The following is a 57,671-nucleotide window of genomic DNA, read 5'->3' as shown; positions in this document are numbered from 1 at the left end:
CGTGGCGGTCCTGCGGCAGCCCCGCGTCGATACGGCTCAGATCCAGCATGTCGGCGACGAGCCGTCCCGCGCGACGCGTATCAGAGAGCAGCAGACTGGCGCGGCGGTACTGGCCGCGCGCTGCGGGATCTTCCTGCTGCTGCCCGGCGCTGCTGGCGAGTTGTTCGGCGGCGACCTGCATCCCCGCGATCGGAGTGCGCAGTTCGTGGGCGGCGTCGACGAGAAACTGCCGCGTCGCGTTCTCGGCGCGCTGCGCGGCCGTAGCGGCCTGCTGGGCACGCAGCTCTGAGTCTTCCAGCGCATCCAGCATTCCGTCGAAAGCGCTCGCGGCCCGGCCGAGTTCGGTATCGGCGCGGCTTGGGCGCAGCCGGCGACCGCGATCTCCGGTGGTGATGTCCTTGGCCAACGCCGCGAGCCGATCCAGCGGCGCCAATGCCGCCCGGCTGACCAGTACCAGTAGCAGTGCCGCCACTACCAGGGTCACCAGCCCGGCACCGATCATCAGCTGGCGCAGCTGGCGAGTCACTTGAGTGGTCTGCGTGGTGTCGGCGACCAGGATCAGTCGCGAACCATCCGGCAAGGTGTGTACCGCCGCCGTGGCGGTCGCATCCGGCGGCGGTCCGGGCGGCGGTCCCCCAGGTGGAGGGGGAGGCGGCGGCGGGGTGCCATGAGGACCCTGGTGCCCCCCGGGCGGAATCAGGGGCGGAGGGCCGGGCAGCGCCGGGACGGCGGGGCCCGCGGTGGTGTCCGGGCTGATGTTGGGGTCCCCGTAGGTAGCACCATCGGCTGTCACCAGCAGCGCGCGCACGCTGCCGCCGTTGATCTCGGCGGCGATCAGTTCCGGAGAGGTGCCCACCGACGCCAGCGCGTCGGCGCGCGAGGTGGCCGCCAGCAGCAGATCGTGCAGATTCCGCCGAGCCTGCAAGCCCAGGCTGACGTCGATGGTCACACCCAGCACCACCAATAGCACCGCCAGCAAGGCCACCACCAGCAGAATCACCCGTCGCTGCAGCGACGGTGTGGGGGTTTCGGGATCGCCCGGGGATTCGAGCTCCTCGGCCATCATGACCTCGGCGGCTGCAACCGGTAGCCGATGCCTCGGACGGTCTGCACAATTCGTGGGCCATGCGCTTCGAGCTTGCGGCGCAAGCTGCTGACATGCACCTGCACCAGGTTGGCGTCGTAGGCGTCGTAGCCCCACACGGCATTGAGGATCTGCGTGGCGCTCACGATGCGGCCGCGTTGTTGTACCAGGAAGTCGAGCAGTCGGAGTTCGGTGGCGGTCAGGTCCAGCTGGTGGCCGTCGCGTGCAGCGACCCCAGCCTCGCTGTCCAGCATCAGATCGCCGACCTGAACCACCCGGGGCAGCCGACCCCGGCGGCGCAGAACCGCGCCCACCCGCGACACGAGTTCGGCGAGCTCGAACGGTTTGACCACATAGTCGTCGGCACCTCCGTCGAGACCGCGCAGCCGGTCGGGCAGACCGTCGCGGGCGGTGATCAAGACGATGCCGATATCGCCCCACTCGCGGATGACGTCGATGAGGGCAAATCCGTCCCGACCCGGCAGCATCACGTCGAGTACCACCAGGTCGGGCCGTAGGCCCTGCAGAACTTCTTCCAGTCCTTCTCCATCGGAGCGGGTGTCGGTGTGGTAGCCGACGTCGGCCAGGGCCTCGTTGACCATTTCGCGGATGGTCTCGGAATCCTCGACCACCAGCACTCTCGGCGCGCCGACACTGAATTGGTCCGTGCGGCTCGCAACCTGGCGATTGCCGGTGTGGTCGGTTCGCGAACGATCGGTCATGGCCCCATTGTTAACGCGTGGTCCTGAGATCAATCTGAAGCGCCGCACGTTTCTTGCGATAACCGACAATCTGGGTGCCGATCCGACTGCCGCAACCACCCGGTCCGGTCTCGGCGGTGCGGCGCGTTCGGCATTCTTCAGTTCCACTTCAGGTTCGGAAATTAGCGTCGCGATCACCGACAACGACGAAGTGGAGATCGCCATGAGTGCACAAGACAGCAACACGACCCCAAACATCGGCGCCCAGGCGCCAGGCCAGGGCGCCGCCCCGCCACCCGCACCGCCCGCCCCGGCCGCGCCGGTGCCGCCCGCCCCGCCCGGACATCAGCAGCGCCGCTTCTCGACGGGGATGCTGGTGGGCTCGGGCCTGCTGGGCCTACTCGTTGGTGCGGTGGGAACCGCGGGCGCGGCGCTGTTTCTTTGGGCGTTTGCCTTCGGACCTCCCCCGCCCCCGGGGCCAGGCGGCGGGGGCCCGTCCATGGGATGGCACCAAGCGCCTCCGCCCGGACCGGGCGCGCTGCGGGGGCCGATGCCCGGGGGACCGCCCCCGATGCCGGTGCCGCCGGCGGGCCACGCCTTCCGGGGCGGTCCGCCGCCGGGGGCACCGGGGCCCGGGCAACTCCCCGGGGCACCAAAACCACCCGCGCCCGGGCAGTTGCCGGGCGGCCCGCAATCGCCTGCGCCGACACCAGCACCCGCAACACCAGGTGCGCACGCCTGAGGGTGGCGGGACAACGACGTCCTAGCGGGTGATCATTGGCCGCAAACCGGTGTCCCCGCCCCGGTCGCGATGCACGACATCTGCGACCGGGGCGGGGTTCGTCGTAGTACCCCCGGCGCACCAACTGCTAAACAATTGTTTACAATTGTAAACGTGCATTTAGCGACCGATGATCGAACCGCGCGGGCAAGGATCCGCGACGAAGCACTGCGACTATTCGCCGAGCGCGGCCCCGCCGCGGTCACCATGCGAGACATCGCGACCGCCGCGGGGGTCTCGCCCGCTTTGCTCATCCGCCACTACGGCTCCAAAGACGGGCTGATCGAGGCCGCCGACAACCACGTCATCGCCATATTTGAAGTGCTGCTGACCGAAGCCACCCGAGAAACCGAGGCCGTCGGGCTCGGCCAGGCCGCCGTGGGAGGCCTGCTCGACGGCCTCGCCACGCACCTACCGCCCGACTCAGCGGTCCCGGCATACCTGAGCCGAATGTTGATTAGCGGCGGTACGGCCGGACCAGGGTTGTTCGCGCGGCTGTTCCGGCTCAGCCAAGACACGCTGAACGCGATGGTTGCCGCGGGAACCGCCAGTCCTGGTGCCGATCCCGCGGTGCGGGCGGCGTTCTTGCTGGTCAACGATCTAGCGGTGCTGACACTGCGGCCACGGCTCATCGAAGTCCTCGGTGTCGATCCGCTCACCGACGCCGGAATGCGGCGCTGGGCCGGCGAGGTGTTCGCCGTCTATCGCGACAGCCTGGTCAGCGATTGACGCAGCAAAAAGAAGAGGAAATGGAGGCAAGGATGTCACTAGTAGCCAAGACCGGTGCACGGCTGATGCGCTCCCGCACGCTCATGCGTGCGCCCATCTGGATTTATCGGGCGCGGGCAGGCGCCGTTTTCGGGTCGCGGATGCTGATGCTCGAACACATCGGCCGCAAATCCGGCACGCCGCGCAACGCCGTGCTGGAGGTCGTCGATCACCCGGCGCCGGACACCTACGTCATCGCTTCCGGGTTCGGGAAGAACTCCCAGTGGTACCGCAATATCGTGGCCAACCCCCGGGTTCGGGTTTACGTCGGCAGCCACCGCGCCGCACCCGCCACCGCACGCGTTCTCGAACAAGCCGAAGCCGACCAGGCGCTGGCCTCCTACCGCAGCCACCACCCGGCGGCGTGGGAGAACCTCAAGCAGGTGATCGAGGAAGCGCTCGGCAGCCCGATCACCGACACCGACACGGCACTGCCGATGGTGGAACTGCGCCTCGACTAAGCCTGGTCGGGCCCTTTGACCGTCATTACCGCGAAGGTGGCCAGAAACGAGGCCGCGGGGATGATGTTGACGATCTTGTCCCGCACCCGAACGTGGACCGCCACAGCCAGCACGAAATATAGGGTCAACATCGCTGTGGTCAGCCTGGCCAAGGCGGGAAATCGGGTGACCGAGAACAGACCGACCGCCGCGGCGGCCTTGACTACCGGAAAAACCGGGCGCACCGCTTCGGGAACGCCCAGTTCATCGAGGATCTTGGCGATCGGGGGCAACGGAATCGCGCACGCCACGGCATCTCCGGCCTGGAACACGCCCAGCACCGCATAGGCCTTCGGTGACGTCACGACGCTCATCGGTTGTATGGCCCCAGTTCGGGCGGCGAGCCCACTGGGCCCTCCACGGGCTTGCGCGCTATGGCCTCGGCCTTGGCGACCGCTTGCGCGATCGCCGGGTCGGTTTCGGTGGAGAACCAATCCGAGACTTCGTCGTCGTCGCCGTCTGTCGCATGCTTGGGCAGGTCCTCGACCGGGGAGGCCTCGAAGCGGAACACCCCGTCCTCCCCCGGCTTACCCAACATTCTGGTGAAACCTTGCAGCGCCGCGTTGAAGTCACTGGGCACCACCCAGACCTTGTTGGCGTCGCCGCGCGCCATCTCCGGCAGCGTCTGCAGATACTGGTAGGCCAGCATCTCCGGGGTGGGCCGCCCGGCCTTGATCGCGGCGAATGTCTTCTGGATGGCCTTGGCCTCACCCTGCGCCCGTAAGTAGGCCGCGGCACGTTCACCCTGAGCACGCAGCATCCGTGATTGCCGGTCGGCCTCAGCTGCCAGGATCGCGGCCTGCTTGGCGCCCTCGGCCGCCAGGATCTGGGACTGCTTCTGCCCTTCGGCTTTTTTGATGGCCGTCTCCCGGGTGCCTTCGGCGGTCAGGATCATCGCGCGCTTCTCCCGGTCGGCCTTCATCTGCTTTTCCATCGACGCCTGAATGGACGGCGGTGGGTCGATGCTGCGCAGTTCGACGCGCGCCACCCGCAGGCCCCAACGGCCGGTCGCCTCGTCGAGCACCCCGCGCAACTGGCCATTGATCTGGTCACGAGAGGTCAGCGTCTGCTCGAGCGTCATCCCGCCGACGACGTTACGCAGCGTCGTCGTGGCGAGCTGTTCGACGCCCACGATGTAGTTGCTGATCTCATACACCGCGGCCTGCGGAACCGTGACCTGGAAATACACCACGGTGTCGATGTTGAGCGTCAGGTTGTCCTCGGTGATCACCGGCTGCGGCGGAAAGGACACCACCCGCTCGCGCAGATCCACGCGGGCGCGGACGCGATCAATGAATGGCACCAGCAACGTCAGCTGACCACTGACCGTGCGGCTGTATCGACCCAGCCGTTCGATCACGGCGGCCTCAGCCTGAGGGATCAGCGCAACCGACTTGGCGACCACGATGATGGCGAATATCACCAGAACAGCTAAAAACACCAGGCCAACAACCGCATCGTCCATTGGTATACCTCTCTCGAGTCGCTATACGTCCCTGAAGACCACGGCGGTAGCACCCTCGATGTGCACTACCGTCACCGAATCACCCGGCTCAAACACATCGCCGTCGTTCAGCGGGCGCGCCGTCCACACCTCGCCCTCAATTTTCACCTGCCCGTTGTCGCGAGCAACCCGATCCAGCACCAGCGCGTTCTTGCCCTCGAGCGCCTTGATCCCCAGCTGCAGGGCTTTGGCGGGAGCCAGCTTACGCCGCAGCGCGGGCCGAACCAGGGCAAGCAGCAAAACCGAAACGATGAGGAAAACCGCCCCATCGGCCCACAGCGGCCAGTCCGTCAACCAGCTGATTCCCGAAGCAGCCAAAGCGCCACCACTGAGCATCAGCAAAAACATGTCGCCGGTCAACGCCTCGGCTCCGGCGAGCACCAACGCTGCAATCAGCCAGATCAGCGCGACAGGCATGGCCACAGGATACGCGTGATCCGCCCTAGCCGCGGCGAACAACTACACTGCGAGACCATGTGGTGTCCGAGTGTTTCGCTGTCGATGTGGGCCAATGCCTGGCTCGCGGGCAAGGCCGCGCCCGGCGATCTTTTGGACGCGTTATCACTCTGGGCGCCAACACAATCGGTTACCGCGTATGATGCCGTCGCGGCGGGCCATACCGGATTGCCGTGGCCGGACGTGCACAATGTGGGTACGGTGTCGCTGCTGCAGACACTGCGTGCCGCGGTGGGCAGGTCAACGGCGGCGCCGCCGCCGACGCCCGGCGGGTTGTTCGGGACCATCAACGTGGTGCTGCCGGTACCGGGTGATGTACGGGGACTTTCGGCTGGAACGCAATTCGCGCGTGACGCGCTGGCCTCCGGCGAAGCGCTGATCGTCAGCAATCCCGACGATCCCGGCACCGCTATCGGACTGGTCCCTGAGTTCTCCTACAGCGATGCGGATGAAGCCGGAGATGACGAGACGGGGACACCCGCATTGTCTGCACTGGCCTGGACGGTGTATTCGCTACCGGGAGCCCCGGCCTTCGATCACTACGAACTCGCCGACGCCGAATATGCACTGCGTTCGGCTGTGCGTTCAGCTGCCGACGCATTGAGTGCCATCGGATTGGGATCGGCAGCCAGCGACGTGGCCAATCCACGCGGTTTGGTTGAGCAGATGCTGGAATCATCACGGCAACAACGCATCCCCGACCACGCACCGTCGAGAGCGCTGCGGGTGCTGGAGAACGCCGCCCATGTCGACGCGATCATCGCAGTCAGTTCCGGGCTCAGCCGACTGCCCGACTCCGCCCCGGAACACATGGCACACCGGATGGTGGCCGGGCTGGAGCCGGTGGGAACGCAATCCTCGTCGGAGGTTCAGATCGCCACCGACGCGCTGCGGCCGCTCAACGCCGTGGTGCGTTCGGCACGGATGGCCGCGATCAGCGCGATCCTGCACTCAGCCTGGTCTGACTGACCGCAATCAGGCCCCCTGAGGTGCTGTTTCCCGCGCGGCGCAATGTGGTGGGCGGCACGGCTCACCGTTGACGCCGGCCAGACATCCGGACACGGGATCCGGGCCGCCGACTCGGGCCAGCTCACCACCGCTGCGAAGTTCCTCGATCAAGCCCCGGGCCAGCCGCGCGAATCGGCGATCGGCATTCGGCGTGGCGGCCCGGGCAAGTGCGATCCCGGCATCCTGCGCCTGAGCCCGCAACTCAGCGTCGAGATCCCACACCACTTCGATGTGATCGGCGACAAATCCAATGGGACAGACGATCACGGCTTTGACGCCGCCGGCGCGCAGCATCTCGAGATGGTCAGCGACATCGGGCTCGAGCCACGGAACCTGGGGCGGTCCTGATCTCGACTGCCAGGCCAGATCATAGTCGTCATATCCCGCCGCCGCGGCGACCAGGCTTGCGGCATAGGCAACTTGGCGGCTGTAGAGCCCGGGCCCACAGCGCCGATCCGCGGCCACCGGAATCGAGTGCGCGGTGAACACCAAGCGGGCGCCTTTCGGCACCGTTGCCGCAGCAGCCGCAATGGCGTCGGCGAACATCTCGACAAACAACGGATGATCGAAATAGCTTCTGAGCTTCACCAGTTCGGGTGCATCCGGCCCGGCGGCCCGACGCGCTCGGGCAATGTCCTCGACGTACTGAGTGCAGCCGGAATACCCGCTCCAGGCCGAGGTGGCGAAAACCGCCGCTCGTTTAACACCGTTGTCGCGCATCGCCATAACGGTGTCCTCGACGTAGGGCTCCCAGTTGCGGTTGCCGAAATACACTGGCAGGCCGACTTCGGCGCGCAGCTCGGTGACTAGCGCCCGGTTGATGCCGTTGATCGGCGACACCCCACCGAAATGCATATAATGCTCCGCCACCGCGTCGAGCCGCTCGGGCGGCACTCCGCGGCCGCGGGTCACGTTCTCCAGGAACGGCCGCACCTGCTCCGGACCTTCCGGCCCACCGAAGGACAGCAGCAGGACGGCATCAAATTCCATTGCCCGCTACAGCAATTGAGTGTGTGCGCCACCATCGGCGAAGATGATGTCGCCCGTGGTCGCCGGGAGCCATTCGGACAGCACCGCACACACCGTCTTGGCGACCGGCGTGGGATCCTTCATGTTCCATCCGACCGGAGCTCGTTGATCCCAGCCATCTTCGAGCAGCTGAATCTGTGCGCCGGCTTCCTCGCCGAGCGCACCGCCAACGATCGCGCTCATTGCCAGGGTCCGGATCGGTCCTGCTGCAACCAGATTCGAACGAACGCCGTACTTGCCAGCCTCACGCGCGACAAAGCGGTTGACCGACTCCAGCGCACTCTTGGCAACCGTCATCCAGTTATAGGCCGGCATCGCCCGGGTGGGATCGAAGTCCATACCGACGATGGAACCGCCGGGATTCATGATCGGCAGCAGCGCCTTGGCCAGCGAAGCATAGGAATACGCGGAAATGTGGATGCCCTTGGAGACGTCCTCGTAGGGCGCATCAAAGAACGGGTTGATGCCCATTCCGCTTTGCGGCATGAAGCCGATCGAGTGCACCACTCCGTCGAGCTTGTTGCCCTCCCCGATCACCTCGGTGACCCGACCCGCCAGGCTGGCCAGATGCTCTTCGTTTTGCACGTCGAGTTCGATCAGCGGAGCCTTCTGCGGCAACCGGTCCACGATGCGCTGGATCAGCCGCATCCGGTCGAAACCGGTCAACACCAGTTGGGCACCCTGTTCCTGGGCCACACGGGCGATGTGAAACGCGATCGAGGAGTCGGTGATGATCCCGGAGACCAGGATCCGTTTGCCTTCCAGCAGTCCTGCCATGTCCGTCCTTCGTGTTGTGGTTCGGTTAGTTCGTGATTCCTTCAGGTCGTGGCCGAAGCCTTCGCCTCATGGGTGGACTCAGTGGCCCATACCCATGCCGCCATCGACGGGGATGACCGCACCGGAGATGTAGCTCGCATCCTCGGAGGCAAGGAAGCTGACCACCCCGGCGACCTCGGCGGCGGTGCCGACCCGCTTGGCCGGGATGAACTGCAGCGCCCCCTCCTGAATCCGCTCATCCAGCGCGCGGGTCATATCGGTGTCGATGTAGCCCGGCGCCACCACATTGGCGGTCACATTGACCTTCGACAGCTCGCGGGCGATCGAGCGCGCCATCCCGATCACACCTGCCTTGGAGGCGGCGTAATTGGCCTGGTTGCCAATCCCCCAGCTACCGGAGACCGAACCGATGAAGATCAGCCGGCCGAACTTCTTGCGCTGCATGCTGCGAGATGCGCGCTGAGCCACCCGGAATGCCCCGGTGAGGTTGGCATCGATGACCTTTTCGAACCTCTCCTCGGTCATCCGAATGAGAAAGGCGTCCGCGGACAGGCCGGCGTTGGACACCAGCACCTCGACCGGGCCCTGGTGCTCCTCGACCTCTTTGAACGCGCGGTCGACGGCGTCGTTGTCGGTGACGTCACACTCGACGCCGAACAGCCCCTCGGGTGCCCCGGATCCGCGGTGCGTGACGGCCACCCTGTGACCATCGGCGGCCAGTCGCTGCGCGATCGCCAGACCTATCCCCCGGTTTCCGCCCGTCACCAGGACTGAGCGGGATACGAATGCGGGTTTGCCGCCGTCGGCGGCACTTTCGGTGTTTTGCTCGGTGGCCGTATCAGTCACCCCGCCAACCTAGCGCCTCACCACCGCAAGCCTGTAACCGGCTGGTCGCCAACGAGACGCCCCGGCGCATTTTCTGCCCCGGATTGTGCCCTGCGCTACGTTCGCGCGCCAGAGCTAGGTCGGCAACCGGCGGTTGATGAGCAGCGCGGCCAGTGCCGCTGCCACCAAGACGAGCGCGCCCAGACGCAGCCAACCCATGCTGGCGTCGCCTCTGATCGTCTCGTACCCGATCTGCTGCTGCAGCGAGGCGTAGACCGAGTTCAACTCGGCCAGGGTCGCGGCGTTGTAGGAGTTTCCGCCGGAGAGCTGGGCGACTTTCTTCATCGTCTCGTCGTCGACGGGCACCGGCTGGCGCTGATCGTTGATCTCGACAAAGCCGTACGGGGTGCCGAAGGAGATCGTCGAGATCGGAACACCCTGGTCCTTGGCCGTGCGTGCGGCGGTATAGGCGCCCTTGGGGTTGTCCGGATTGGTCGGCATCGTCTCCTTGCCGTCGGAGAACAGCACGATGCGAGCCGGCGGTGGTGTGTCGCCACCACCGATCACCGCTCCGACGGTGGCGATGGCCTGCAGGGCCGTGAAGATCGCTTCCCCGGTGGCGGTGCGGTCGGCGAACTGCAGCTTGTCGAGCGCGGCCTTGGTCGCCGCCCGATTGGTCGTCGGCGAGACCAGGACCGTCGCGGTGCCGGCGTAGGCGATCAGCCCAAGGTTGATCCCGGGGGTCAGCTCGTCGGCGAACTGTTTGGCGGCCTCTTGCGCCGCGACCATGCGGTTGGGCTCGACGTCGGTGGCCCGCATCGACTGCGATACGTCGATCACCAGCATGACCACCGCGCGGTTGCGTGGAATCCGGACGTCGTGCGTCGGCCCGGCCATGGCGACGGTGAACAGCACCAACGATAGGGCCAGCAGCATCGCCGGAATGTGACGGTAGCGCGAGGGCCGCTGGGGGGCCACGCTCTCCAACAGCTCCATGTTGGCGAACCGCAGCATCCGCTTCTGGCGCACCAGTTGCAGCACGACGTAGACCGCGATCAACCCGGCGACGACCAGGAGGAATAGGAAGAACCAAGAGTGTGCAAAGCCGGACAGCGTCATCGGCCCCAGCAACGGCAATGTCATAACAGACCTGTCTCAACGTGCATGAGCGTTGGTGTCACCGGCGCCCCGCGATTGCCCCACGCCGGCGGGAGGTGACGAAACGGACGATGTCGGCGATCCAATCGCGGTCGGTGCGAAGCGACATGACCGGTGCCCCGCAACCGCGGATGGTGCGGACCACGTCGGCCCGGTGTGCCGCGGCCGCCCGGGCGAAATCGTTCTGCAGCTGGGCATCGATGGTGAACTCACGGGTCACCCCGGTTTCGGCGTCTTGCAGCACCACGTCGCCGATGTCGGGCAGTTCGACATCGCGGGGATCGAGCACTTCGATGGCCAGTACCTCGTGCCGAGCAGAAATCGCCCGCAGCGGGCGCATCCAATTGATCGGCCCCAGGAAGTCGCTGATGATCACCGCCATCCCGCGACGGCGCTCCGGACGGCGCAGCGCATCGATGGCGACGGCCAAGTCGCCGCGCACCCCGACCGGCGCCTTGGGTGTGGTCGCGATGGTGCGCAACATAGTCTGCAGATGCTGGCGCCCGGACCGCGCCGGCACTCGAGTGAGCGTGGCGCCATTGGAAATCAGGGTGCCAAGCCGGTTGCCGCCACCGCTGTTGAGGAACGAGATGGCCGCGGCCGCCGCTACCGCAAGGTCACGCTTCTCGCACACGGCGGTACCGAAGTCCATGCTGGCCGACATGTCGACCACCAACCAGGTCTCCAACTCCCGGTCGGCAATCATCTGCCGTACGTGCGGTGTGGTGGTGCGGGCGGTAACCGACCAGTCCATCCGCCGTACGTCGTCGCCGGGCTGGTAGATGCGGGATTCGCCCGGCTCGCTCCCCGGCCCCGGGAGCAGGCCCAGGTAGTCGCCATGCAGCACGCCGTCCAGCTTGTGGCGGACGGCCAGCTCGAGCGTTTTCAGCGCCGCCGCCAGCTTGGGGTCATTGATGTCCCCGCGCTGCATCGACGGCGGGTTGACGACACGTGGCCCAACCGCCTCTTGAGCCACCGGAACCGAATCGCTCACCGACCGCCAGCCGCCGCGGCGGCCTGCATCACCGGTGGCACCGAATGACCTTGCTGAGGTACCGCATTCACCTGCGGCAGGGCAACCGTCTCCAGGACGCGGTTGATCACGATCTCAGGCGAAATCTCGTCGGCGAGTGCGTCGTAGGTCAGCACCAGGCGGTGCCGCAGCACGTCTGGAACCACCTCGATAATGTCTTGCGGGATCACGTAATCGCGGCCCCGGACCAGCGCCAGCGCCCGGGACGCGGCGATGATGCCCAGCGACGCGCGCGGTGAAGCCCCGAACGCGATCCAGGTCTTGACATCGTTCATGCCCAGCTGCTCGGGCTGTCGCGTTGCCATCACCACGCGGACGACGTAGTCGACCAAAGCGTGGTGTACGAAGTTGTTGGCGGCGATGTCCTGGAGCCGCAGTAGGTCACCGGTGCCCAGGATTTGCTTGGGCTGCGGCGGGGTGACGCCCATCCGGTAGATGATCTCCCGCTCTTCCTCGGGCGTCGGGTAACCGACGTTGATCTTGAACAGGAAGCGGTCGCGCTGCGCCTCGGGCAGCGGGTAGACACCCTCCTGCTCGATCGGGTTCTGGGTCGCCATCACCAGGAAGGGGTTGGGCATCGGGAAAGTCTTCCCGCCGATCGACACGTGCCGCTCGGCCATGACCTCCAGCAGAGCCGACTGGACCTTCGCCGGCGCCCGGTTGATCTCGTCGGCAAGCAGGAAGTTGGCCACCACGGGGCCCAGTTCGGTGTCGAACTCCTCCTTGCCCTGCCGGTAGATACGGGTACCGACGATGTCGGTCGGCACCAGGTCGGGCGTGAACTGGATACGCGCGAACGACCCGCCGACCACTCGGGCGAAGGTCTCCACCGCCAGCGTCTTGGCTACCCCGGGAACACCCTCGAGCAGCACATGCCCTTTGGCCAGCAGGCCGACCAGCATCCGCTCCACCAGCTGGTCCTGGCCGACGATGATCCGCTTGACCTCGAAAATTGCCCGCTCGAGGGTGTGTACCTCGGCGGCCAGCCCGTCCGGGCCACCCGAAGGCGCCTCATGGGCCGGTGGGGCCGAATGCCCACCCGGACCCGAGTAACCGCCACCTGCTGATGTCATCAACAACCCTCCACCGCTCGATCAGACACGACTGCTGACACGACTAAATTCGCGGGGCAGCGACGTGCCCGCGTTCAACTATTCCAGGCCTCCTGGATTCCGTCGACGCCGCGGTTGCCGACCGGCAACCGTAACCGGCGCACCACGCCCCGCTCCGCCTCAGGCGCCCGGGCCCGCTAACCGGGCGGCACACCTGACTCAGTACTCGATGATCCTAGTCACGAAGGGGGTCATGCCGGCCTTGCGCACCGGGCTCACCGTGACTTTGCCCGCGCTTCCGGATGCCTCCAGCATTTGGCCGTTGCCCAGATACATGGTCACGTGCTGGCTGCCCCCCGGGCCGTAGAAGATCAGGTCGCCGCGCCGCGCCTGATCAGGAGAAATATGCCGGCCGGCGTTGTACTGGTCACCGGAATAGCGCGGGATCAGCACGCCCACCCCGGCAAAGGCGTAACGCATCAAACCCGAGCAGTCGAAACCGACGGTGTTGGCACCGGAGTCGACGCCCTTGCTGGGGCCCTGCAGGCTGCCGCCGCCCCAGGAATACGGGACCCCCATCTGCGATCCGCCCCGACGGATCACGTACTCGAGCGCCTGCCGGCCGTAAACCCGCGGAATCCGGTTTGCTCCGGTATTGGCCGCACTGGGCGCGGGACTACCGCCCAGATTGATCCCGAGCCCGCCGAGAAACTGCCGGCCCAAGTCCAAAGTGGTCTGGGTGGCCTGGGCGGTGGCCTGCAGCGAAGCATTTGCCATGGCAAGCGCGTCCCCGGGTGCACCCGCGCTGGCGGTCGCCGGCAAGGTGGGATCCCATCCGCCCGGATCGGCGTCAGCCGGTGCTGACACCACGACCATCAGGGCTGCCACCGCCAGGGTTATCCAGGCCAAACCGAGTAGGCGAAATCGCTTGTATCGCATGGGACCTCGATAACTACTCATCGTGCTAGTACTCGATGTAGCGGACCACGAAGGGCGTCATGCCGCTGGTGCGCACCGGCGCAACCCGTACTTTCAACCCGATGTCGGGGGCTTCGAGCATCTGACCGTTGCCCAGATAAAGGGTGACGTGCTGGCTGCCGCCGGGTCCGTAGAAGATGACGTCGCCGCGGCGCATCTGCGAGGTTGGGATCTTGCGGCCCAGGTTGTACTGCGAACCCGAGTAGTGCGGCAGCTTGATTCCCACCCCGGCGAACGAGTAGAGCACCAGGCCCGAACAGTCAAACCCGGTGATACCCGCCCCGGAGTCGATTCCTTTACTGGGTCCCGCAGCATTACCGCCGCCCCAGGAGTAGGGCACTCCGATCTGCGCCATTCCGCGACGGATCACGTATTCGGAGGCCTGTCGCCCATAGACCCGCGGAATCCGGGTAGCGCCCGTTGCGGCGTTGGTGATTCCGGTGTCGGTGGGCTTGAGGATGCCCAACTGCTGCAGGAAGTTTCGCCCCATGTTGGCCGTGACCTGCGCAGATGTTGCCGAGATGCCCAGCACCTGGTCAACCACGGCGATCGGGTCGCCGGGGATGTTGGCACTGGGTATCTGAGGTAGCGTGGGGTCCCAGCCGTCCCACCGGCGCCCGTTGCCCGGTCTTGCCCCGGGATCCCACATCGCCCCCGGCGGCGGACCTTCTGCACCAGCCGAGGACCAGGCAACCAGCCTGGCGGCCTGCAGCTTGGCTTCCGCTTCATCGCGTTCGGCGGCCAGGCGATTGACTTCCTCGCGCTGTTGGTCGAACTTGCGTTGGGTATCGGTGAGCGCCGTCACGGCCGCGTCCTGGCTGGTCTTGGCGTCCTCGGCGGCCTTGTCGGCCTTCTGCTTGGCCAGCCGCGAGGCCGATTCCTTGCTGACCTGCCGGGTCCGTGCCCGCTCCAGATTCGCCATGACGGTCTGCGCACTCGCGGCCAGGGTCTTGGCGGCGGTCGCCGCCGCGATGATTTCGTCGGGACTGGTCGCGGTCAGGTAGCTGTCCGACGGGCCATTCATGTAGGTGGCGGCCGCGAACCTATCGAACCGGTGCTGGGCCGCGGCGATGGCCGCATTGGCATCTTTGACCGCTTGCTGACTGGCCTCGAGTTCGTGCTCGGCGGCGGCGGCCTCATCCCGGGCCGTCTCCACGGCGACCATCGCCTTGTTGACGCGCTCCTGCTCGAGCTCAACGGTGGCGCTCAGGTCGTCCAGCCGCTGGTTCGCCCGTGCGACGTCGGCGATCAGCGCGGCGATGGAGTCGGTTCGGGAATCAGCATTGGCCACCGCTGGAACCGTTACCAGCAGGGCAACACTGACCACCGAGGGAATGGCCGGTCGGACAAGTCTTGCTGCCGATCTCGAAGCTGAGCTACGGCGGGTCCGTCTCATTGGTCAGGTCTCCTATGGCTTAAACCGGACGGACGGCGCCTGTTGGTACGGAAAGCGCCAAAAACATCACAATCACCATTCGCACCGTACGTCACACTTGACGCAAAGGAAACGTATGTCACAAAGTGCGCCCGCTACGTGCATTTAATGTGACCGAACGGTTATCTAGCGCGTTTGCCACCGACAGACGGAGTAGATCCGCGCAAATGCCAGAAATGCCCTTCTAAATGGCTAAACCCCTGGGTCAGCCGGCTCGGCCACCGCATGAGCAACCTCGGGAGAGGTTGCTGATCGCCTGGCGCGCAGCTGCATGAACCGGGTTCCGACCGCTGCCGCGAGCACCCCAATCAGCAAAAAGATTGTCAATCCGGTCCAGGGAAACTCGGGTGTATCGAGCTCGTTCAAAAAGTTCTGTGCGGACTGGACGGCGTTGCCCGTCTTGGAATGGTCCTCCCCCGCCTCCAGGGTGACGCGAGGGAACTCCTTGCTGTAGCTGCCGACATAGCTCGGGCTCAGCGCCAGCACCGTCACATCCGGGTAGTCGGCGCCGACGACGGTCGCGATGTCCCGCAGCGGGGTGTCGTTGGGAGGGTTGTGGTCGATCAGCACGATCTTGAGATTTATTCCGTCGTGCTGCGCTTGGCTGACCACCTCGACCAGTCCGGGCAGTGCCTCGGGTGGAGCGCTGACGCCGATCGCGGCGACCTCGGCCTTGACCGCCGCCATGTCGACGTCCTGCGGGATGTAGGCCGGCAGGAACGGGATAGTTTCTGGTCCGCTCATGACGTCCTTTCTGCCGCGTTGGCCCACGGGTTCGGCTCGCGCGCCGGACGGCCGGATGATGCCGTCACACCCGGGTGAATTCCGGCTACCGCGGCCACCCTAGCCTGACAGTAGGCAGGTCGTGGGGCCACCTCCCGCGGTCGAGTCGAAAAATGGGTTTCCGCCACGCGCCCCGCGCGACAAGACTGACAGTGCGAGTGCCAACGCAATGCAGGACAAGCGTACTGTTAATGTTACTTTGCGCATTTGAAGCCCCGTCGACACGGCCCGTTGGCGGGAGAATTTAATCCTTGGGAGTTGATGTGACCAGCAAAGATTCTGTGAACTCGTTCGGAGCCCGCAACACCCTCGAGGTCGGCGACAAGAGTTACCAGATCTATCGTCTCGACGCCGTCCCAAACACCAAAAAGCTTCCCTACAGCCTCAAAGTGCTCGCCGAGAACCTGCTGCGCAACGAGGACGGCAGCAACATCACCGAGGATCACATCGAGGCCATTGCGAACTGGGACCCGCAAGCGGAACCCAGCATCGAAATCCAGTACACCCCCGCCCGCGTTGTGATGCAGGACTTCACCGGGGTGCCGTGCATCGTCGACCTGGCAACCATGCGTGAAGCCATCGGAGATCTCGGCGGCCAGCCCGACAAGGTCAACCCGCTGGCCCCCGCCGACCTGGTGATCGACCACTCGGTGATCGCCGACCTGTTCGGTCGGGCCGACGCCTTCGAGCGCAACGTCGAGATCGAATACCAGCGCAACGGCGAGCGCTACCAGTTCTTGCGCTGGGGGCAAGGCTCTTTCGACGACTTCAAAGTGGTACCTCCCGGCACCGGCATCGTGCACCAGGTCAACATCGAATACTTGGCCAGCGTGGTGATGGACCGTGACGGCGTGGCATATCCCGACACCTGCGTGGGCACCGACTCGCACACCACCATGGTCAACGGCCTCGGCGTGCTGGGCTGGGGCGTGGGCGGCATCGAAGCCGAGGCGGCGATGCTCGGCCAGCCGGTGTCGATGCTGATCCCGCGGGTGGTCGGGTTCAAGCTGACCGGCGAGATCCAGCCCGGCGTCACGGCCACCGACGTGGTGCTCACCGTCACCGAGATGCTGCGCAAGCACGGCGTCGTCGGCAAGTTCGTCGAGTTCTACGGCGAGGGCGTGGCCGCGGTGCCATTGGCCAACCGCGCCACGCTGGGCAACATGAGCCCCGAATTCGGTTCCACCGCAGCAATTTTCCCGATCGACGAGGAGACCATCAAATACCTCGAGTTGACCGGTCGCTCCGCTGAGCAGGTGGCGCTGGTTGCGGCCTACGCCAAGGAACAGGGCATGTGGCACGACCCCAAGCACGAGCCGGTGTTCTCCGAGTACCTCGAACTCAACCTGTCCGAGGTGGTGCCGTCCATCGCCGGGCCCAAGCGCCCGCAAGACCGAATCGTCTTGTCCGAGGCCAAAGGCACCTTCCGCGAACAGATCACTCACTACGTCAGCGACGACTCCTCCGCACACGACCAACACTCGAAACTAGACGAGGTAGTAGAGGAAACCTTCCCGGCCAGCGACCCCGGGCAACTGACCTTCGCCAACGACGATGTCGCCGCCGTCCACTCCGCGGCCGCGCACGCCGATGGCCGGGTGAGCAAGCCCGTGCGGGTGCGCTCCGACGAACTCGGCGAGTTCGTGCTCGACCACGGCGCGGTGGTGATCGCCGCAATCACCTCCTGCACCAACACCTCCAATCCCGAGGTGATGCTGGGCGCCGCGCTGCTGGCCCGCAACGCCGTCGACAAGGGGCTGACCTCCAAGCCATGGGTGAAGACCACCATGGCGCCCGGATCTCAGGTGGTCAACGACTACTACGACAAGGCCGGGTTGTGGCCGTACCTGGAGAAGTTGGGCTTCTACCTGGTCGGCTACGGCTGCACCACATGCATCGGCAACTCCGGGCCGCTGCCCGAAGAGATCTCGAAGGCCGTCAACGACAACGACCTCTCGGTGGCCGCGGTGCTGTCGGGCAACCGGAACTTCGAGGGCCGGATCAACCCCGACGTCAAGATGAACTACCTGGCCTCGCCGCCGTTGGTCGTCGCCTATGCGCTGGCCGGCACCATGGACTTCGACTTCGAGAACCAGCCGCTGGGCACCGACAAGGAAGACAAAGACGTCTTCTTGCGTGACATCTGGCCGTCACAGCAAGACGTCGCCGACACCATCGCCTCGGCGATCAACCAGGAGATGTTCACCAAGAACTACGCCGACGTGTTCAAAGGTGACGAGCGCTGGCGCAACCTGCCCACCCCCAGCGGCAACACCTTTGACTGGGACCAGAGCTCGACCTACGTGCGCAAGCCACCGTACTTCGAGGGGATGGCCGCTGCCCCCGCTCCGGTCACTGACATCACCGGCGCGCGGGTGCTCGCGTTGCTTGGCGACTCGGTGACCACCGACCACATCTCCCCCGCCGGCGCGATCAAGCCGGGCACCCCGGCCGCCCAGTACCTCGACGAGCACGGCGTGGCGCGCAAGGACTACAACTCCTTCGGGTCACGACGCGGAAACCACGAGGTGATGATTCGCGGCACGTTCGCCAACATCCGGTTGCGCAACCAGTTGCTCGACGATGTCTCCGGCGGCTACACCCGCGACTTCACCCAGGATGGCGCGCCGCAGGCTTTCATCTACGACGCGGCGCAAAACTATGCGGCACAGAACATTCCGCTGGTGGTGCTGGGCGGCAAGGAATATGGTTCCGGTTCGTCTCGCGACTGGGCGGCCAAGGGAACGCTGCTGCTGGGCGTGCGGGTGGTGATCGCCGAGTCGTTCGAGCGCATCCACCGCTCCAACTTGATCGGCATGGGCGTCATTCCGCTGCAGTTCCCCACGAGGCAGTCGGCATCGTCGCTCGGCCTGGATGGCACCGAGACCTTCGACGTCACCGGTATTGAAGAGCTCAACTCCGGCAAGACGCCCAAGACGGTGCATGTGAAGGCCACCAAGGACGGTGCCGACCCGATCGAGTTCGACGCGGTGGTGCGCATTGACACTCCGGGTGAGGCCGACTACTACCGCAACGGCGGCATCCTGCAGTACGTGCTGCGCAACATGCTGAAGTCGGGCTAGCCCCGAACCGTGCCCAAGGTCAGCGAGGACCATCTGGCGGCCCGCCGCCGCCAGATCCTCGACGGCGCTCGCCGTTGCTTTGCCGAGTACGGCTACGACAAGGCCACGGTCCGGCGTCTGGAACAGGCGATCGGCATGTCGCGCGGTGCGATCTTCCACCACTTCCGGGACAAGGACGCACTGTTTTTCGCGCTGGCACATGAGGATGCCGAGCGGATGGCCGATGTCGCATCCCGCGAAGGCCTCATCCAGGTGATGCGTGACATGCTGGCCGCGCCAGAGCAGTTCGACTGGCTGGCCACCCGGCTAGAGATCGCCCGCAAGCTGCGCAACGACCCGGAGTTCAGCCGCGGGTGGGCGGAGCGCTCCGCCGAGCTGGCGGCCGCGACCACCGATCGGCTACGTCGCCAGAAGCAGGCCAACAGGGTGCGCGACGACGTTCCCAACGAAGTGTTGCAGTGCTACCTGGACCTGGTTCTCGACGGGCTGGTTGCACGACTGGCATCCGGGGAGGATCCGCAACGGCTCACCGACGTTCTCGACTTGGTGGAGAACTCGTTGCGCCGCAGCTGATTTAGCGCGGCCGGGAACGGTGATTGGGCCCGCCGCGGCTGCGCATCGTGGTACCGGATTCCCGCAGCATGCTGTGAACGGATCCGTACGAGCGGCCGGTGTTGGCAGCCAGATTGCGAATGCTGGCACCGGCTTCGTAGGCGTGGCGCAACTCATCCAGCAGCTGATCGCGCGTCTTCTTTGACTTTCGCATGGGCACCTCCATCGCTCCCCGGCACCTAGCGTAGAAACCCGCTGCCGCCAAAGGGCGACTTTGGACGAAATCGCCTGGGGCTATTCAGGCCAGCTCGATGAGGTCCCGGTACTCGTCGGACCAGTAGTCCTCGGTCGCGTCGGGCAGCAGCACCACGCGCTGGGGATCGAGCGCCTCGGCCGCACCGGGGTCGTGTGTCACCAGCACCACCGCGCCCTGATAGCTGCGCAGCGCATCGAGGACATGCTCGCGCGAGGCGGGATCGAGATTGTTGGTCGGTTCGTCGAGCAGCAGGACGTTCGCGGTGGAGGCCACCAGGCCGGCCAGCGCCAACCGGGTCTTTTCCCCACCAGAGAGCGTGCCGGCCGGTTGGTCGAGCTGCGGACCGGTGAACATGAACGCACCCAATAGCCCGCGCAACTCCTGCTCGCCGGATTCGGGTGCGGCGTGGCGAATGTTCTCCCAAACAGTCGCGTCGTTGTCGAGCGTGTCATGCTCCTGCGCGAAATAGCCGATCCGCAAACCATGTCCAGGTTCCAGCCCGCCGGTATCGGGGTGCTCCACACCGGCCAACAAGCGCAGCAGCGTGGTCTTACCGGCACCGTTGAGACCGAGCACGACCACCCGCGACCCCCGGTCGATCGCCAAGTCGACGCCGGTGAACACTTCCAGCGACCCGTAGGTCTTGCTCAGCCCCTTGACCACCAGCGGCACCCGGCCGCAGGCGGCCGGAGTGGGGAACTTGATTCGGGCCACCTTGTCGGCCACACGTTCCTCATCGAGCGCGGCCATCATCCGGTCCGCCCGGCGCAACATGTTCTGGGCGGCAACAGCTTTGGTCGCCTTGGCGCCCATCTTGGCAGCCTGGGTCCGCAGCGCGGTGGCCTTACGTTCGGCGTTGGCGCGTTCCCGGCGGCGACGTTGCTCGTCGGTAGCGCGGGCATCGAGGTACTTGTGCCAGCCCATGTTGTAGACGTCGACCTCGCCCCGAACGGCGTCCAGGAACCACACCCGGTTGACGACATCGGCGAGCAGCTCCACATTGTGGCTGATGATGATCAGCCCACCGGTATGCGCTCGCAGGAAATCGCGGAGCCAGCCAACCGAATCCGCGTCGAGATGGTTGGTCGGCTCATCGAGCAGCAAAACGGTGGACGAACCCGCGCCGGTGTCCGATGCCGCGAACAAGATGCGGGCCAGCTCCACCCGGCGGCGCTGGCCCCCGGACAAGGTACGTAGCTGCTGGGTGAGCACCCGTTCGGGCAGGCCGAGACTGGCGCAGATGCGGCTGGCTTCGCTTTCGGCGCCGTAACCGCCCAGCGCCACGAACCGCTCCTCGAGCTGGCCGTAGCGGCGGATGGCGCGGTCGCGGGCAGCGTCATCGGCCACCTCGGCCATCAGTGCCTGCTGTTTCTCCAGGTCGGTGAGCAACACGTCCAGGCCGCGGGCCGACAGCACACGATCGCGAGCCAGCACTTCGAGGTCGCCCTCTTTCGGATCCTGTGGCAGGTATCCGATTTCACCGGATCGGGTGACCGAACCGGCGTACGGTTCGCTCTCGCCCGCCAGGATGCGCAAGGTTGTCGTCTTGCCCGCTCCGTTGCGGCCGACCAGACCGATCCGATCGCCAGGTTGCACCCGCAAGTCCGGGCCGTCAGGCGAGAGCAGGATACGCGCGCCAGCGCGGACCTCCAGGTCCGTGGCCGTGATCACGATCTCTCTCCCTGCGTTGTGGTGTTACTTGTCATCGGTGAAAACCGCCGGCCGCTTCTCGGCGCGTGCGGCCACCGCTTCTTCAAAGTTTGCGGTCAGCAGGCGGACGAAGAGCTGGCCCAGCCCCTCGGCCTGCATGTGCCCCTCCAGGCTAGCGGCGTCTAGTCCACTCCACAGTGTGCGTTTGGTCAACTCAATTCCCGGCCTGGAGAAGGCCGCCATTCGTGCCGCGATCGCGTAACAGGTGTCCAGTAGCTGGCCATCGGGCACCCGGCAGGACACCAGACCAATTCGCTCGGCTTCCTCCGCGGTGACATCGCGGCCGGTCAACATGATCTCGAAGGCGCGCGAGGACCCGATGGCCCTGGGCAACAAGTAACTCAGGCCCAGCTCGCTGGCGGTCAGCCCATTGTTGATGCCGGCGGCCCGGAAGTACGCGCTGGCCGCGGCCACCCGGACATCGGCGGCCAACGCCAGGCACAGTCCCCCACCGATGGCCGGCCCGTTGACCGCGGCGATCACCGGCTGATGCAAACGCCGGAGCATCAGGATGACTTCGTCGAGCAGCTCCATCGACCGCAGCGCGTATGTCGGCCGGGTCAATCCCCCAACGGTCGGAACGGCGCCCGCTGACTTGTGATCAGCGCCAGACGAGAAACCCCGGCCAGCCCCGGTCAGCACCACCACCCGCACCGAATTGTCGTAGCTGACCTCCTCGAGCACCTCCTTGAGCGGCACCATGACGTCGAAGGCCATGGAGTTCATCCGCTCGCGCCGGTTGAGGGTAACCAGCGCAATGTCTGGACGCGGGTGCTCTAACAGGACCAAAGACACCCGTGAACGGTATCGCGTAGAGCCATAGCACCGCGCGTAATGCCGCCATCAGCGCACCGGGGCTGGCCGGCTGTTAAACCACCGTTAGACGACTTCGTAGGACTTGAGCTGTTGCACCAGGTCCTCGAGAGCCGCCGCGGGCAGCGCGCCGGGTTGGTTGAACAGCAGCTTGCCCTTCTTGAAGGCCATCAACGTAGGAATGGACCGGATCTGAGCGGCCGCGGCCAGCTCCTGCTCGGCCTCGGTGTCAACCTTGGCATACACGACGTCGGGGTGAGCCTCCGAGGACGCCTGGAACGTGGGTGCGAACGCGCGACACGGGCCGCACCAGGAAGCCCAGAAGTCGACGAGCACCATGTCGTTGTCGTTGACGGTTTCGCTGAACTTTGCAGCTGTCAAGTCTTGGGTAGCCATATCAGCCACAACGCCGCGGTGAGGCGGGTTTGTTCCGGTCGAGCCTGCGGCGAACGCAAGCGGGGCTAGAGCAGGCCCTTCTGGGCTACCGCCGGCTCGATCCGGTACTCCCGTAGGTGCCGCACCAGATCGTCCATGACCGCGGGGTTGGCTATGCCGGCTTGTTTGAACACCAGCTTGCCCTTCTTGAACGCCATCAGCGTGGGCAGGTGTTTGACCGCCGCGGCGGAGACCAGCTCCTGCTCGGTCTCAAAGTTGACCTTGCCGTGCACGATGTCGGGGTGCTTGTCCGAGGACCCCTCGTAGGTCGGAGCGAAAACGTCGCACGGTGCGCACAGCGGCGCCCACACATAGACCAACACACTGTCGTTTCCGTGGACGGTCCGCTTGAAGTTCGCTGCCGTCAGATCTTCGGTGGCCACTGGCTTCCTAACCCATCGCGCGTCGGTCCGGCATCGAGCCTACGTCGCGGGCAACCGCGGATTTGTCCGCTTTGACCGCTTGGCTCACCAGCGCCTAACGCACCGGCGATGCCGCGGCTCGCCAGGACCGGTTGGTCAGCAGCCGCATGCCGTTCAGCGCCACCAGCACGGTGGACCCTTCGTGACCCGCTACCCCCAGCGGTAGCGGCAACTGCCCGAACAGATCCCACAACACCAGCACACTGATGAAGGTTCCCGCAATGAACAGATTGGCAATGACAACACGGCGGGCTTGACGAGCCAGTCCGATGAGGGTCGGAATGGTGTGCAGTTCGTCGCGCACCGTGACGCCGTCGACCGTCTGCAACGTCAGATCCGCGGCGGCACCCATGGCGACCGATGTGTGCGCCGCAGCCATGGCGGGCGCGTCGTTGACACCGTCGCCGACAACGAGCACCCGATGACCGCCGGCCTGCAGCGCCTGAACGGCTTCGACCTTCTGCTCGGGCAGCAGTGCGGCGCGGACATCGGTGATCCCGGCGTGCTGTGCGACTCGTTGGGCCGCGCATGGGTTGTCGCCGGTGAGTAGCACCGGCGGAGCCGAGGTCAAGGCGGTCAGGGCCGCAACCGACGGTGCCGCATCCGCACGAACCTGGTCGGTGAGTCCGAGCACCCCGATGGCGAAGCCGTTACGCAAGACGATGGCCGCGGTGGCACCAGCCTCCAGGATCGGGGCGAGTTCGGGCAGCGGGGCGCCCCGATAGCTGTGCGGGCTGCACACCTCGACAAAATCACGGCCGACGCTGGCCCGGACTCCGCGACCGGGCAGGGCGCGGAAGTCCTCGGCCCCCCGGATGGTGACACCGCGCCGACGCACCTCCTCCACGATCGCCCGGCCCAAAGGATGCTCGCTGGATTGTTCTGCGGCAGCTGCCAATTGAAGCAATTTCTTGATACCGACATCGGCACTAAGCGGCTCGACGATGGCCAATTGCGACAGCCCAAATGTCAATGTTCCGGTCTTGTCCAAAGCGACCACTCCGGTGTCGGCAAGGTGCTCCACGACAATCGCGGATTTGACCAGCACTCCGTGCCGGCCGGCATTGGCGATCGCCGAAAGCAACGGCGGCATGGTCGCCAGCACAACTGCGCACGGGGAGGCAACGATCATAAATGTCATCGCGCGCAACAAAACCACCTGCACCGGGACACCCAACATCAGCGGAATGGCGATTAGCGCAAGGGTGGTGATGACTACACCTATGGAGTAGCGCTGTTCGATCTTTTCAATGAACAGTTGAGTTTTGGCCTTGGTCGCCGAAGCTTCGGACACCAGCTCGACGATGCGGGCTACTACCGTTTGCGACGGATCGCGGGTGACCAGCAACTGCAAGACCCCCGAGCCGTTGACGGTGCCGGCGAACACCTCATCACCACGGCCCTTGGCAGCCGGCATAGACTCGCCGGTGATAGAGCATTGGTCGACTTCGGAGCATCCCGACAGCACCGCACCGTCGGCCGGTATGCGCTCGCCCGGACGCACCACGACCCGATCGCCGACCACCAACTCACTGGCCGCCACCACCTGCTCGTTGCCATCGACATCGAAGACCGTTGCCTGCTCCGGCGCCAGGTCTAACAACCCTTTGACCGAGTCAGCGGTGTGCTTGGTCGCGACATCATCGAGTGCGCCGGAGGTCGCGAAGATCACGATCAACAGCGCCCCATCGAAGATCTGCCCGATTACCACGGCTCCGATCGCGGCCACGATCATCAGCAGATCCACGTCCAGGGCTCGATTCCGCAGCGCCTGAGCGCCAGCCCAGGCCGAACCCCACCCACCGGCCAGATAACAGGCCAGATACAGCGTCCACCAGACCGGCTGCGCAGCGCCGTTGAGCTGGGCCACCAGCCCGGTCAAGAACAGCGCCAGCGCGAATCCCGCCCAACGCACCGACATGACCGACCACAGCGCGGCACGCCAAGTCAACGGTCGAACGCTGGTACTTGGAATGCGATCCAACCGATCTGACGAAGCCTCGGCAGCACTCACTTCAAACGCGGTCAAAGTCATTCCGGCGGCCTCACAGAGGGGGTGGGAGTTCGTCAGGATGAACCGAGTCTAGGGACGCCGAGAACCCGGGAATATCTCGATTGCATTGCGGTATGCGATTGAATTGGTCACTGCGACAAGGCAAGCCGCAATGTAAACGAAGCCGGCTTATGTCCGGCGTCCTTCGTGCGCCCGAAACCGGGGACTCAGGGCAACCTCGCGCGCCCATCTTCCTGGCCTCAGATGCCGCCTGAATTGCGCCCTTGTTCATGCAATTTCAGTCAGGAAAGGATGCGCAATGGGCAAACAAACCCGGCAGAACTGCGGGTAAAATTCTTCGGCCGCTGACGCTTCATACTGGAGGTGCGCGATGTCATTCGTGATTGCAGATACTCAGTGGGTGTCGGAGGCAGCCGGGAGCCTGGCTCGCATCGGATCACTGATCGAGACGGCGAACTCGGCGGCGGCGACTCAAACCACCGCCGTGACGGCCGCGCCGGCCGATGAGGTGTCAGCCGCGGTCGCGTCTTTGTTCGGTGCGCACGGCCAGAGCTTCCAGGCCGTGAGCCTGCAAGCTGCGGCGTTTCACGAGCGATTCGTGCAAACGCTGTTCGGCGGCGCGGCGGCGTACACCGCCGCGGAGGCTGCCAGCGTCAACCCTCTGCAGCCGCTGCTCGATGTGATCAACGCACCCACCCAGTTGCTGTTGAACCGTCCCCTGATCGGTAACGGCACCGATGGGACAGCCGCCAACCCGAACGGCGGGGCCGGCGGACTGCTCATCGGCGATGGCGGCAAGGGCTTCTCGTCAGCTACCGCCGGGGTGGCCGGTGGATCCGGTGGAGCCGCGGGCCTGTTCGGCAGTGGTGGCGCCGGAGGAACCGGCGGAGGGGGCGCGCTCGGCGGCAACGGCGGCACGGGAGGGCTGCTGCTCGGCAACAGCGGGGCCGGCGGTATGGGCGGCACCGGTAGTACCGCCGGATCCGGCGGCTCTGCCTTGCTAATCGGTATGGGCGGCGCCGGCGGTACCAGCGGTCTGGCGGGGACCGGTGGCCTCGGCGGCAATGGCGGGCTGCTGTTCGGCAACGCCGGTGATGGCGGCAACGCCGGCTTCTTCGTCGGCAACGGCGGTATCGGCGGCACCGGCGGCTCGCACGCCAACGGCGGGGTGGGCGGCCAGGCCGGGCTCATCGGCAACGGCGGGGCCGGTGTCGATGGCGGCGGAGTCAGCGGCAACGGCGGCAACGGTGGCAACGCGCTGCTGATCGGCAATGGCGGCGACGGTGGCACCGGCGGTGGCACCGGCACCGACGGTCTGGGCGGAACCCGTGGGCTGCTGTTCGGCCAGGACGGCACCAACGGCTAGTGGCAGGTCAGTCCGCCCGCGGCTGGTTACGGTTGCGTACGTTTTGCCCGCTCGGAGAGACTAAGCCCCGGAAAGCGCCGATCAGCCGAGTCGAAGGGAACTGCATTGGGGCACTACATCGCCAACGTCCGTGATCTCGAGTTCAACCTATTCGAGGTTCTCGATGTCGGCGCCGTCCTCGGCACCGGAAAGTACAGCGAACTCGATGCCGACACCGTTCGTACGATCCTGTCCGAAGCGGCGCGCTTGGCCGAGGGCCCGGTCGCCGAAACCTTTGCCGCCGCGGACCGCAACCCACCGGTATTTGACCCGGCCACCCACTCCATCAGCGTGCCCGATGAGCTAGTCAAGACCGTCCAGGCCATCAAAGACGCCGAGTGGTGGCGCCTGGGCTTGGCCGAGGAGATCGGCGGGATGCCCGCCCCTCCGCCACTGACCTGGGCCGTCAACGAAATGATCTTCTGTGCCAACCCGTCTGCGGGCTTCTTCATCCTGGGCCCGACGATGGCGCAATCGCTCTACGCCGAGGGCAACGAGGAGCAACGGCGATGGGCGGCAATGGGAATCGAGCGTGGGTGGCAGGCCACCATGGTGCTCACCGAACCCGACGCGGGCTCTGACGTCGGCGCCGGCCGCGCCAAGGCCATCGAACAACCCGATGGCACCTGGCACATCGAAGGCGTCAAGCGGTTCATTTCCGGTGGTGACGTAGGCGACACGAGCGAGAACATCTTCCATCTGGTGTTGGCCCGTCCCGAGGGCGCCGGTCCAGGCACCAAAGGGCTGAGTCTGTTCTACGTCCCGAACTACTTGTTCGATCCCGACACCGGGGAACTCGGGCCGCGCAACGGCGTCTACGTGACCGGCCTGGAGCACAAGATGGGCCTGAAGTCCTCCCCCACCTGCGAGGTGACGTTCGGCGCCACCGACGTACCCGCGGTGGGTTACCTGGTCGGCGGGGTGCACAACGGGATCGCGCAGATGTTCACCGTGATCGAGCACGCGCGAATGACGATCGGGGTGAAGTCCTCCGGGACGCTGTCCACCGGCTACCTCAACGCACTCGCCTATGCCAAGGAGCGGGTGCAGGGCGCGGATCTGACCCAGATGACCGATAAGACCGCGCCACGGGTCACGATCATGCATCACCCCGATGTGCGCCGTAGCCTGATGACCCAGAAGGCCTACGCCGAGGGGCTGCGGGCGCTGTATCTGTATGCCGCAGCGCACCAGGACGACGCTGTTGCGCAACGGGTTTCGGGCGCGGACCACGACATGGCGCACCGCGTCGACGATCTGCTGCTGCCGGTGGTCAAGGGTGTCGGGTCGGAACGGGCCTACGAAATCCTCACCGAGTCGCTGCAGACCCTGGGCGGTTCCGGCTTCCTGTCCGACTATCCGATCGAGCAGTACATCCGCGACGCCAAGATCGATTCCCTCTACGAAGGCACCACCGCCATCCAGTCACTGGACTTCTTCTTCCGCAAGATCGTCCGTGACCACGGTCAGGCGCTGCAGTTCGTGACGGCTCAGATCACGCAGACCATCGACAACGTCGATCCGTCGCTGAAACCGCAAGCCGAGCTGCTACAGACCGCGCTCGACGACGTCACCGCGATGACGGGCACACTGACCACCTACCTGATGTCGGCCGCCCAGCATCCGACCGACATCTACAAGGTGGGGCTCGGGTCGGTGCGCTACCTGCTCGCGGTCGGAGACTTGATCATCGGTTGGCGGCTGCTGGTGCAGGCCGGCGTCGCACACGCTGCGCTGGCCGACTCCCCCAGCAAGGACGACGAGGCCTTCTACACAGGCAAGATCGCCGTGGCGACCTTTTTCGCCAAGAACATGCTGCCGAAGCTGACCGGAGTGCGGGCCGTCATCGAATCCATCGACGACGAGATCATGCGCATTTCCGAAGAAGCCTTCTGAGGCCCCTGACGTCAGAAGTCAAAAATTGTCTGCCCACCCCCGGTTGGGCTGTTCGAGATGTATATCGGCCCCAGCAGGAAGGGATAATTGCCGGTATTGAATGGGTTTTTCGACGGCACGACCAATGGCGCGTTGGTGCTACCAGTAACCGTCTGGGAGTACAACTGCACACCGTCGGTGGTATAGACCGTAATGGTGGTTCCCACCGGCACCGAATAGCCAACCGGAACGCCGGGCATGAGGCTTGAAGGAATGGTGCCGTATAACCCGCCCGAATCGATGAACGAGCCGGTGGCGGGCTGCAGCGGGCCGTTGTTGATCTGTATCTGCAGTTCAGTGGCCGGCGAGCCGGTGACCGAGGCGACCGGGGTCAGCGGGTTGGCACCAAACTGCAGGTAACCCAGATTCGTGTTTATCAGCACACCTTGATTGAGGTCACCCGGCAGCGCGGCGGTCACCTGGTCAGGCAACGGGAAATCGTTGTTGGGCCCAATTCCCAAATAAAGGGGTAGCGACGAGAGTGGAATAGAAGTGGTGACGCCGTTGATTGTCTGAGTGGCCGACGTGGCGACCGCAACGTTGGTCGGATTGGTGACGATGCCATTCCCGAAATTCACCGTTGTCTGATATGTCTGATATTGCACGGTGTTGAACGCGTAGCTGCTATTGCCGTAGGTGACGGCGCCCGAACCGGTGGCGGTGCCCAGAGATTGCAGATTGACGTCTTGAGGCCGGACCAACAGGCCACTGGCTCCGGTATCGACCGTCACGGCGATACCGGGGCCCCCGCCGACCGAGATGGTCACCACTGGGTTGCCGTATTGGTCCACCCGCATCAGGATTTCGTTCGCGGGTAGCGGGGTGCCGGTGCCCGCGGCCCCGGCCTGGCCCCACAGCCAGCCCCCCAGGCCACCGGTGCCGCCATCGCCGCCGCGCAGGCCGGCCCCGCCCATTCCGCCGTTGCCGATCAGACCCGCGTTTCCGCCCACGCCCCCAGCCACGCCGGCATCCGTGCTGTTGCCACCGCTTCCGCCGTTGCCATACAACCACCCACCGGCTCCGCCGGGTGTCCCTATGCCTTGGGCGGTGGTATAGCCGTTGGCACCGTTGCCGATCAGCGGACGCCCAGTCAACTCCAGAAATGGCCCATTGACCAGGGCGGTCGATGCGTTGACTGCGTTCGAGAGCAGCTGATTTGCGTTGGCGGATTCGGCGCCGAGATATGCGGCCGCGTCGGTCGCGAGCTTGCTGGCCAACTGGTCATAGGCGGTTGCCAACTGACCTGCCAGCGCTTGGTACTGCTGACCGAAGCCCCCTAGCAGTGTTACCGCGGCCGCAGAGACCTCATCGGCGGCCGCGGCGGTAAGTTCGGTGGTCGAAATCGCCGCCGCCGCGTTTGCCGCGTTGACCGAAGAACCGATGCCCTGCAAGTCGGCCGCCGCCGAAGTCACCAGCTCGGGCGCCACCACCAGAAGAGACACGTAAGCCCCCTCACTCGCCAGCGACGGATGCCGCACCTAGGTCCTGTCTGCTAATTGCGGACGCGGTGGTAGGTGATGATGGCGGCCAGGGTGACACCGCCGAGGTAGGTCAGGGCGTATTTGTCGTAGCGGGTGGCGACCGCGCGCCAGTGTTTGAGCCGGTTGAAGCTTCGCTCGACGGTGTTGCGGTGCTTGTAGATTCGGCCTGAGAACCCCGGAGGCCGTCCTCTGTTGCGGCCTTTGGCTTTGCGGCGGGTGATCTGGTCGCTGCGCTCGGGGATGGTATGGGCGATCTTGAGCCGGCGCAGCTGTGCCCGCGTCGAGTCATGGGAGTACGCCTTGTCCGCCAGCAGGCGAAACGGGGCGTATGAGTTGCTGCACCGGGCGGCCAGCAATGGCCAAAGCATCGGATTATCACCGGCTTGACCGGCCGACAGTGCCAGGGTGACCGGACTGCACAGCTGGTCGGTCAAGGCGTGGATCTTGGTAGTCAGCCCGCCGCGGGAACGCCCAATAGCGTGGTCATCGGGCTCATCGAGATATTTCTTGTAATTCGACAGATCCCCCTGTGCGGCGCCCGGGCGCGCTCCGGCTGCGTGTTGGTGGGCGCGCACACTGGTCGAATCGACCGACAACAGTGCGCCCAGGTCGGCGTCCTCGGCGTCGAGGTCAGAGGCGATCGCCGCGAAGATCCGCGCGTAGATGCCATCGACCGACCAGCGTAGATGCCTCTCGGCCACCGATTGCCAGGGACCGAAGTGCTCGGGCAGGTCACACCACGGAGATCCCGTACGGTAACGCCAGATAATGCCCTCCAGAGTACGTCGATGATCGTTCCACGGCCGGCCACGCCGCCGCCCCGCAGGCAACACCGCCACGATCAGCGACCACAAATCATCAGAAATCGCATGCGTCCGCATCACCCAAACAGCATCAGCCAAAACACCATTCACATTAAGCAGACACGCCCTAGCCGGTAAGTCGACTTGGAACAGCGTGGTCGAAGTCACAGTCTAGATGTTTGCCGCGGCCGAGCATAGGCTAGAAACCATACAGGTCAATGATCAACTGTATGGCGACGGATCGTCGGCCGGCGCGGGCCGACGCAGCGTCGAGTCAGACGGTAAAACCAAGGGCGCGCAGCTGCTCCCGCCCGTCCTCGGTGATCTTGTCCGGCCCCCACGGCGGGTTCCACACCCAGTTGATCTGCATCTCGTTGACCAGCCCGCTGCCGACCAACGCGCTGCGCGACTGATCCTCGATGACATCGGTCAGCGGACAGGCCGGCGAGGTCAACGTCATGTCGATCAGCGCGACGGTACCGTCCTCTCCTTCGGCCAGGTTCAGTCCGTAGACCAGCCCCAGATCGACAACATTGATGCCCAGTTCGGGGTCGACGACGTCGCGCATCGCCTCCTCGATGTCGGCGAGCATCTCTTCATTGGGAGCGGTGGTTTCACTCATCGCTGACCTCCTCCACGTGTTCGCCGCCTTCGGCTAGCGCATTTGCGGTAATAGCCTGGGCCAGTGCGTCTTTGAATGCCATCCAGCCGAGCAAGGCACACTTCACCCGAGCCGGATACTTCGCGACGCCGGCAAACGCAACTCCGTCGCCCAGGACATCCTCGTCGCCCTGCACGGTTCCGCGCGAGGACACCATTTGACTGAAGGCGTCGACGGTCTCGAGCGCCTCTGGCACCGTTTGCCCGATCACCTGCTGGGTGAGCACCGAGGTAGCGGCTTGGCTGATGGAACAACCTTGCCCGTCATAGGAAACGTCTGCAATCGTCGCCCCGTCATTGGACAGTGTGACCCGCAGGGTGACTTCGTCGCCGCAGACCGGGTTGACGTGGCTGACCTGGGTGGCGAACGGCTCCCGCAATCCGCGGTGCTGCGGGTGCTTGTAGTGATCGAGGATCACGTCCTGATACATCTGCTCCAGTCGCAACTTCAGCCTCTCCCAAAGAAATTCAGCGACCGCTGGACACCGGCCAACAGCCGGCTCACCTCGTCGCGGGTGTTGTACACCGCGAACGACGCGCGCGCGGTTGCGGCTACGCCGAACTTGCGGTGCAGCGGCAATGCGCAGTGATGCCCGACCCGGACCGCGACGCCTTCGTCATCGAGCACCTGACCGACATCGTGGGCGTGCACCCCATCAACGACGAACGACACCGGCGACCCGCGGTTCTCCATCGACGTGGGTCCGATGATACGGACGCCGTCGATGGCCGACAGCCCCTCGATGGCCGCGGCAACCAGGTCACGCTCGTGGGCTTCGATGACATCCATACCGATTGCATCCAGATAGCGCGCCGCTGCCGCCAATCCGACCACCTGGGAGGTCATCGGGGTGCCCGCCTCGAAGCGCTGGGGCGCGGGCGCGTACGTGCTGGCCTCCATGGTCACCGTTTCGATCATCGAACCGCCGGTCAGGAACGGCGGCATCGCCGCCAACAGCTCACGACGGCCATAGAGCACACCGATTCCGTTGGGACCCAGCATTTTGTGTCCAGAGAAGGCGGCGAAATCCACATCAAGTTTGTGAAGGTCGACCGGCTGATGCGGCACCGACTGGCAGGCATCCAAAACCGTCAGCGCCCCCACCGCCTTGGCGCGAGACACCAATTCGGCCACCGGCGCCAACGCACCGGTCAAATTCGAATGATGAGTGAAGGTAACAACTTTGACGCGCTCATCGAGCTGCAGTGAATCGGGGTCGATACGCCCCTCGTCGGTCACCGAATACCAACGCAACGTTGCCCCGGTACGCCGGGCGAGTTCCTGCCACGGAATCAGGTTGGCGTGGTGTTCGAGTTCGGTGGTGACGATGACGTCACCCGGGCCGATGGCTCGGTCGAACCGGCTGTCCCCCAGCACGTATGACACCAGATTGAGTGACTCGGTGGCGTTCTTGGTGAACACCAGTTCGTCGGGCTCGGCTCCAACGAAAGCCGCAATGTCGGCTCGGCCCTGCTCGTAGGCGTCGGTGGCTTCTTCCATCAGCTGATGGGCCCCGCGATGCACCGCGCCGTTGCACGTGGTGAGAAATTCCCGCTCCGCATCGAGCACCTGCAGCGGACGCTGCGATGTGGCACCGGAATCCAGGTAGGCCAACTGATTTCCGCTACGCATGACGCGCTGCAGGATCGGGAAGTCGGCCCGGATCGCCGCGAGGTCCAGACGCGCCACCGAGACAGTCATTTTCAGGCCCCTGCGGCCGCCGCTTGGGTAAAGCGGACGTACCCGTTCTGCTCGAGTTCGTCGGCCAGCTCGGGCCCACCGGATTCGGCGATACGTCCGCCGACGAACACGTGCACAAACTCTGGACGGATGTAGCGCAGAATGCGGGTGTAGTGGGTGATCAACAAGATGCCGCCGTGTTCTGCCTCCGCGTAGCGGTTGACCCCCTCGCTGACCACTCGCAACGCGTCAACGTCGAGGCCAGAGTCGGTCTCGTCGAGAATGGCGATCTTGGGCTTGAGCAGTTCCAGCTGCAGAATCTCATGGCGCTTCTTCTCGCCGCCGGAAAAGCCTTCGTTGACGCTGCGCTCGGCGAACACGGGGTCGATCTCGAGGGCGGCCATCGCGGCCTTGACCTCTTTGACCCAGTGCCGCAGCTTCGGCGCCTCGCCGCGGATGGCCGTCGCAGCCGAACGCAGGAAGTTCGACACCGAGACACCGGGCACCTCGACGGGGTACTGCATGGCCAAAAACAGTCCGGCTCGGGCACGCTCGTCGACACTCATCTCCAGCACGTCGGCGCCGTCTAGCGTGATGGACCCCGATGTCACCTGGTACTTGGGGTGACCGGCGATGGCATAGGACAACGTGGACTTGCCGGAGCCGTTGGGGCCCATCAAAGCGTGTGTCTCACCGGATTTCACGGTGAGATCGACGCCCTTGAGGATGGGAATCTCGCGCTCACCCTCGGCTGCGTTGGGATTCTCGACGCTGACGTGCAGGTCCTTGATAATCAATGTGGTCATGAGGCTGCTGTATTTTCCGTCTTCTCTGTTGCCTGTGATTCGGTGATTTCCAGTTCGTTTCCGATGGCGCCGGTCAAGCGTTCCCGCACCTCGGGAAGCGCGATCTTGGAGATGATCTCGCCGAAGAAACCACGGATCACCAACCGGCGGGCCTGCTCTTCGGGGATGCCCCGAGAGCGCAGGTAGAACAGTTGCTCGTCGTCGAAACGCCCGGTCGCACTGGCGTGGCCGGCGCCGGCAATCTCGCCGGTCTCGATCTCCAGATTGGGCACCGAGTCCGCACGCGCACCGTCGGTGAGCACCAGGTTGCGGTTCACCTCGAAGGTGTCGGTGCCGGTGGCCGCGGCACGGATCAGCACGTCGCCCACCCACACGGTGTGCGCGTCCGGCAGGGCCGACTCCGGATCGCCTTGCAGTGCACCCTTGTACAGCACGTTGGACTTGCAGTCCGGCTGAGCGTGATCCACCAGCAGCCGCGACTCCAGGTGCTGGCCGTCGTCAGCGAAGTACAGGCCCAGCAGGTCGGCATCGCCCCCGGGTGCGGTGAAGCGCACGTTGGCCGACATCCGCACCACTTCGCCGCCCAATGTCACGGTCACGTGCCGCAATACCGCGTCCTTACCCAGCTTGGCGTGATGCGCGCTCAGGTGAACGGTGTCGTCAGCCCAGTCCGCGATCCACACCACGGTGAGCCGGGCACAGTCGCCGACGACGAACTCGACATTGTCGGCGTAGGTTCCACCACCCCGGTGGTCGACCACCACGACGGCTTCACCCAGCTCCTCGACCCTGATCTGCAGGTGCCCGTAGGCAACCGCGCCTTCACCCGGCCCGGTGACGGTGATGTTCACCGGCTCGCCCAGCTGGGTGTCTCGCCCGACGGTGACCAACGTTGCCGAGTTGAACGATGAGAAGGCCTGGGCGGCAACACGATCAGCGGGAACACCGCCCTGGCCCAACCGCTCGTCGCCGCGGCGTACCGTCTCTACCCGCAGACCGGCCTGTTCACCGACGGTGAGCTGGGCGCTGCCCGAGGCAGGTGCGGAGCCGTCGTGCAGACCGCGCAACCGCTTCAGCGGAGTGAACCGCCAAATCTCGTCGCGGCCGTGCGGAACCTCGAAGGCGTCGACGTCGAAAGATGCGAATAGCTCACCCTTGTTCAGTGCAGCGGCCGTCGTCAGATTGTCAACGGTCATCCGACCGCACCCTCCATCTGCAGCTCGATTAGCCGGTTGAGCTCGAGCGCGTACTCCATCGGCAGTTCCTTGGCGATCGGCTCGACAAAGCCGCGCACCACCATCGCCATCGCCTCGTCCTCGGTCAACCCACGGCTCATCAGATAGAACAGCTGGTTTTCGCTGACCTTGGACACGGTGGCCTCGTGGCCCATCGTGACGTCGTCCTCGCGGATGTCAACGTAGGGGTAGGTGTCGCTGCGGCTGATCGTATCGACCAGCAGCGCATCACATTTCACACTGGACCGTGACCCGTGCGCACCCTTGTTGACCTGGACCAGGCCCCGGTAGGAGGTGCGACCGCCACCGCGCGCGACCGATTTGGACACGATGTTGCTCGACGTGTTCGGCGCCAGGTGCAGCATCTTGGCGCCGGTGTCCTGGTGCTGATCCTCGCCCGCGAACGCCACCGACAGCACTTCGCCCTTGGCGTGTTCGCCGGTCATCCACACCGCCGGGTACTTCATGGTGACCTTGGATCCGATGTTGCCGTCGATCCACTCCATGGTGGCGCCGGCCTCGGCGCGGGCCCGCTTGGTGACCAGGTTGTAGACGTTGTTCGACCAGTTCTGAATGGTGGTGTAGCGCACCCGCGCATGCGGTTTCACGATGATCTCGACGACGGCCGAGTGCAGCGAGTCCGACTTGTAGATCGGCGCGGTGCAGCCCTCGACGTAGTGCACGTAGGAACCCTCGTCGGCAATGATCAGCGTCCGCTCGAACTGACCCATGTTCTCGGTGTTGATCCGGAAGTAGGCCTGCAGCGGGATATCGACGTGCACGCCCGGCGGGACGTAGATGAAACTTCCGCCCGACCACACCGCGGTGTTCAGCGCGGAGAACTTGTTGTCCCCGGCCGGGATCACGGTGCCGAAGTACTGCTTGAAGATCTTCGGGTGTTCGCGCAGACCGGTGTCGGTGTCCAAGAAGATGACGCCTTTGGCCTCCAGATCCTCGCGGATCTGGTGGTAGACCACCTCTGACTCATACTGGGCCGCCACACCGGCGACCAGGCGCTGCTTCTCGGCTTCCGGAATGCCCAGGCGATCGTAGGTGTTGCGAATGTCTTCGGGCAGATCGTCCCAGCTGGCAGCCTGCTTCTCGGTAGAGCGCACGAAGTACTTGATGTTGTCGAAGTCGATGCCCCCGAGGTTGGAACCCCAATTCGGCATGGGCTTGCGCTCGAAGATGCGCAGCGCCTTGAGCCGAGTTTGCAGCATCCATTCGGGCTCGTTTTTCTTGGCGGAGATATCGCGGACCACGGCCTCGGACAACCCGCGCTGCGCGGCCGCGCCGGCCGCGTCGGAGTCCGACCAGCCGTAGCCATAGTTGCCCAGTGAGGCGATGGCCTCATCTTGGGTCAGCGGTTCGACCGCGGTCTTCGCTTCTGGTGTGAGTGTCATGCGGACGCTCCTCCGGTGCTCGTCAGGTGTTGGCGCGGGCTGGGCGCCGGGGTTAGGGGCACGTGGGTGGTGCAGGCACAGTCTCCGTTGACGATGGTCGCCAACCGCTGCACGTGAGTGCCGAGCACCTCCGCGATGGCCTGCTGCTCGGCTTCACACAACTCCGGGAATTCCTCGGCTACATGGGACACCGGGCAGTGGTGCTGGCAGATTTGCACACCGTGGATGGGCCCGCCCACCCGGGTGGTTGTGGCGACGTAGCCCGCCTTGGTCAGCGCGCTGGCGACGCGCTCGGCCGCCGCTTCGACCGCGGCGTCGTCAGGGCTGGCAGCGGCCGGCACACCGGCCAGAATGGCGTCGATCCGGCGCCGGGCGAACGTGCGCACCGCGTCATCACCACCGATTTCACGGAGTTGGCGTATCGCCGCCGCCGCCAGATCATCGTAGGAGTGCTCGAGCTTGGCCCGGCCTCCCGGTGTCAGGCGGTAGCGCTTGGCGGGCCGTCCACGTCCCGCCTGCTGCCACGGGGCGGCAGGCGCGGATTCGGCGTCACCCGCGTCGATCAAGGCATCGAGATGGCGACGTACGCCGGCAGCCGAGAGCCCGAGCCGGTCACCGATCTCGCTGGCCGTGATGGATCCGGATTCCAGGAGCAACCGGACGATGGCCCTGCGGGTGTGACCATCCGACCCGGCCACGAGAGCTGCGCTGTGCGCAGCACTGAACTCCGGTTGGATTTTCACAACACCAGTGTGACGCAATTCCGGGCATCGGTCTAGCAAGGATGCCCTGGCTAGGGGTTGCGCTGGTCACACCCGAGTGACGCGACGGCACCGCCTGGTGTGCCGCTACGCTGCTCTGATGGCAGCCCGCCACCACACGCTGAGCTCATCGATCGCCAGCTTGCACGGCGACGAGCAGGCGGTGGGCTCGCCGCTGAACGCCGCCGAACTCACCGCACTGGCGCGAACTCGCCTGTTCGGAGCTACCGGAACCGTCCTGATGAGCATCGGCGCGCTGGGTGCCGGCGCCAGGCCAGTAGTCCAGGACCCCACGTTCGGAGTGCGGTTACTCAATCTTCCGTCGCGAATACAGACGGTGTCATTGACCATGACGACCACCGGTGCGGTCATGATGACGCTGGCTTGGCTGATGCTCGGCCGGTTCGCGCTGGGCAAGCGGCGGATGTCGCGCGGGGAACTGGACCGCACGCTGGTGTTGTGGATGCTGCCGCTGCTGATCGCACCACCGATGTACAGCAAGGACGTCTACTCCTACCTGGCCCAAAGCCAGATCTCGAGGGACGGGCTGGACCCCTACCGGGTGGGACCGGCATCGGGTCTGGGACTGGGCCACGTCTTTACGCTGTCGGTCCCCAGCTTGTGGCGGGAAACGCCGGCACCCTACGGCCCTCTGTTCTTGTGGATCGGCCGCGGAATCTCGGATTTGACCGGCGAGAACATCGTCGCCGCGGTGCTCTTCCACCGACTGGTGGTGTTGATCGGCGTGGCGTTGATCGTGTGGGCTACCCCACGATTGGCCCAACGCTGCGGGGTGGCCGAGGTCAGCGCGCTATGGCTGGGCGCAGCCAATCCGCTGCTGTTCATGCATCTGGTTGCCGGTATCCACAACGAGGCGCTGATGCTCGGACTGATGCTGACCGGCGCCGAGTTCGCGCTGCGAGGTCTTGATGCGCCGCGGCTGATACCACTTTCCGGTCGGCCCCGTCCGGCGCTCAGGCGCGCCGGCAGCGCGGAGCGAAGCCGGGCAATCAAGGCTCGTGCCACCGCATGGGAACCGCTGGGCATGCTGGCGGGCGGAGCGATCCTGATCGCGCTGTCGTCGCAGGTGAAGTTGCCGTCGCTGCTGGCGCTGGGCTTTATCACGATGGCATTGGCATACCGCTATGGCGGCACGATCAAGGCGCTGCTGGTGTGTGGCAGCGCGATGTCGGCGTTGACGGTGTCGGTAATGGCCGTGGTCGGCTGGGCCAGTGGGCTGGGGTTCGGCTGGATGTTCACCCTGGGAACCGCCAACGTGGTGCGCAGCTGGATGTCGCCGCCAACGCTACTGGCACTGGGCACCGGGCAGGTCGGGATCCTGCTGCGGCTGGGTGATCACACCACCGCGGTGCTGTCGCTGACGCGCGCCATGGGCGTCTTGATCATCATGGTGATGGTCAGCTGGCTGCTGCTCGCCGTGTTCCGCGGCCGCCTGCACCCGATCGGAGGGCTTGGCGTCGCGCTGGGCCTCACGGTGCTGTTGTTTCCGGTGGTGCAGCCCTGGTACCTACTCTGGGCGATCATTCCGATGGCCGCCTGGGCCACCCGCACCGGATTCCGGGTGGCGACCATCATCATCACCCTCATCGTCGGCATCTTCGGCCCCACCGCCAACGGCGATCGCTTCGCGCTATTCCAGATCGTTGATGCCACCCTGGCCAGCGCCATCATCGTGCTGGTGCTGATGGCCCTCACCTACCACCGGTTGCCATGGAGGGCACTGCCGGTCGACTCGACCCCACCAGCAGAGGCGACCCAACCGGCGGAAGCGACTCAGCAGGCCGAACCAAACCAACAGGGCGAATCGGATCAGCAGGAGACCGCGGACCCGGCCGCCGAGACTCCGGTAACCCGGCGACCGACGTCGGCAACCGACGCCTACGCTGACTCGACGTGAGCTCGGACCCCAAATACCCCGCGGCAGGCCGGGGCACCGAAATCGTGGTGAGGCTGCGCGGGGTCGGCAAACAGTACGGCTCTGTGACGGCGGTCTCCAACCTCGACTTGGAGGTGCGCGCCGCAGAGGTGATGGCCCTGCTGGGGCCTAACGGAGCCGGGAAGACCACAACCGTCGAGATGTGTGAGGGCTTCGTGCGCCCGGATGCCGGCAGCATCGAGGTGCTGGGGCTGGACCCGATCGCCGATAACGCACGTCTGCGGCCCCGTATCGGTGTGATGCTGCAGGGCGGGGGCGGCTATCCGGCGGCCGGCGCCGGCGAGATGCTCAACCTGGTCGCTTCCTACGCCGCCGACCCGCTAGATCCACGCTGGTTGTTGGACACCCTCGGACTGACCAATGCGGCGCGGACCACCTACCGGCGCCTGTCCGGGGGACAACAGCAGCGCCTCGCCCTGGCCTGCGCCCTGGTGGGGCGGCCCGAGCTGGTGTTTCTGGACGAGCCGACCGCCGGTATGGACGCTCATGCCCGGCTGTTGGTGTGGGAATTGATCGACGCCCTGCGCCGCGACGGGGTGACGGTGGTGCTGACCACCCACCAACTCAAGGAGGCCGAGGAACTCGCCGACCGGCTGGTCATCATCGATCATGGCGTCACGGTGGCTGCCGGAACCCCAAGCGAGTTGATGCGCAGCGGCGCCAAAGACCAATTGAGGTTCACCGCGCCACCGCGGCTAGACCTGTCGTTGTTGGTGTCGGCGCTGCCGGAGGATTACCGGGTCACCGAGGTAACTCCGGGCGAATACCTGGTCGAAGGCAGCGTCGATCCGCAGGTGCTGGCAGCGGTCACGGCGTGGTGCGCGCGCATCGACGTGCTGGCCACCGACATGCGGGTCGAGCAACGCAGCCTCGAGGACGTGTTCCTCGATCTCACCGGTAGAAAGTTGCGATCGTGACGCAGACCAACACCGAAGGCACCTTTCCCGTAGGCACCTTCACCCCGGACCCACGGCCGAGTGCCGTGCCCCGGATGCTGGCCGCTCAGTTCGGTCTGGAGCTGAAGCTGCTGCTGCGCAACGGTGAGCAGCTGCTACTGACCATGTTCATCCCGATCACCCTGCTGATTGGTCTGACACTGCTGCCCCTCGGCTCCTTCGGCCAGCACCGAGCCGCCACCTTCGTGCCGGTGATCATGGCGCTGGCCGTGATCTCCACCGCATTCACCGGGCAGGCCATCGCGGTGGCATTCGACCGCCGATACGGGGCACTCAAACGGCTCGGAGCAACCCCGCTGCCGGTCTGGGGGATCATCGCCGGCAAGTCGCTGGCCGTCGTCGCCGTGGTGTTCCTGCAGGCAATCGTGCTGGGCGCCATCGGCTTCGCCCTGGGCTGGCGCCCGGCGCTGGCCGCGCTGGCGCTGGGTGGCGCGGTGATTGCCCTGGGTACCGCCGGTTTCGCGGCTCTCGGCCTGCTGCTCGGCGGCACGTTACGGGCCGAGATCGTGCTGGCGGTCGCCAACCTGATGTGGTTCGTGTTCGCCGGCTTCGGCGCGCTGACGGTCGAAACCGATGTGATTCCCACCGCGGTCAAGTGGGCGGCGCGGCTCACTCCGTCGGGCGCGCTCACCGAGGCGCTGTCGCGGGCGATGGTCCTGTCGGTGGACTGGTTCGGCCTGGTTGTGCTGGCCGCGTGGGGAACGCTGGCGGCGCTGGCGGCGCGACGCTGGTTCCGCTTCACCTGATACCCGTTCTACTACGCGACGTAGTGTCGCTACGATCGGGCGGTGGCCCTCGGACGAGTCTTGCTGCGGTTGGTTGACCTGCTCCCCGACCCGAGCCTGCGCGTTCAGCGGATCATCGCCGCGGCCGTCATCCTGACCCAGGGCGGTATCGCCGTCACCGGCGCAATCGTCCGCGTCACGGCCTCGGGCCTGGGTTGTCCGACCTGGCCACAGTGCTTTCCCGGCAGCTTCACCCCGGTGGCGGTCGCCGAGGTGCCCCGAATCCATCAGGCCGTCGAGTTCGGTAATCGGATGATCACCTTCGCGGTGGTCATCACCGCGGCGCTGGCCGTGTTGGCCGTCACCCGGGCACGGCGGCGCACCGAGGTACTGGTCTACGCGTGGCTGATGCCGGCCTCCACGGTGGTGCAGGCCGTGATCGGTGGCATCACGGTGCGCACCGGGTTGCTGTGGTGGACGGTAGCCATCCATCTGCTGGCATCGATGACGATGGTCTGGCTGTCGGTGTTGCTCTATGTCAAAGTCGGCCAGCCCGACGAAGGCGTTACGCACGAACTGGTGGCCAGTCCGCTGCGCGCCCTCACCGTGCTCAGCGCGGTGAATCTGGCCGCGGTCCTGGTAACGGGCACGCTGGTGACGGCCGCCGGCCCGCATGCGGGCGACAAGAGCCCCAGCCGGACGGTGCCGCGACTGAAAATCGAGATCACCGACCTGGTGCACCTGCACTCATCGCTGCTGGTTTCCTACCTCGCATTATTGGTCGGGCTGGGGTTAGGGCTCCTGGCCGTCGGCGCCACCGACGCGATCCTGCGGCGGCTGACCGTCCTGGTGGTGTTGGTTTTCGCCCAAGCCGCTGTGGGCACCGTGCAGTACTACACGGGAGTGCCCGCCGCTCTGGTTGCCGTCCACGTGGCGGGGGCCGCGGCCTGTACCGCAGCGACCGCGGCGCTATGGGCGTCGATGCGAGAACGGACCCAGGCCGAGGCCCCCCAGAGCTGACTGGACGCTCAGCGCGAACTCACGCTGGGCCCGGTCTCGGGTGGCGGTGTCCAAGCGCCGCCAGCCCAACGACGGGTCGATCAATTGCAGTTCCAGCAGCCGAGTACCGACCAGGTGGGCCCGGGCGCAGAGCAGCTCCCCCACCCGCACGCCGGCCGCAGCGGCCGCGGCCCGCATCGCCGCAGCACCGATATCCCAGATCTCGAAGTCCGGCTCGCCCTGACGTAGCGCGTGTTCCTGGGTGGTGAACGCGTGCGAGGGCCGCCCACCCACAAAAATCAGCACCGCCTCGGGAACCGGATCACCGATCTGCACCAGCGCCGACTGCCCTGCCGCGTGGAGTTCATCGACATATTCCGCGGCCTTGGCGTGATCACTGAAACGCCGAGTGCCGCTACCCACGCCGGGGCCGACGAACACCTGAGGAGCCGGCAGCGACCGCAACCGCTCCCCCAGCCGGCACGTATGGCTGGGTAGCGTCGGCACGCCCCTGTTCGCCAGGTCGTCCAAGTAGCGCCGGTGTGCATTCCAGGCCACCACCGCGGGCGGGTTGAGCAGATTGCGGACGACGCCGGTCCAGGCCACAAACTCGTCGAGCCGACGGGCGTAGTCGCGGGTAGCCCGCAGGATCACCAGGTCCGCCCGACTGATGTCGGGATCGTCCCACGACAACCAATGCGCGTGCAGCCCGCGGCGGCGCAGGGCCGCAACCAGCCCGGCGTCGTCGCCATCACCGGCGGGTTGGTGCAGCCAACCCGCCAAGACGACGCGCGGATGGAAGACTTCCGGCCGGGCCAACTTCATGGTCGGGCATGATAGCGGCGTGCACGCAATTGAAGTCAGCCAAACAGGCGGTCCCGAAGTCCTCAGCTACGTCGAGAGGCCGCAACCCGAGCCCGGTCATGGCGAGCTGGTGATCAAGGCCGAGGCGATCGGTGTCAACTTCATCGACACCTACTTCCGGTCGGGAAGTTATCCACGGGAGCTGCCGTTCGTCATCGGCTCGGAGGTATGCGGAACCGTGGTAGCCCTCGGCCCGGGCGCCACGGCGGCCGATGCCGGCGGGATTGCTGTGGGCGACCGCGTGGTCAGCGCCTCCGCGAACGGCGGCTATGCCGAATTCTGCACTGCACCGGCGGCTCTGACCGCCAAGGTGCCCGACGGCGTCAGCGCCGAAGTGGCCGCATCGGCACTGCTGAAGGGCCTCACCGCGCACTATCTCCTGAAGTCGGTGTACCCGGTTGCCGACGGCGACGCCATCTTGGTGCATGCCGGCGCCGGCGGCGTCGGGCTGATTCTGACGCAATGGGCTACTCACCTGGGGGCACGGGTGATCAGCACCGTCTCAACTCCGGAAAAGGCCAAGCTCTCCAGGGATGCCGGCGCGGCCGAAGTGCTGGACTACCCCACCGACGCTTGGCAGTTTGGCGGACAGGTGCGCGCCCTGACTGATGGTGCCGGTGTGGCCGCCGTCTACGACGGAGTCGGGGCAACGACGTTCGACGCCAGCCTGGCCAGCCTGGCCGTACGCGGGACACTCGCATTGTTCGGCGCCGCCAGTGGTCCCGTTCCTCCAGTCGATCCGCAACGGCTCAATGCGGCCGGCTCGGTGTATCTCACCCGTCCGTCGCTGTTCCACTTCATCCGCACCGCCGAGGAATTCAGCTGGCGGGCCAGCGAACTTTTCGACGCGATCAGCAGCGCGGTAATCACCATCGAGGTTGGCGGGCGGTATCGGCTGGCCGATGCGATGAAGGCCCATCAAGATCTGGAAGCCCGCAAGACTATTGGGTCGGTCGTGTTGTTGCCCTAGCCATTTCGGGGCAACTCGGGCAGCAACTGCCGAAGCGCCGGACGCCCCCCGGCTCAGGGCCGCTGTTCCGGCGGGGTGCGGTCGTCTGGTTTGCCTGCCCCACTCGCGGCGGGATTTCCGGGTTGCTTGCTGCGCCACTGCAAAACCTCGAGAGCGACGGCAACGCGAACCGTGGTGTCCTCGAGAGGCTTGGGAAGCAGGCGCTGCGCGGTTTCGAGTCGGTGCATCAACGTGTTGCGATGGGTGTACAGCAGCCGCGCGGCACGAGATGCATTGCACTGTTGGCTGATAAAGGTCAGCAGGGTGTGTTGCAGAGCCGGGGAGGCTTCCTCGAAGTCGACGAGCGTGTTCTTGATGAATTCATCCGCACCGTCCGGGTTCTCGGTGAGCAGGGCAATCATCTCGACGTCGCCGACGAAGGCAACTTGCTGGGGTGAGCGCAGCCGGATCAACATGCGTGCGGCGGTAAGCGCATCGCGGTGGCTACGACGGAACCCGTCAACTCCCGGTTCGGTGGTTCCGATGGCGATGCGCACGTGCGGCAATTCGCGCATCACCTGACGAATCTGACTGCAGTCGAAGACATCTACGTCACGCACCCAGACCCAGCGTGTCGTGGCGGCAGACATGATGGCCAGCGAGCTTGCGCACCCAACGGCATTGCAGAACGCGTCCACGGCTCGGTCCAGGTCGCGGTGGTCACCGTCGGAGCGGTCACTCCAAATGATGGCGGCGGTATGCGACCGATCCAGGGGGTAACCCAACCGGGATTCGGCGGAATCGCGGCTGATGGGTGCGCCATTGAGAAGAAGCTCGACAATGCGGCGGCGCTCGGCGCAGATATTGCGCGACAGCTCGTGGTGCTCGAGCTCCATTTGCGCGGCGATGCCCGCAAGCGTGGTGTCGATGAACGCCGCAGCCGACCGAAACGGCACATCGAGCAGTTCGCGCAGCTCCTGGGGGTCGGTGGTGAGGCCGAACACAATGTCGGTCCACCGCTGCCAGGCCACGTTTTGCCCGACGCGGTAGACATCGAGAGCCAGCGTGTCAAGGCCGAGACGTACCAAATCCCTGGCCATTCGCAGCGGCTCGGCACCCAGGTTCGCCGGTACCGGGTCGCCCGGATTTCGCAGGTTGGACGCTGCGAAGTGGCGTAGATTGGCGCGATTTGCCCGGCTGATGACGGTCGCCAAATCCGGGTTCTCGGCGATTGGCGGCGCTGCAGCCAGCGTCGCACGGTCGAATTCTTCGAGCCATTGTTGACTGGGGTTGAGCGCAACCCGCGCCGCTTCACGGATCAGGTCACGCACCCGCGGCGATAACTCGCGTGACTTCACAGGACGATATTAAGTCACTTGGGTCAAATTCATCGGCTATTTGTGCTGCACAGAGCAACTCGCGGGACACCGGCGCGACGGCGGCAACGGAACAAGAATTACGGCGCTGCCGGGGTTGACGGTAACCGCCCTGCTGTTCGGTAACGGCGGCAGTGCCGAAGCGGTAACGGCGATACCGGCCTAGCCAGCCCGCTAGCTGAATCGAACGGTGCTTCCCGGCAACAGCCGCTCCACCCGTCCATGGCATTCCACTTCGACGGGCGGCACATCACGCGGCTCGACGCTGATATCCGCGCCCTTCCCACTTACCCTCAGGTGTAGGTGGTTACCGCGGTAGTGAATCGGAAATCCAAGTGCACCAAGGTATTCCGGCCAGTGCGGGGACAACACGATTCGATCGGCACGGATCTCCAGTCCGGTGAAGCAGCGGTGCACGAAGTCCACGCTGCCGGCCATCGCGGCCAGGTGGACACCCTCCGCGGTGGTACCGCCCTGGATGTCGGCAACGTCGGACTCGAGCACCTGCTGAAAGAACTCCAGGGCGCGATCCCGATTGGCGCGGGCCAGCACCCATCCGTGAACCGCGGCGCTCAGCGTCGACCCATGGGAAGTACGCGCCATGTAATAGTCCACCATCTCCGGGATCTGGTCCCGTTCCATGTGGTAGCCGAGCCGGTCCAGCAGCTCCCCCAGTTCGTCCGCGGACAACAGATAGAGCAGCATCAGCGCGTCGGCCTGCTTGGACGCCCGATAGCGATTGACATCGTCGTCGTCGGCTTCAAGAATGCGGTCGAGCCGCTGGATGTTGCCGTATCGATGCCGGTAGGCGTCCCAATCCAGTTCTGCCAACTGCTCATATCCGTCAAACTGACTGATCACGCCGTCGTGGAACGGGACGAACATGCGCCGGCTGACGTGGTCCCACTGAGCCAGCTCCGCTTCGGTCAGTGCCAGCTTTTCGTACAAGTCCAACCGGTTCGGCAGCGGCATCAGCAGCAACGCATCGATCGCCCGCAGGATCACCCAGGCCGCCATCACGTTGGTGTACGCGTTGTCGTCCACGCCGTCGTAGGGCCGGTCGGGGTAACCGGAATGGAATTCATCGGGTCCGATGACGCCCTTGATGTGGTACCGATCACCCTCGGCGTCATAAGTCGCCCTACTCACCCAGAACCGGGCTATCTCGGCCATCATCTCGGTCCCGTAATCGATCATGAACGCGAGATCGCCGCTGACTTGGTAAAACTGCCAGACGTTGTATGCGACGGCGATGCCGATATGGTGCGCACGGTGGCTGGCATCGGGTATCCATCGGCCCGACCGCGGGTTCAGGTGCTGCTCGGGGCTTTCCTCTCGCCCGTCGCTGCCGGACTGCCACGGATACATCGCACCGCGATAGCCGGCCAGTTTGGCCGCGCGCTGGGCCTCGAGCAGGCGCCGGTAGCGATACAGCAGCAGCGATCGGGTCACCGCGGGAAGGCGCAGGTTCAGCACCGGGAAGATGAACAGCTCGTCCCAGAAAATATGTCCCCGGTAGGCCTCACCGTGCAGCCCGCGGGCTGGGACCCCGACATCGAGATCCGCACTGTTGTAGGACACCGTCTGCAGCAGGTGCAGCAGGTGCAGCAGGTGCAGCAGGTGCAATACGCGCAGCTCTTCGGTGTGGTTGGAGAATTCGATCGACAACCGTTCCCACAGATGCGACCAGGCAATCCGGTGGGCGTCACAAATCTCGGCAAACCGTCCCTGGCGACCGAGTCGGCGCTCCGCTCCGATGGCCGGGTGTAAGGTGGCCACATCAAGCCCGCTCACCAGGGTGACAATCTTCTCCACGGTCAACGGCTGGCCCAGTTTGGCCTCGGTGAAGATCTTGTGGCCGACTTCGAATTCCTCGTCGAGCAACCGGTACGTTGCCGCGACCGGCTCGTCCCCGCGCCATAGGCTGGTCCTGGCTGCCACCGAGACCGGGATCTTCGACTGCGTGGTCTCCACGGCCATCGACACCGAATTCTCAGACAGCACAGCCTTTTCCAGACCCTGCAGATGATTGCTGGCCAGATTTCGGTACCGCTCCACCCCGGAATTGCGGACGTTGCCGTCGATGGTGGACCGGATTTCGATCGTCCCCGACCAGTCGTGGCCGACGACGGTGGTTTGCAGCGCCGCCACATGCGCCTGGTTCATCGAAACGAAGCGGTGCTGGGTTACCGAGGTGGTGCGCCCGGCGTCGTCACGGAAGGTCAGTTCCCGGGTCAGCACCGCACCACGCAGGTCAAGCGTCTGACGGTAGGACAACAACGTCACCGCGTCGACGTCAAACCAGTCGCCGCCGTCGATCCGGAAGGTTAGTGGCAGCCAGTTGGGTAGGTTCACCAGGCTTTCGTGAGCTGTCCTGGTACCCCCGATCAGGTCGTCCAGCCGGTTGAACACGCCGCCGACATATGTTCCCGGATAGTGGACCTGCCCCGCCGTCGATTCGGGTGCGGCACCACGGGTGGCGAAGTAACCGTTGCCGACGGTGCACAGCGCTTCGCGCAGCTTTTCGTTGGGCGGATCGTAGCCTTCGAATGTGAAAGTCCAACCGCGCGATTGCGTCTCGTGCGCATGCGCCAGCCACCCGGCGCCGCGTCGAACGAAGTCACGGACTTCGTTTGGGTTGCGCAGCGTGAAGTTGGCGGCGGTGGGTCGGTCACCGTCCTCGTCGTGACGGACCACGATCCCCACGCCGCTGAACCGCAGCGCATCGAACGCGTCCTCATCGGTGAGGTCATCACCCACGTACATCGGCAGTACCCGCGAGTTTTCGAAGATGAGTGAGCGAATCCAGGCCAGCGCGGCACCCTTGTCCCAGTCGATGTCGGGTCGCAGCTCGACGACCTTGCGGCCACTGGTCACCCGAAGGCCATATTCGCGGCGGTATCGGTGGGTGGTCGCGATCACCTGGGCCACGTGCTCACGGGCGACATTGCGATAGTGCACCGCGACGGTAAAACGCTTGTGTTCGACACTCGCGCCTGGGATCTGGGCCAACTCGTGGCGAAGGTCCTCGGCCGCGCTCGCCAGCACGTCAACCGCGGCGGCGGCCGCCTCATGCTGGTGGTGAGTACCGTCGGGCGCGATCAGTTCGAAGCCGTGGCTGCCGGCGTACCAGATGCCCGGTACCCCTACCCGGTCACGGATGTCGGTTAAATCGCGGCCGGACAGAATTGCGACCGGGCATTGCGTCGACAAGTGCGCCAGCGCCTCGGCGGCGCCATCGACCAGGGTGGCGGCATCGGGATCCGACACGATTTCGGACAGCGTGCCGTCGTAGTCCATACAGACGAACAATTGCCGACCGGCGACCATCCCGATCACCTGACCGTAGGAATCCAGCGCGTTGGGGCATTGAGATAGGCGCTCGTCGCCGCTACGCACGGTGACTTCGGCAAGATCGGCAGCGACGACGTCCGCGCCGCGGCGCAGGAGTTCCTCGGCCCGTCCGTCCCGGTCAAATCCGATGACGAAGGCGAAGCCGCACTCTCGGGCGGCCTCCACCCCGCCATCCATGCCGGCCACGACTGCCAACCGTTCGACAGCGGCCCCCAACTTGGCGGCGGCAGCCGAGAGGCCGATGCAATAGGGCTTCGCCTGCGAGGCTTGTGGCGGTGCACTGGCTCGCTCTGGTTCGGACAACCCTGCCGCCTCGAGCACTCTCACGCTCTCATCGGCGGGCGAATAGACGGCGGTTCCCACTCCGACCTGCCAGAGCTTTCGGGCCAGTGCGACGGTCGGCGCCCAGATCGACTGTTCGGGTCCGTCGCCGTCGAGGACGAAGATCACTCCATCGTGGCGACGCGGATCGATCGTGAACGACTTCATCTTGGCGATCCCCTAGCCCGAGTATGTTGTCGCCCCATGGTCGCGCGCTCCCGCAGCGAAATGAACGTCTTCGCACCCATCGGAGCACTTCGGCCACGGATTGGTGACAAAAGTCCCGGCCGCTGACCTCATCCTGGTGAGCGCGCTACCTCTAACCCGCTAGTTGGCTCGCCGGGATGCGATTCCGAAGTACCGTCGACAGCGGGCCGAGAACTAGATTCCATCTTTTGCCTGACAAAAGTTGCCAAGCCACTATCGTGTCAGATGATCGAATCTTTACCGCATTGCCAGATGCCAGTTTGGCCCCGGCGAGGACATCCCGGGAAATCATTGATAATTCATCACCCCATGAATTTAGACAGTACCGCGGACCGACACCGAATGGCAACGTGAAGGGAACACAGCCACATGAATCAACCCAAGCGCATCGCAATTGTTGGTGGCGGCACTGCCGGGTTGAGCGCGGCGCTGCGCCTGCGCGAGCGCGGCTACGACGACGTCACGGTCTTCGAGGGCTCCGCACAGGTTGGCGGCAAAGCGTGTTCGGTGGAGGTCGATGGGCGCTACTACGACCTGGGCGGGGTTGTGGTCGTGCCGCAGCGATACCCGAATACTTGGGCTCTTGCCCGCCGATACGGGCTGCAGACCTTCCTGCGCGAGCCGATGCTGGCCGTCGACCTCGACACGGCCGAGTGGACCGGACTGGAAGCCGCGATAGCGGCGGCGCACTCAACGCGCGCCTACCTGGGCTCAGCAATCAAGGTGCGGCGTTACATCAAGCGATATCGGAAATATTTCGACAAACCAGGATTCTCATTCAATCATTGCCCCGAACTCGGCTGGCTACGCGATGAACTGTCTCTGCCCTTGGAACAATGGGTAAAGAAACTGCAGTTAGCTCCTTTGGCGTCCATGTAGGAACCGGTTATGGATATGGGGTACGGTCCATATAGCGAAGTTGCTGCACTCTGTTTTATTTACTTTCGGTTGTGTACTCCCCGCCACGGCATTCGCTCCCTTCTCATGCAGAAATTGCAGGGCGGCGCCGAGCGGCTGAGTTTCACTCTGGGCGCCCAGTCGCTGGCGATCGCGATGGCCAAGGATTGCCATGTCCGCACTGAAGTTCCGGTCAGTCGGGTCGTACGCAAGCAGGACGGACTCTGGATCTACGCCGGCGACGGGCGCGAACTCGGGACTTTCGATGCGGTCCTGCTGGCAACCCCGTTGGATGACGCGTTCGATCTGCTCGATGCGAGCGGCGCAAGCAGCGCCCTCAACAACGCGATCACGAAGACCGGCGCACGGGTCAAGCGCGAGATCCGCTACGCCGACTACTACGCGACAATCGCCGACGGTGATGGCCTTCCCGACGCGTCCGGCTACGTGTCGCTCGGCTCTCAACACCTTGGCCTTGCGGGTGGACACATCGGGTTGCGCCCCTGGCCACAGAGCCCATGGTGGGTGTTTTATTACCACGGATCACCTGAGCAGCCGGGATGCCAGGAAGCGGCCCTGGAGGAATTACATACCCAACTCGAAAAAGTTGGTGTGACACTGAAGACCACCGTTCTGACGAAGGCCTGGCCGAAGTTTTTCCCCCATGTGTCGCAATCCGCGATCGCGAACGGCTTCTACGACGATCTGGAGTCGCTGCAAGGCCAGGGCGACATTTTCTACCTCGGCGGCGCCCTGGGTTTCGAGAGTCTCGAGCACACGATCACCTACAGCTACGGGCTGTTCGACCAGCATTTCCCGGCAATCCGCTCGGGCAACTAGCGATCGATCCCCGAAGGCGGCAGGAAATACCGGTTGAGATTCACCGCGCCCGGCCGGTGCCGCCGGCGCGCTGCACGGTTAGCCGAGCAGCGTGGGCAGCCCGATCGCCGAGTCGACAGCCAGCGCGCAGAACACCAACGCCAGGTAATTGTTGGATTGCAGGAACAACCGCAGCGGCTTGACCGCCTCGCCGGCGCGCACTCCGGCGTAGAGCTGATGCGCCATGGTCAAGAACCACGCCCCCGCCACCACGGCAACCGCCGCATAAAGCCACCCAGCCGCCGGCGTCAGCGCCAACGTTGCCAACACGGTCAGCCAGGTATAGATCAGGATCTGCTTGGTTACCTGACGTTCGGTCGCCACAGCCGGCAGCATCGGCACGCCGGCCTCTTTGTAGTCGTCCTTGTACCGCATCGCCAACGCCCAGGTATGCGGCGGCGTCCAGAAGAAGATGATCGCGAACATCGCCAGCGCCGGCCAGGCCAGGGTGCCCGTGACCGCGGACCAACCGATCATCACCGGCATGCACCCGGCGGCCCCGCCCCACACCACGTTTTGCGACGTGCGGCGCTTGAGCAACAGCGTGTAGACGAACACATAGAACGCCACGGTGGCCAGGGCCAACAGCCCGGACAGCAGATTGGCATTCAACCACATCCAGAAGAACGAAACCACGGTCAGCGCCAAACCGAAGATCAGCGCGCTTCTGGTCGGCACCGCGGCTCGCGCGAGCGGGCGGCGCGCCGTTCGCTTCATCACCTTGTCGATATCGGCGTCGGCCACACAGTTGAGCGTGTTGGCGCCAGCGGCAGCCATCATGCCGCCGATCAGCGTGTTCGCAATGATCAGCGGATGAAAGGCACCGCGGTCGGCCAGCAGCATCGCCGGGATCGCGGTAACCAACAACAGTTCGATGACCCGCGGCTTGGTCAACGCCAGATAGGCCAGCACCGTACCGAGCACGCGGCTCCTCCACGTGCCAGTACCCGGCTCGCTACGCTGCCGGGCGGTGCCAGATGCCTGGCCCGGCGCGACGCGCCCGTGAACGCTCACGCAATAACTCCTCGAGAATTCGCAGCCGCGCACAGCTTCTACTACGCACGATGGTAGACGGCACCACCACAGCAGCACTGCCGCAGGGTCGATTCACAGTAATTTCCCCGCCAGAACGGCACTGTCTGTAACGCCGGTGTGGCCGGCAGGATATTTTCACTGTGCTTATCCGAGCTTTTCCCGACAGGCCCGATGGGTACTCCGGATCGAGGCCTGCAACCACCTGCAATCCCACACTAGGGTGGGGTTGATCAGTTTGATGACCCTGAGAACTGAGGACTGTATTTGTGACCACTCTCGAAGAGATCTCTGCGCTCACCCAACCGCGCCATCCCGACGACTGGACCGAGATCGATTCGGCTGCGGTTGACACGGCCCGAGTGCTGGCAGCCGACGCCGTGCAAAAGGTCGGCAATGGGCACCCGGGAACGGCGATGAGCCTGGCCCCGCTGGCCTACACGTTGTTTCAGCGCGCGATGCGCCACGACCCCAGCGACACCACTTGGTTGGGCCGGGACCGGTTCGTCCTGTCCTGCGGGCACAGCAGCCTGACCCTCTACATACAGCTCTACCTGGGCGGCTTCGGACTTGAATTGTCCGACATCGAGTCGCTGCGCACCTGGGGGTCCAAGACTCCCGGCCATCCCGAGTTCCGCCACACCGCCGGGGTGGAGATCACCACCGGTCCGCTGGGCCAGGGCCTGGCCTCAGCGGTGGGCATGGCGATGGCGGCGCGCTATGAGCGTGGCCTGTTCGACCCCGACGCCGAACCCGGAACCAGCCCCTTCGACCATCACATTTACGTGATCGCCTCCGACGGTGACATCGAAGAAGGAGTCACCTCCGAGGCGTCGTCCCTTGCGGCCGTTCAGCAGCTCGGCAACCTCATCGTCTTCTACGACCACAACAAGATCTCGATCGAGGACGACACCAACATCGCACTGTGCGAAGACACCGCTGCTCGCTACCGCGCCTACGGCTGGCACGTGCAAGAGGTGGAGGGCGGCGAAAACGTCACCGGCATCGAGGAGGCGATCGCCAACGCGAAGGCAGTCACCGATCGGCCATCGTTCATCTCGCTGCGCACCATCATCGGCTACCCGGCGCCGAACATGATGAACACGGGCAAGGTGCATGGTGCGGCGCTTGGCGACGAGGAAGTGGCGGCCGTCAAGACAGTCCTCGGATTCGATCCCAACAAGACGTTCGAAGTGCGCGAAGACGTCATCACCCACACCCGCGGGTTGGTGGCGCGCGGCAAGGAGGCGCACGAAAGCTGGCAGGCCGACTTTGAGGCCTGGGCACAGCGAGAACCGCAGCGCAAGGCCTTGCTAGACCGTCTGACGGCCCAGCAGCTGCCCGACGGCTGGGATGCCGACATGCCGCGCTGGGAGCCCGGTTCCAAAGCGCTGGCCACCCGGGCAGCGTCCGGACAGGTGCTGGCCGCGATCGGACCCAAACTCCCCGAGTTGTGGGGCGGTTCGGCTGACCTTGCCGGCAGCAACAACACCACCATCAAGGGCGCGGACTCTTTCGGCCCGCCAGCGATCTCTACCGATGACTACACCGCGCACTGGTACGGCCGCACGCTGCACTTCGGTGTTCGCGAGCACGCGATGGGCGCCATCCTCTCCGGGATCGCGCTACACGGACCCACCCGCGCCTACGGCGGCACGTTCCTGCAGTTCTCCGATTACATGCGCCCGGCAGTGCGGCTGGCGGCACTGATGGACATCGACCCCATCTACGTCTGGACCCACGATTCGATCGGACTTGGTGAAGACGGCCCGACCCACCAGCCGATCGAGCACCTTTCGGCGCTGCGCGCGATCCCCCGGCTCTCGGTGGTGCGCCCGGCCGACGCCAATGAGACGGCGTACGCCTGGAGCACGATCCTGGCCCGGGGCGCCACCAGCGGTCCGGTCGGGCTGATCCTGACCCGGCAGGGAGTGCCGGTGCTAGCGGGCACCAACGCCGAGGGCCTTGCCCGCGGCGGCTACGTGCTCAGCGATGGCGCCGATGGTGACTCGTCCGAAGGCCCCGACGTCGTTTTGATCGCCACCGGTTCCGAGGTGCAGCTTGCGGTCGAAGCACGGAAGTTGTTGGCGGATAACGACATCATCGCGCGAGTGGTATCGATGCCGTGCGTGGAGTGGTTTGAGTCCCAGCCTGAGGAATACCGCGACAGTGTGCTGCCGCCCTCGGTTTCGGCCCGAGTGGCCGTCGAGGCCAGCATCGCACAGTGCTGGCACAAGCTGGTCGGTGACACCGGCGAAATCGTTTCAATCGAGCACTACGGAGAGTCGGCCGACTACAAGACATTGTTCCGCGAGTACGGCTTTACCGCCGAAGCTGTTGCCGCTGCCGCGGAACGAGCATTGGAAAATTGAGAAAGGGTGGTTCAGATGGCCAGTCAGAACCCAAACCTCGCCGCACTCAGTGCCGCGGGCGTATCAGTGTGGCTCGATGACTTGTCCCGCGACCGGTTGCGCTCCGGCAACCTGCAAGAGCTGATCGACACCAAGAGTGTCGTCGGCGTCACCACCAACCCGTCCATCTTCCAGAAGGCGTTGTCCGAAGGACACGACTACGACGCCCAGGTTGCCGAGCTCGCCGAGCGCGGCGCCGATGTCGACGCCACCATCCGCACCGTCACCACCGACGACGTACGCAACGCCTGCGATGTGCTGGCCCCCCGGTGGGAGGCTTTCGGGGGGGTCGACGGGCGGGTGTCGATCGAGGTCGACCCGCGGCTGGCGCACGAGACCGACAAGACAATCCAGCAGGCTGTCGAGCTGTGGAAGATCGTTGACCGGCCCAACTTGCTCATCAAGATCCCGGCGACCAAGGCCGGCTTGCCTGCTATTGCCGCCGTTCTGGCCGAAGGGATCTCGGTCAACGTGACGCTCATCTTCTCCGTCGACCGCCACCGCGGGGTGATGGATGCCTACTTGACCGGCATGGAGAAGGCCGCCCAAGCCGGACACGATCTATCCAAGATTCATTCGGTGGCATCGTTTTTCGTCTCCCGCGTGGATACCGAAATCGATAACCGACTGGAACAGATCGGCTCCGCGGAGGCTCTCGCGTTGCGCGGTCAGGCCGGTGTTGCCAACGCCCGACTCGCCTACGCGGCCTACCAAGAGGTGTTCGAAGGCGATGCGCGCTACCAAGCGCTCGAGGAACGTGGTGCCCGGGTTCAGCGCCCCCTGTGGGCGTCCACCGGCGTGAAGAACCCCGACTACTCCGACACGCTCTATGTCACCGAGTTGGTTGCACCGCACACGGTCAACACGATGCCGGAGAAGACCCTCGACGCCGTCGCCGATCATGGTGTGGTCAAGGGAGACTCGATCACTGGCACTGCCGGCGATGCCCAACAGATATTCGACAAGCTCGAGGCGATCGGCATCGATCTGTCCGACGTGTTTGACGTGTTGGAGAGCGAAGGCGTGGAGAAGTTCGAGGCGTCGTGGAAAGAGCTGCTTGATGCAACGCAGGCGCAGCTCGACGCGCTCGCCAAATGAGCCCGCCCCACTCTGAGCCCGGGGTCGCGCAATGGCAGAACCCATTGCGCGACAAGCTGGATAAGCGTCTGCCTCGCATCGCCGGCACTTGCGGCATGGTGATTTTCGGTGTCACCGGCGACCTGGCCCGCAAGAAGGTGATGCCGGCCATCTATGATCTGGCCAACCGCGGGCTGCTACCACCCACGTTTGCACTGGTCGGCTTCGCCCGCCGGGACTGGGATACCGAAGATTTCGGCCAGGTGGTCTACCAAGCGGTCAAGGAGCACTGCCGAACCCCGTTCCGGCAGGCAAACTGGGACCGGCTGGCCGAGGGATTCCGTTTCGTCTCAGGATCTTTCGACGACGACGAAGCGTTCGGCCGGTTGGCCGAGACCTTGGAGAAGCTCGACACCGAGCGCGGCACCGGCGGCAATCACGCCTTTTACCTCGCGATTCCGCCCAAGTCCTTTCCCGTGGTCTGCGGCCAACTGCACAAATCCGGGCTGGCGCGCCCACAGGGCGACAGGTGGAGCCGGGTCGTCATCGAAAAGCCGTTCGGCCACGATCTGCAAAGCGCGCGCGACCTGAACAGGGCGGTCAATGCGGTGTTCCCGGAGGAATCGGTCTTCCGCATCGACCACTACCTGGGCAAGGAGACGGTTCAGAACATCTTGGCGCTGCGGTTCGCCAACCAGCTGTTTGATCCGATCTGGAACGCCCACTACGTCGACCACGTGCAAATCACCATGGCCGAGGACATCGGACTGGGCGGACGCGCCGGTTACTACGACGGCATCGGCGCCGCCCGCGATGTCATTCAGAACCACCTGATGCAGTTGTTGGCGCTGACCGCAATGGAAGAACCGGTCAGCTTCAATCCGATCGCCCTGCAGACCGAGAAAATCAAGGTGCTCTCCGCCACTCAACTTGCCGAGCCGCTCGACGAGACCACCAGCCGCGGCCAATACACGGCCGGTTGGCAGGGCGGCGAGAAGGTGGTCGGTTTGCTCGACGAGGAGGGGTTTTCCAAGACCTCGACCACCGAGACCTTCGCCGCCATCACGCTCGAGGTGAACAGTCGCCGCTGGGCCGGCGTTCCGTTCTATCTTCGCACCGGAAAACGGCTGGGCCGGAGGGTAACCGAGATCGCACTGGTATTCAAGCGGGCTCCGCATCTACCGTTCGATGCCACCATGACCGACGAGTTGGGCACCAACGCGCTGGTGATCCGCGTGCAGCCGGATGAGGGAATGACGCTGCGGTTCGGTTCGAAGGTGCCGGGAAGCGCGATGGAAGTCCGCGACGTCAATATGGACTTCTCCTATGGTTCAGCGTTCGCCGAGGACTCGCCGGAGGCCTACGAACGGCTGATCCTTGATGTGCTGCTCGGCGAACCGTCCCTTTTCCCGGTCAACGCGGAGGTCGAATTGGCCTGGGAGATCCTGGATCCGGCACTGGACAATTGGGCTTCCAGCGGCAAGCCCGACCCCTACGAAGCCGGCACCTGGGGCCCGGAATCGGCATTCGAGATGCTGCGACGCACCGGCCGGGAATGGCGACGGCCGTGATCCGCGCCAGCGACGATGCAGAGCGAAGCGATGAGAAGGAGCGGCGCAGATGATCGTCGACCTGCCCGACACCACCACCACCGCGGTCAACAAGAAGCTCGATGAGCTTCGCGAAAAAATCGGTGCCGTCACGATGGGGCGGGTCTTGACGCTGATCATCGTGCCGGACAGCGAGACCATGGTCGAAGAGTCCATCGACGCGGCCAACGATGCCAGCCATGAACATCCCAGCCGCATCATCGTGACGATGAGAGGCGACCCATACGCCGACGAACCGCGTCTGGACGCACAATTGCGCGCGGGTGGGGACGCCGGGTCCGGCGAGGTCGTGGTGCTGCGGCTGTCCGGGCCGCTGGCCGGCCATGCCGAAAGCGTCGTCATCCCGTTCCTGCTGCCCGACATCCCGGTGGTTGCCTGGTGGCCTGACATCGCCCCGGCCGTGCCCGCGCAAGATCCACTGGGCAAGTTGGCGATTCGGCGCATCACCGATGCGACCAACGGGATCGACCCACTGTCGGCGATCAAGAGCCGGTTGCCCGGATACACCGCGGGCGACACCGATCTGGCCTGGAGTCGGATCACCTATTGGCGGGCGCTGTTGACCTCGGCCGTCGATCAGCCGCCGCACGAGCCGATCGTGTCCGCGCTGGTTTCCGGATTGCGGACCGAGCCGGCGCTCGACATCCTGGCCGGCTGGCTGGCCAGCCGGATCGACGGTCCGGTGCGCCGCGCGGTGGGCGAGCTCCGAGTGGAGTTGGAGCGCCCCAGC

General features: G+C 65.2%; 52 protein-coding genes and 1 pseudogene (2 of these 53 running past the window's edge). 20 read left to right on the top strand and 33 right to left on the bottom strand.

Annotated features, from left to right (window positions below):
• Window positions 1-1,063 carry the 5' portion of a HAMP domain-containing sensor histidine kinase gene (locus G6N41_RS15975; RefSeq protein WP_198913337.1) on the bottom strand. The gene continues 458 nt to the left of window position 1, outside the view, so only the first 1,063 of its 1,521 coding nucleotides appear in the window; it begins with the start codon at window positions 1,061-1,063; its stop codon lies beyond the left edge, outside the window.
• On the bottom strand, window positions 1,063-1,806 hold the full coding sequence (locus tag G6N41_RS15970) for a response regulator transcription factor (protein ID WP_050674517.1): 744 nt from the start codon (window positions 1,804-1,806) through the stop codon (window positions 1,063-1,065). Before G6N41_RS15970 ends, G6N41_RS15975 begins: the two co-directional genes overlap by 1 nt.
• 202 nt (window positions 1,807-2,008) lie before the next feature.
• On the opposite strand from G6N41_RS15970, the gene G6N41_RS15965 reads away from it, so the two are divergent.
• From G6N41_RS15965 to G6N41_RS15955, 3 genes are all read left to right on the top strand, one after another.
• A complete protein-coding gene (locus G6N41_RS15965; RefSeq protein WP_192812740.1) occupies window positions 2,009-2,527 on the top strand; it encodes a hypothetical protein in 519 nt (172 codons plus the stop codon).
• Between the two features lie 153 nt (window positions 2,528-2,680).
• Window positions 2,681-3,295 (top strand): TetR/AcrR family transcriptional regulator, encoded by a 615-nt coding sequence (locus G6N41_RS15960; RefSeq protein ID WP_198913336.1) that lies wholly within the window; start codon window positions 2,681-2,683, stop codon window positions 3,293-3,295.
• Window positions 3,296-3,327: 32 nt separating this feature from the next.
• Window positions 3,328-3,795 (top strand): nitroreductase family deazaflavin-dependent oxidoreductase, encoded by a 468-nt coding sequence (locus G6N41_RS15955; protein WP_198913335.1) that lies wholly within the window; start codon window positions 3,328-3,330, stop codon window positions 3,793-3,795.
• Here the strand turns inward: G6N41_RS15955 and G6N41_RS15950 are convergent.
• The 3 genes from G6N41_RS15950 to G6N41_RS15940 are packed head-to-tail and all read right to left on the bottom strand — an operon-like array spanning window position 3,792 to window position 5,755.
• On the bottom strand, window positions 3,792-4,148 hold the full coding sequence (locus G6N41_RS15950) for a DoxX family protein (RefSeq protein ID WP_198913334.1): 357 nt from the start codon (window positions 4,146-4,148) through the stop codon (window positions 3,792-3,794). The genes G6N41_RS15955 and G6N41_RS15950 overlap by 4 nt on opposite strands.
• Window positions 4,145-5,299, bottom strand: coding sequence for an SPFH domain-containing protein (locus G6N41_RS15945; protein ID WP_198913333.1), 1,155 nt, complete (start codon window positions 5,297-5,299; stop codon window positions 4,145-4,147). Before G6N41_RS15945 ends, G6N41_RS15950 begins: the two co-directional genes overlap by 4 nt.
• A 21-nt stretch (window positions 5,300-5,320) precedes the next feature.
• Window positions 5,321-5,755 carry an NfeD family protein gene (locus G6N41_RS15940; protein ID WP_036427387.1) on the bottom strand — a complete coding sequence of 145 codons (435 nt, stop codon included), beginning with the start codon at window positions 5,753-5,755 and terminating at the stop codon, window positions 5,321-5,323.
• Window positions 5,756-5,812: 57 nt separating this feature from the next.
• Between G6N41_RS15940 and G6N41_RS15935 the strand changes: the two genes are divergently transcribed.
• Window positions 5,813-6,763, top strand: a complete 951-nt coding sequence (locus G6N41_RS15935; protein WP_198913332.1) for a hypothetical protein — start codon at window positions 5,813-5,815, stop codon at window positions 6,761-6,763.
• 6 nt (window positions 6,764-6,769) lie between these two features.
• Here the strand turns inward: G6N41_RS15935 and G6N41_RS15930 are convergent, their stop codons facing one another.
• The 9 genes from G6N41_RS15930 to G6N41_RS15890 form a co-directional block, all read right to left on the bottom strand.
• Window positions 6,770-7,792: a ferrochelatase gene (locus G6N41_RS15930; RefSeq protein WP_198913331.1), complete on the bottom strand. Its 1,023-nt coding sequence runs from the start codon at window positions 7,790-7,792 to the stop codon at window positions 6,770-6,772.
• Window positions 7,793-7,798: 6 nt separating this feature from the next.
• Entirely contained in the window at window positions 7,799-8,608 is an 810-nt protein-coding gene (gene inhA, locus G6N41_RS15925) for an NADH-dependent enoyl-ACP reductase InhA (RefSeq protein WP_020728616.1), read from the bottom strand.
• 78 nt (window positions 8,609-8,686) lie between these two features.
• Entirely contained in the window at window positions 8,687-9,454 is a 768-nt protein-coding gene (gene fabG1 / locus G6N41_RS15920; protein WP_012394041.1) for a 3-oxoacyl-ACP reductase FabG1, read from the bottom strand.
• 114 nt (window positions 9,455-9,568) lie between these two features.
• Window positions 9,569-10,576, bottom strand: a complete 1,008-nt coding sequence (locus G6N41_RS15915; protein ID WP_198913330.1) for a VWA domain-containing protein — start codon at window positions 10,574-10,576, stop codon at window positions 9,569-9,571.
• A gap of 34 nt (window positions 10,577-10,610) precedes the next feature.
• A complete protein-coding gene (locus G6N41_RS15910) occupies window positions 10,611-11,522 on the bottom strand; it encodes a DUF58 domain-containing protein (RefSeq protein ID WP_198967883.1) in 912 nt (303 codons plus the stop codon).
• Between the two features lie 59 nt (window positions 11,523-11,581).
• Complete coding sequence (gene moxR1, locus G6N41_RS15905; protein WP_198913329.1) at window positions 11,582-12,697, bottom strand: chaperone MoxR1; 1,116 nt, start codon at window positions 12,695-12,697, stop codon at window positions 11,582-11,584.
• 198 nt (window positions 12,698-12,895) lie between these two features.
• Complete coding sequence (gene ripB / locus G6N41_RS15900; RefSeq protein WP_011739629.1) at window positions 12,896-13,615, bottom strand: NlpC/P60 family peptidoglycan endopeptidase RipB; 720 nt, start codon at window positions 13,613-13,615, stop codon at window positions 12,896-12,898.
• Window positions 13,616-13,640: 25 nt separating this feature from the next.
• Complete coding sequence (gene ripA / locus G6N41_RS15895; protein ID WP_198913328.1) at window positions 13,641-15,050, bottom strand: NlpC/P60 family peptidoglycan endopeptidase RipA; 1,410 nt, start codon at window positions 15,048-15,050, stop codon at window positions 13,641-13,643.
• Window positions 15,051-15,281: 231 nt separating this feature from the next.
• Window positions 15,282-15,833 carry an Rv1476 family membrane protein gene (locus G6N41_RS15890; RefSeq protein WP_198913327.1) on the bottom strand — a complete coding sequence of 184 codons (552 nt, stop codon included), beginning with the start codon at window positions 15,831-15,833 and terminating at the stop codon, window positions 15,282-15,284.
• Window positions 15,834-16,135: 302 nt separating this feature from the next.
• On the opposite strand from G6N41_RS15890, the gene G6N41_RS15885 reads away from it, so the two are divergent.
• Together G6N41_RS15885 and G6N41_RS15880 are read left to right on the top strand one after the other, a co-directional pair.
• Window positions 16,136-18,955, top strand: coding sequence for an aconitate hydratase (locus G6N41_RS15885; protein WP_198913326.1), 2,820 nt, complete (start codon window positions 16,136-16,138; stop codon window positions 18,953-18,955).
• Between the two features lie 9 nt (window positions 18,956-18,964).
• Window positions 18,965-19,528: a TetR/AcrR family transcriptional regulator gene (locus G6N41_RS15880; RefSeq protein ID WP_011739625.1), complete on the top strand. Its 564-nt coding sequence runs from the start codon at window positions 18,965-18,967 to the stop codon at window positions 19,526-19,528.
• Between the two features lies 1 nt (window position 19,529).
• Here the strand turns inward: G6N41_RS15880 and G6N41_RS15875 are convergent, their stop codons facing one another.
• The 6 genes and pseudogenes from G6N41_RS15875 to G6N41_RS15850 form a co-directional block, all read right to left on the bottom strand.
• Window positions 19,530-19,721: a helix-turn-helix domain-containing protein gene (locus tag G6N41_RS15875; RefSeq protein WP_011739624.1), complete on the bottom strand. Its 192-nt coding sequence runs from the start codon at window positions 19,719-19,721 to the stop codon at window positions 19,530-19,532.
• 84 nt (window positions 19,722-19,805) lie between these two features.
• Window positions 19,806-21,434 carry an ABC-F family ATP-binding cassette domain-containing protein gene (locus tag G6N41_RS15870; protein WP_198913325.1) on the bottom strand — a complete coding sequence of 543 codons (1,629 nt, stop codon included), beginning with the start codon at window positions 21,432-21,434 and terminating at the stop codon, window positions 19,806-19,808.
• A gap of 24 nt (window positions 21,435-21,458) precedes the next feature.
• A pseudogene (locus tag G6N41_RS15865) lies at window positions 21,459-22,280 on the bottom strand (enoyl-CoA hydratase); the annotation flags it as partial.
• A 72-nt stretch (window positions 22,281-22,352) separates the two neighbouring features.
• Window positions 22,353-22,682, bottom strand: coding sequence for a thioredoxin (gene trxA / locus G6N41_RS15860; protein WP_020724990.1), 330 nt, complete (start codon window positions 22,680-22,682; stop codon window positions 22,353-22,355).
• A 65-nt stretch (window positions 22,683-22,747) separates the two neighbouring features.
• Window positions 22,748-23,104 (bottom strand): thioredoxin family protein, encoded by a 357-nt coding sequence (locus G6N41_RS15855; RefSeq protein ID WP_020728608.1) that lies wholly within the window; start codon window positions 23,102-23,104, stop codon window positions 22,748-22,750.
• Window positions 23,105-23,198: 94 nt separating this feature from the next.
• Window positions 23,199-25,178 carry a heavy metal translocating P-type ATPase gene (locus G6N41_RS15850; protein WP_198913323.1) on the bottom strand — a complete coding sequence of 660 codons (1,980 nt, stop codon included), beginning with the start codon at window positions 25,176-25,178 and terminating at the stop codon, window positions 23,199-23,201.
• A 349-nt stretch (window positions 25,179-25,527) separates the two neighbouring features.
• On the opposite strand from G6N41_RS15850, the gene G6N41_RS15845 reads away from it, so the two are divergent.
• Together G6N41_RS15845 and G6N41_RS15840 are read left to right on the top strand one after the other, a co-directional pair.
• Window positions 25,528-26,523 carry a PE family protein gene (locus tag G6N41_RS15845; RefSeq protein ID WP_198913322.1) on the top strand — a complete coding sequence of 332 codons (996 nt, stop codon included), beginning with the start codon at window positions 25,528-25,530 and terminating at the stop codon, window positions 26,521-26,523.
• 105 nt (window positions 26,524-26,628) lie between these two features.
• Window positions 26,629-28,458, top strand: coding sequence for an acyl-CoA dehydrogenase (locus tag G6N41_RS15840; RefSeq protein ID WP_020728605.1), 1,830 nt, complete (start codon window positions 26,629-26,631; stop codon window positions 28,456-28,458).
• An 11-nt stretch (window positions 28,459-28,469) separates the two neighbouring features.
• Here G6N41_RS15840 and G6N41_RS15835 read toward each other — a convergent pair whose 3' ends face one another.
• The 9 genes from G6N41_RS15835 to G6N41_RS15795 all read right to left on the bottom strand — a co-directional run bounded on the left by G6N41_RS15835 (window position 28,470) and on the right by G6N41_RS15795 (window position 37,348).
• Window positions 28,470-29,939, bottom strand: coding sequence for a PecA family PE domain-processing aspartic protease (locus G6N41_RS15835; protein WP_198913321.1), 1,470 nt, complete (start codon window positions 29,937-29,939; stop codon window positions 28,470-28,472).
• Window positions 29,940-29,989: 50 nt separating this feature from the next.
• Window positions 29,990-30,862 carry an IS5 family transposase gene (locus G6N41_RS15830; protein ID WP_407663824.1) on the bottom strand — a complete coding sequence of 291 codons (873 nt, stop codon included), beginning with the start codon at window positions 30,860-30,862 and terminating at the stop codon, window positions 29,990-29,992.
• Window positions 30,863-31,055: 193 nt separating this feature from the next.
• Entirely contained in the window at window positions 31,056-31,403 is a 348-nt protein-coding gene (locus G6N41_RS15825; protein ID WP_011739953.1) for a metal-sulfur cluster assembly factor, read from the bottom strand.
• Window positions 31,396-31,893: a Fe-S cluster assembly sulfur transfer protein SufU gene (gene sufU / locus G6N41_RS15820; protein WP_085979812.1), complete on the bottom strand. Its 498-nt coding sequence runs from the start codon at window positions 31,891-31,893 to the stop codon at window positions 31,396-31,398. The genes G6N41_RS15825 and sufU overlap by 8 nt, the downstream gene beginning before the upstream one ends.
• Window positions 31,890-33,143 carry a cysteine desulfurase gene (locus G6N41_RS15815; RefSeq protein ID WP_198913320.1) on the bottom strand — a complete coding sequence of 418 codons (1,254 nt, stop codon included), beginning with the start codon at window positions 33,141-33,143 and terminating at the stop codon, window positions 31,890-31,892. The genes sufU and G6N41_RS15815 overlap by 4 nt, the downstream gene beginning before the upstream one ends.
• A 2-nt stretch (window positions 33,144-33,145) precedes the next feature.
• Entirely contained in the window at window positions 33,146-33,928 is a 783-nt protein-coding gene (gene sufC, locus G6N41_RS15810; protein WP_012394024.1) for a Fe-S cluster assembly ATPase SufC, read from the bottom strand.
• Window positions 33,925-35,124: a Fe-S cluster assembly protein SufD gene (gene sufD, locus G6N41_RS15805; protein WP_198913319.1), complete on the bottom strand. Its 1,200-nt coding sequence runs from the start codon at window positions 35,122-35,124 to the stop codon at window positions 33,925-33,927. The genes sufC and sufD overlap by 4 nt, the downstream gene beginning before the upstream one ends.
• Window positions 35,121-36,566 carry a Fe-S cluster assembly protein SufB gene (gene sufB, locus G6N41_RS15800; protein ID WP_198913318.1) on the bottom strand — a complete coding sequence of 482 codons (1,446 nt, stop codon included), beginning with the start codon at window positions 36,564-36,566 and terminating at the stop codon, window positions 35,121-35,123. Before sufB ends, sufD begins: the two co-directional genes overlap by 4 nt.
• Window positions 36,563-37,348: a helix-turn-helix transcriptional regulator gene (locus tag G6N41_RS15795; protein WP_099052634.1), complete on the bottom strand. Its 786-nt coding sequence runs from the start codon at window positions 37,346-37,348 to the stop codon at window positions 36,563-36,565. Before G6N41_RS15795 ends, sufB begins: the two co-directional genes overlap by 4 nt.
• A gap of 79 nt (window positions 37,349-37,427) precedes the next feature.
• Here G6N41_RS15795 and mptB point away from each other — a divergent pair, with 79 nt between their 5' ends.
• The 4 genes from mptB to G6N41_RS15775 all read left to right on the top strand — a co-directional run bounded on the left by mptB (window position 37,428) and on the right by G6N41_RS15775 (window position 41,985).
• On the top strand, window positions 37,428-39,245 hold the full coding sequence (gene mptB, locus G6N41_RS15790; RefSeq protein WP_020728599.1) for a polyprenol phosphomannose-dependent alpha 1,6 mannosyltransferase MptB: 1,818 nt from the start codon (window positions 37,428-37,430) through the stop codon (window positions 39,243-39,245).
• Window positions 39,242-40,201, top strand: a complete 960-nt coding sequence (locus G6N41_RS15785; protein ID WP_198913317.1) for an ABC transporter ATP-binding protein — start codon at window positions 39,242-39,244, stop codon at window positions 40,199-40,201. The genes mptB and G6N41_RS15785 overlap by 4 nt, the downstream gene beginning before the upstream one ends.
• Window positions 40,198-40,986: an ABC transporter permease gene (locus G6N41_RS15780; protein ID WP_020728597.1), complete on the top strand. Its 789-nt coding sequence runs from the start codon at window positions 40,198-40,200 to the stop codon at window positions 40,984-40,986. The genes G6N41_RS15785 and G6N41_RS15780 overlap by 4 nt, the downstream gene beginning before the upstream one ends.
• 69 nt (window positions 40,987-41,055) lie before the next feature.
• Window positions 41,056-41,985 carry a COX15/CtaA family protein gene (locus tag G6N41_RS15775; RefSeq protein WP_198967881.1) on the top strand — a complete coding sequence of 310 codons (930 nt, stop codon included), beginning with the start codon at window positions 41,056-41,058 and terminating at the stop codon, window positions 41,983-41,985.
• Here G6N41_RS15775 and G6N41_RS15770 read toward each other — a convergent pair.
• Entirely contained in the window at window positions 41,935-42,789 is an 855-nt protein-coding gene (locus tag G6N41_RS15770; protein WP_198913316.1) for an ATP-grasp domain-containing protein, read from the bottom strand. The genes G6N41_RS15775 and G6N41_RS15770 overlap by 51 nt on opposite strands.
• Window positions 42,790-42,808: 19 nt before the next feature.
• Between G6N41_RS15770 and G6N41_RS15765 the strand changes: the two genes are divergently transcribed.
• Complete coding sequence (locus tag G6N41_RS15765; protein ID WP_036455848.1) at window positions 42,809-43,798, top strand: quinone oxidoreductase family protein; 990 nt, start codon at window positions 42,809-42,811, stop codon at window positions 43,796-43,798.
• Between the two features lie 53 nt (window positions 43,799-43,851).
• Here the strand turns inward: G6N41_RS15765 and G6N41_RS15760 are convergent, their stop codons facing one another.
• The gene (locus tag G6N41_RS15760; protein WP_198913315.1) at window positions 43,852-45,135 is read right to left on the bottom strand and encodes an Rv1453 family transcriptional regulator; all 1,284 of its coding nucleotides are present in this window, start codon (window positions 45,133-45,135) and stop codon (window positions 43,852-43,854) included.
• Between the two features lie 40 nt (window positions 45,136-45,175).
• Here G6N41_RS15760 and G6N41_RS15755 point away from each other — a divergent pair, with 40 nt between their 5' ends.
• On the top strand, window positions 45,176-45,319 hold the full coding sequence (locus tag G6N41_RS15755; RefSeq protein ID WP_020728593.1) for a hypothetical protein: 144 nt from the start codon (window positions 45,176-45,178) through the stop codon (window positions 45,317-45,319).
• An 8-nt stretch (window positions 45,320-45,327) separates the two neighbouring features.
• Here G6N41_RS15755 and otsB read toward each other — a convergent pair whose 3' ends face one another.
• Window positions 45,328-48,996, bottom strand: a complete 3,669-nt coding sequence (otsB, locus tag G6N41_RS15750) for a trehalose-phosphatase (RefSeq protein WP_198913314.1) — start codon at window positions 48,994-48,996, stop codon at window positions 45,328-45,330.
• 408 nt (window positions 48,997-49,404) lie between these two features.
• Here otsB and G6N41_RS28655 point away from each other — a divergent pair, with 408 nt between their 5' ends.
• Window positions 49,405-49,914: an FAD-dependent oxidoreductase gene (locus tag G6N41_RS28655; RefSeq protein ID WP_259594247.1), complete on the top strand. Its 510-nt coding sequence runs from the start codon at window positions 49,405-49,407 to the stop codon at window positions 49,912-49,914.
• A gap of 9 nt (window positions 49,915-49,923) precedes the next feature.
• The gene (locus G6N41_RS28650; RefSeq protein WP_231608522.1) at window positions 49,924-50,772 is read left to right on the top strand and encodes an FAD-dependent oxidoreductase; all 849 of its coding nucleotides are present in this window, start codon (window positions 49,924-49,926) and stop codon (window positions 50,770-50,772) included.
• A 78-nt stretch (window positions 50,773-50,850) separates the two neighbouring features.
• Here the strand turns inward: G6N41_RS28650 and G6N41_RS15740 are convergent, their stop codons facing one another.
• Window positions 50,851-51,825 carry a heme o synthase gene (locus G6N41_RS15740; RefSeq protein WP_198913313.1) on the bottom strand — a complete coding sequence of 325 codons (975 nt, stop codon included), beginning with the start codon at window positions 51,823-51,825 and terminating at the stop codon, window positions 50,851-50,853.
• Between the two features lie 287 nt (window positions 51,826-52,112).
• Here G6N41_RS15740 and tkt point away from each other — a divergent pair, with 287 nt between their 5' ends.
• The 4 genes in view from tkt to opcA are tightly spaced (at most 49 nt apart) and all read left to right on the top strand, a layout consistent with a single transcriptional unit that may run on beyond the window.
• Window positions 52,113-54,215, top strand: a complete 2,103-nt coding sequence (gene tkt, locus G6N41_RS15735; RefSeq protein WP_198913312.1) for a transketolase — start codon at window positions 52,113-52,115, stop codon at window positions 54,213-54,215.
• Between the two features lie 15 nt (window positions 54,216-54,230).
• Entirely contained in the window at window positions 54,231-55,352 is a 1,122-nt protein-coding gene (tal, locus tag G6N41_RS15730) for a transaldolase (protein WP_198913311.1), read from the top strand.
• On the top strand, window positions 55,349-56,902 hold the full coding sequence (zwf, locus tag G6N41_RS15725; RefSeq protein ID WP_036455561.1) for a glucose-6-phosphate dehydrogenase: 1,554 nt from the start codon (window positions 55,349-55,351) through the stop codon (window positions 56,900-56,902). Before tal ends, zwf begins: the two co-directional genes overlap by 4 nt.
• Window positions 56,903-56,951: 49 nt before the next feature.
• A protein-coding gene (gene opcA, locus G6N41_RS15720) for a glucose-6-phosphate dehydrogenase assembly protein OpcA (RefSeq protein ID WP_020728586.1) crosses the window boundary here: on the top strand, window positions 56,952-57,671 show its 5' portion. 192 nt of this gene lie beyond the right edge of the window; only the first 720 of its 912 coding nucleotides appear in the window; its start codon is at window positions 56,952-56,954; the stop codon falls past the right edge of the window.

Origin of the sequence: Mycobacterium shottsii (assembly GCF_010728525.1) — a bacterium.
Classification (GTDB): Bacteria; Actinomycetota; Actinomycetes; order Mycobacteriales; family Mycobacteriaceae; genus Mycobacterium; species Mycobacterium marinum.
The sequence above is the reverse complement of the archived record's forward strand: the minus strand, read 5'-3'. Positions and strand labels throughout refer to the sequence as shown.

What these genes read in the sequence shown, in the direction of transcription:
- G6N41_RS15970 (WP_050674517.1), bottom strand. Translation starts at nt 1,806, where the DNA reads ATGACCGATCGTTCGCGAACCGACCACACCGGCAATCGCCAGGTTGCG.
- G6N41_RS15965 (WP_192812740.1), top strand. Translation starts at nt 2,009, where the DNA reads ATGAGTGCACAAGACAGCAACACGACCCCAAACATCGGCGCCCAGGCG.
- G6N41_RS15955 (WP_198913335.1), top strand. Translation starts at nt 3,328, where the DNA reads ATGTCACTAGTAGCCAAGACCGGTGCACGGCTGATGCGCTCCCGCACG.
- G6N41_RS15950 (WP_198913334.1), bottom strand. Translation starts at nt 4,148, where the DNA reads ATGAGCGTCGTGACGTCACCGAAGGCCTATGCGGTGCTGGGCGTGTTC.
- G6N41_RS15945 (WP_198913333.1), bottom strand. Translation starts at nt 5,299, where the DNA reads ATGGACGATGCGGTTGTTGGCCTGGTGTTTTTAGCTGTTCTGGTGATA.
- G6N41_RS15940 (WP_036427387.1), bottom strand. Translation starts at nt 5,755, where the DNA reads ATGCCTGTCGCGCTGATCTGGCTGATTGCAGCGTTGGTGCTCGCCGGA.
- G6N41_RS15935 (WP_198913332.1), top strand. Translation starts at nt 5,813, where the DNA reads ATGTGGTGTCCGAGTGTTTCGCTGTCGATGTGGGCCAATGCCTGGCTC.
- G6N41_RS15930 (WP_198913331.1), bottom strand. Translation starts at nt 7,792, where the DNA reads ATGGAATTTGATGCCGTCCTGCTGCTGTCCTTCGGTGGGCCGGAAGGT.
- inhA (WP_020728616.1), bottom strand. Translation starts at nt 8,608, where the DNA reads ATGGCAGGACTGCTGGAAGGCAAACGGATCCTGGTCTCCGGGATCATC.
- G6N41_RS15915 (WP_198913330.1), bottom strand. Translation starts at nt 10,576, where the DNA reads ATGACATTGCCGTTGCTGGGGCCGATGACGCTGTCCGGCTTTGCACAC.
- G6N41_RS15910 (WP_198967883.1), bottom strand. Translation starts at nt 11,522, where the DNA reads ATGCAGCGCGGGGACATCAATGACCCCAAGCTGGCGGCGGCGCTGAAA.
- moxR1 (WP_198913329.1), bottom strand. Translation starts at nt 12,697, where the DNA reads ATGACATCAGCAGGTGGCGGTTACTCGGGTCCGGGTGGGCATTCGGCC.
- ripB (WP_011739629.1), bottom strand. Translation starts at nt 13,615, where the DNA reads ATGCGATACAAGCGATTTCGCCTACTCGGTTTGGCCTGGATAACCCTG.
- ripA (WP_198913328.1), bottom strand. Translation starts at nt 15,050, where the DNA reads ATGAGACGGACCCGCCGTAGCTCAGCTTCGAGATCGGCAGCAAGACTT.
- G6N41_RS15890 (WP_198913327.1), bottom strand. Translation starts at nt 15,833, where the DNA reads ATGAGCGGACCAGAAACTATCCCGTTCCTGCCGGCCTACATCCCGCAG.
- G6N41_RS15875 (WP_011739624.1), bottom strand. Translation starts at nt 19,721, where the DNA reads ATGCGAAAGTCAAAGAAGACGCGCGATCAGCTGCTGGATGAGTTGCGC.
- trxA (WP_020724990.1), bottom strand. Translation starts at nt 22,682, where the DNA reads ATGGCTACCCAAGACTTGACAGCTGCAAAGTTCAGCGAAACCGTCAAC.
- G6N41_RS15850 (WP_198913323.1), bottom strand. Translation starts at nt 25,178, where the DNA reads ATGACTTTGACCGCGTTTGAAGTGAGTGCTGCCGAGGCTTCGTCAGAT.
- G6N41_RS15845 (WP_198913322.1), top strand. Translation starts at nt 25,528, where the DNA reads ATGTCATTCGTGATTGCAGATACTCAGTGGGTGTCGGAGGCAGCCGGG.
- G6N41_RS15825 (WP_011739953.1), bottom strand. Translation starts at nt 31,403, where the DNA reads ATGAGTGAAACCACCGCTCCCAATGAAGAGATGCTCGCCGACATCGAG.
- G6N41_RS15815 (WP_198913320.1), bottom strand. Translation starts at nt 33,143, where the DNA reads ATGACTGTCTCGGTGGCGCGTCTGGACCTCGCGGCGATCCGGGCCGAC.
- sufC (WP_012394024.1), bottom strand. Translation starts at nt 33,928, where the DNA reads ATGACCACATTGATTATCAAGGACCTGCACGTCAGCGTCGAGAATCCC.
- sufD (WP_198913319.1), bottom strand. Translation starts at nt 35,124, where the DNA reads ATGACCGTTGACAATCTGACGACGGCCGCTGCACTGAACAAGGGTGAG.
- sufB (WP_198913318.1), bottom strand. Translation starts at nt 36,566, where the DNA reads ATGACACTCACACCAGAAGCGAAGACCGCGGTCGAACCGCTGACCCAA.
- mptB (WP_020728599.1), top strand. Translation starts at nt 37,428, where the DNA reads ATGGCAGCCCGCCACCACACGCTGAGCTCATCGATCGCCAGCTTGCAC.
- G6N41_RS15770 (WP_198913316.1), bottom strand. Translation starts at nt 42,789, where the DNA reads ATGAAGTTGGCCCGGCCGGAAGTCTTCCATCCGCGCGTCGTCTTGGCG.
- otsB (WP_198913314.1), bottom strand. Translation starts at nt 48,996, where the DNA reads ATGAAGTCGTTCACGATCGATCCGCGTCGCCACGATGGAGTGATCTTC.
- G6N41_RS28655 (WP_259594247.1), top strand. Translation starts at nt 49,405, where the DNA reads ATGAATCAACCCAAGCGCATCGCAATTGTTGGTGGCGGCACTGCCGGG.
- G6N41_RS28650 (WP_231608522.1), top strand. Translation starts at nt 49,924, where the DNA reads ATGGATATGGGGTACGGTCCATATAGCGAAGTTGCTGCACTCTGTTTT.
- tal (WP_198913311.1), top strand. Translation starts at nt 54,231, where the DNA reads ATGGCCAGTCAGAACCCAAACCTCGCCGCACTCAGTGCCGCGGGCGTA.
- zwf (WP_036455561.1), top strand. Translation starts at nt 55,349, where the DNA reads ATGAGCCCGCCCCACTCTGAGCCCGGGGTCGCGCAATGGCAGAACCCA.